This window comes from Streptomyces sp. NPDC059994 (genome assembly GCF_042737755.1).
GTDB lineage: Bacteria > Actinomycetota > Actinomycetes > Streptomycetales > Streptomycetaceae > Streptomyces.
On the sequence record NZ_JBHWUR010000060.1, the window covers coordinates 1 to 45,889 of the forward strand.

The 45,889-nt window shown below is 71.9% G+C and carries 40 protein-coding genes, 5 tRNA genes, 1 other RNA gene and 1 pseudogene; 22 read left to right on the forward strand and 25 right to left on the reverse strand.

Annotated features, from left to right (window positions below):
- Window positions 1-183: 183 nt before the first annotated feature.
- The 4 genes from ACFWA7_RS25710 to ACFWA7_RS25725 form a co-directional block, all read right to left on the reverse strand.
- A tRNA-Ser gene (locus ACFWA7_RS25710) sits at window positions 184-268 on the reverse strand.
- A 102-nt stretch (window positions 269-370) separates the two neighbouring features.
- Window positions 371-799: a tRNA adenosine(34) deaminase TadA gene (tadA, locus tag ACFWA7_RS25715; protein ID WP_371657021.1), complete on the reverse strand. Its 429-nt coding sequence runs from the start codon at window positions 797-799 to the stop codon at window positions 371-373.
- Window positions 800-843: 44 nt separating this feature from the next.
- Window positions 844-1,413: a hypothetical protein gene (locus ACFWA7_RS25720; RefSeq protein WP_385541320.1), complete on the reverse strand. Its 570-nt coding sequence runs from the start codon at window positions 1,411-1,413 to the stop codon at window positions 844-846.
- Window positions 1,414-1,559: 146 nt separating this feature from the next.
- Complete coding sequence (locus tag ACFWA7_RS25725; protein WP_385825418.1) at window positions 1,560-1,790, reverse strand: hypothetical protein; 231 nt, start codon at window positions 1,788-1,790, stop codon at window positions 1,560-1,562.
- 123 nt (window positions 1,791-1,913) lie between these two features.
- Here ACFWA7_RS25725 and upp point away from each other — a divergent pair, with 123 nt between their 5' ends.
- The gene (gene upp, locus ACFWA7_RS25730) at window positions 1,914-2,549 is read left to right on the forward strand and encodes a uracil phosphoribosyltransferase (protein WP_385541324.1); all 636 of its coding nucleotides are present in this window, start codon (window positions 1,914-1,916) and stop codon (window positions 2,547-2,549) included.
- Window positions 2,550-3,006: 457 nt separating this feature from the next.
- On the opposite strand, the gene ACFWA7_RS25735 is transcribed toward upp, so the two are convergent.
- Both ACFWA7_RS25735 and ACFWA7_RS25740 read right to left on the reverse strand, forming a co-directional pair.
- On the reverse strand, window positions 3,007-3,657 hold the full coding sequence (locus ACFWA7_RS25735) for a LytR C-terminal domain-containing protein (RefSeq protein ID WP_385825420.1): 651 nt from the start codon (window positions 3,655-3,657) through the stop codon (window positions 3,007-3,009).
- 126 nt (window positions 3,658-3,783) lie between these two features.
- Window positions 3,784-4,080, reverse strand: coding sequence for a type II toxin-antitoxin system VapB family antitoxin (locus tag ACFWA7_RS25740; protein WP_053725882.1), 297 nt, complete (start codon window positions 4,078-4,080; stop codon window positions 3,784-3,786).
- A gap of 360 nt (window positions 4,081-4,440) precedes the next feature.
- Here ACFWA7_RS25740 and ACFWA7_RS25745 point away from each other — a divergent pair, with 360 nt between their 5' ends.
- Complete coding sequence (locus ACFWA7_RS25745; RefSeq protein ID WP_385825462.1) at window positions 4,441-5,940, forward strand: helicase HerA-like domain-containing protein; 1,500 nt, start codon at window positions 4,441-4,443, stop codon at window positions 5,938-5,940.
- Between the two features lie 657 nt (window positions 5,941-6,597).
- Here ACFWA7_RS25745 and ACFWA7_RS25750 read toward each other — a convergent pair.
- Window positions 6,598-6,797 (reverse strand): annotated as a pseudogene (locus tag ACFWA7_RS25750) (Fe-S cluster assembly protein HesB); the annotation flags it as partial.
- A gap of 190 nt (window positions 6,798-6,987) precedes the next feature.
- Here ACFWA7_RS25750 and ACFWA7_RS25755 point away from each other — a divergent pair.
- The 4 genes from ACFWA7_RS25755 to sigJ all read left to right on the forward strand — a co-directional run bounded on the left by ACFWA7_RS25755 (window position 6,988) and on the right by sigJ (window position 11,969).
- Window positions 6,988-9,231, forward strand: coding sequence for a germacradienol/geosmin synthase (locus ACFWA7_RS25755; protein WP_385825422.1), 2,244 nt, complete (start codon window positions 6,988-6,990; stop codon window positions 9,229-9,231).
- Between the two features lie 13 nt (window positions 9,232-9,244).
- Window positions 9,245-10,207: a cation diffusion facilitator family transporter gene (locus ACFWA7_RS25760; protein ID WP_385541330.1), complete on the forward strand. Its 963-nt coding sequence runs from the start codon at window positions 9,245-9,247 to the stop codon at window positions 10,205-10,207.
- A 74-nt stretch (window positions 10,208-10,281) separates the two neighbouring features.
- Window positions 10,282-11,058: an SDR family oxidoreductase gene (locus ACFWA7_RS25765; protein WP_385541332.1), complete on the forward strand. Its 777-nt coding sequence runs from the start codon at window positions 10,282-10,284 to the stop codon at window positions 11,056-11,058.
- Window positions 11,055-11,969, forward strand: coding sequence for an RNA polymerase sigma factor SigJ (gene sigJ, locus ACFWA7_RS25770; RefSeq protein WP_385541334.1), 915 nt, complete (start codon window positions 11,055-11,057; stop codon window positions 11,967-11,969). Before ACFWA7_RS25765 ends, sigJ begins: the two co-directional genes overlap by 4 nt.
- Before the next feature lie 131 nt (window positions 11,970-12,100).
- Here the strand turns inward: sigJ and ACFWA7_RS25775 are convergent, their stop codons facing one another.
- From ACFWA7_RS25775 to ACFWA7_RS25805, 7 genes are all read right to left on the reverse strand, one after another.
- On the reverse strand, window positions 12,101-13,126 hold the full coding sequence (locus ACFWA7_RS25775) for a threonine aldolase family protein (protein WP_385825425.1): 1,026 nt from the start codon (window positions 13,124-13,126) through the stop codon (window positions 12,101-12,103).
- A 2-nt stretch (window positions 13,127-13,128) separates the two neighbouring features.
- On the reverse strand, window positions 13,129-14,589 hold the full coding sequence (locus tag ACFWA7_RS25780; protein WP_385541338.1) for an aldehyde dehydrogenase family protein: 1,461 nt from the start codon (window positions 14,587-14,589) through the stop codon (window positions 13,129-13,131).
- Entirely contained in the window at window positions 14,586-15,686 is a 1,101-nt protein-coding gene (locus ACFWA7_RS25785; RefSeq protein ID WP_385825427.1) for a hypothetical protein, read from the reverse strand. The genes ACFWA7_RS25780 and ACFWA7_RS25785 overlap by 4 nt, the downstream gene beginning before the upstream one ends.
- Window positions 15,687-15,697: 11 nt before the next feature.
- A complete protein-coding gene (locus ACFWA7_RS25790) occupies window positions 15,698-17,458 on the reverse strand; it encodes an asparagine synthetase B family protein (RefSeq protein WP_385825429.1) in 1,761 nt (586 codons plus the stop codon).
- On the reverse strand, window positions 17,459-18,442 hold the full coding sequence (locus ACFWA7_RS25795) for an alpha/beta hydrolase-fold protein (protein WP_385825431.1): 984 nt from the start codon (window positions 18,440-18,442) through the stop codon (window positions 17,459-17,461).
- A gap of 61 nt (window positions 18,443-18,503) precedes the next feature.
- Window positions 18,504-19,934 carry an MBL fold metallo-hydrolase gene (locus tag ACFWA7_RS25800; RefSeq protein WP_385541345.1) on the reverse strand — a complete coding sequence of 477 codons (1,431 nt, stop codon included), beginning with the start codon at window positions 19,932-19,934 and terminating at the stop codon, window positions 18,504-18,506.
- An 11-nt stretch (window positions 19,935-19,945) separates the two neighbouring features.
- Window positions 19,946-21,316, reverse strand: a complete 1,371-nt coding sequence (locus ACFWA7_RS25805; protein WP_385541347.1) for an SUMF1/EgtB/PvdO family nonheme iron enzyme — start codon at window positions 21,314-21,316, stop codon at window positions 19,946-19,948.
- Window positions 21,317-21,833: 517 nt separating this feature from the next.
- Between ACFWA7_RS25805 and ACFWA7_RS25810 the strand changes: the two genes are divergently transcribed.
- The 5 genes from ACFWA7_RS25810 to ACFWA7_RS25830 all read left to right on the forward strand — a co-directional run bounded on the left by ACFWA7_RS25810 (window position 21,834) and on the right by ACFWA7_RS25830 (window position 25,410).
- Entirely contained in the window at window positions 21,834-22,847 is a 1,014-nt protein-coding gene (locus ACFWA7_RS25810; protein WP_385825434.1) for a dipeptide epimerase, read from the forward strand.
- A gap of 67 nt (window positions 22,848-22,914) precedes the next feature.
- Entirely contained in the window at window positions 22,915-23,370 is a 456-nt protein-coding gene (locus tag ACFWA7_RS25815; RefSeq protein ID WP_385825437.1) for a pyridoxamine 5'-phosphate oxidase family protein, read from the forward strand.
- A 35-nt stretch (window positions 23,371-23,405) separates the two neighbouring features.
- A complete protein-coding gene (locus ACFWA7_RS25820; RefSeq protein ID WP_385825439.1) occupies window positions 23,406-24,734 on the forward strand; it encodes an ATP-grasp domain-containing protein in 1,329 nt (442 codons plus the stop codon).
- Window positions 24,731-25,015, forward strand: coding sequence for a hypothetical protein (locus ACFWA7_RS25825; protein WP_385541355.1), 285 nt, complete (start codon window positions 24,731-24,733; stop codon window positions 25,013-25,015). The genes ACFWA7_RS25820 and ACFWA7_RS25825 overlap by 4 nt, the downstream gene beginning before the upstream one ends.
- Window positions 24,997-25,410: a DNA-binding protein gene (locus ACFWA7_RS25830; RefSeq protein ID WP_385541357.1), complete on the forward strand. Its 414-nt coding sequence runs from the start codon at window positions 24,997-24,999 to the stop codon at window positions 25,408-25,410. Before ACFWA7_RS25825 ends, ACFWA7_RS25830 begins: the two co-directional genes overlap by 19 nt.
- A gap of 220 nt (window positions 25,411-25,630) precedes the next feature.
- On the opposite strand, the gene ACFWA7_RS25835 is transcribed toward ACFWA7_RS25830, so the two are convergent.
- Both ACFWA7_RS25835 and ACFWA7_RS25840 read right to left on the reverse strand, forming a co-directional pair.
- Window positions 25,631-25,846 (reverse strand): hypothetical protein, encoded by a 216-nt coding sequence (locus tag ACFWA7_RS25835; protein WP_385825440.1) that lies wholly within the window; start codon window positions 25,844-25,846, stop codon window positions 25,631-25,633.
- Window positions 25,847-26,355: 509 nt separating this feature from the next.
- A complete protein-coding gene (locus ACFWA7_RS25840) occupies window positions 26,356-27,228 on the reverse strand; it encodes a hypothetical protein (protein ID WP_385825442.1) in 873 nt (290 codons plus the stop codon).
- A gap of 403 nt (window positions 27,229-27,631) precedes the next feature.
- Between ACFWA7_RS25840 and ACFWA7_RS25845 the strand changes: the two genes are divergently transcribed.
- Both ACFWA7_RS25845 and ACFWA7_RS25850 read left to right on the forward strand, forming a co-directional pair.
- Window positions 27,632-27,919: a hypothetical protein gene (locus tag ACFWA7_RS25845; RefSeq protein ID WP_385541363.1), complete on the forward strand. Its 288-nt coding sequence runs from the start codon at window positions 27,632-27,634 to the stop codon at window positions 27,917-27,919.
- Window positions 27,916-28,344, forward strand: a complete 429-nt coding sequence (locus ACFWA7_RS25850) for a type II toxin-antitoxin system VapC family toxin (RefSeq protein ID WP_267830147.1) — start codon at window positions 27,916-27,918, stop codon at window positions 28,342-28,344. The genes ACFWA7_RS25845 and ACFWA7_RS25850 overlap by 4 nt, the downstream gene beginning before the upstream one ends.
- A 129-nt stretch (window positions 28,345-28,473) precedes the next feature.
- Here ACFWA7_RS25850 and ACFWA7_RS25855 read toward each other — a convergent pair.
- A tRNA-Ser gene (locus ACFWA7_RS25855) sits at window positions 28,474-28,561 on the reverse strand.
- Window positions 28,562-28,632: 71 nt separating this feature from the next.
- On the opposite strand from ACFWA7_RS25855, the gene ffs reads away from it, so the two are divergent.
- The 6 genes from ffs to ACFWA7_RS25885 all read left to right on the forward strand — a co-directional run bounded on the left by ffs (window position 28,633) and on the right by ACFWA7_RS25885 (window position 37,641).
- Window positions 28,633-28,731, forward strand: an RNA gene (ffs, locus tag ACFWA7_RS25860) — signal recognition particle sRNA small type.
- Window positions 28,732-28,865: 134 nt separating this feature from the next.
- Window positions 28,866-31,154: a DNA polymerase III subunit gamma and tau gene (locus tag ACFWA7_RS25865; protein ID WP_385825444.1), complete on the forward strand. Its 2,289-nt coding sequence runs from the start codon at window positions 28,866-28,868 to the stop codon at window positions 31,152-31,154.
- A gap of 61 nt (window positions 31,155-31,215) precedes the next feature.
- Window positions 31,216-32,472, forward strand: coding sequence for a phosphoribosylamine--glycine ligase (purD, locus tag ACFWA7_RS25870; protein ID WP_385825446.1), 1,257 nt, complete (start codon window positions 31,216-31,218; stop codon window positions 32,470-32,472).
- Window positions 32,473-32,791: 319 nt separating this feature from the next.
- Window positions 32,792-34,429 (forward strand): hypothetical protein, encoded by a 1,638-nt coding sequence (locus tag ACFWA7_RS25875; protein WP_385825448.1) that lies wholly within the window; start codon window positions 32,792-32,794, stop codon window positions 34,427-34,429.
- A 547-nt stretch (window positions 34,430-34,976) separates the two neighbouring features.
- Entirely contained in the window at window positions 34,977-36,440 is a 1,464-nt protein-coding gene (locus ACFWA7_RS25880) for a N,N-dimethylformamidase beta subunit family domain-containing protein (protein ID WP_385825450.1), read from the forward strand.
- A gap of 289 nt (window positions 36,441-36,729) precedes the next feature.
- Entirely contained in the window at window positions 36,730-37,641 is a 912-nt protein-coding gene (locus ACFWA7_RS25885) for a phosphoribosylaminoimidazolesuccinocarboxamide synthase (protein ID WP_385549526.1), read from the forward strand.
- 51 nt (window positions 37,642-37,692) lie between these two features.
- On the opposite strand, the gene ACFWA7_RS25890 is transcribed toward ACFWA7_RS25885, so the two are convergent.
- From ACFWA7_RS25890 to ACFWA7_RS25925, 8 genes are all read right to left on the reverse strand, one after another.
- Window positions 37,693-37,765, reverse strand: a tRNA-Gly gene (locus ACFWA7_RS25890).
- A gap of 22 nt (window positions 37,766-37,787) precedes the next feature.
- Window positions 37,788-38,471, reverse strand: coding sequence for a response regulator (locus ACFWA7_RS25895; protein ID WP_385825452.1), 684 nt, complete (start codon window positions 38,469-38,471; stop codon window positions 37,788-37,790).
- On the reverse strand, window positions 38,468-39,718 hold the full coding sequence (locus tag ACFWA7_RS25900; protein ID WP_385825454.1) for a sensor histidine kinase: 1,251 nt from the start codon (window positions 39,716-39,718) through the stop codon (window positions 38,468-38,470). Before ACFWA7_RS25900 ends, ACFWA7_RS25895 begins: the two co-directional genes overlap by 4 nt.
- 16 nt (window positions 39,719-39,734) lie before the next feature.
- Window positions 39,735-40,541: an ABC transporter permease gene (locus ACFWA7_RS25905; protein WP_385825456.1), complete on the reverse strand. Its 807-nt coding sequence runs from the start codon at window positions 40,539-40,541 to the stop codon at window positions 39,735-39,737.
- Complete coding sequence (locus ACFWA7_RS25910; RefSeq protein WP_385825458.1) at window positions 40,538-41,515, reverse strand: ABC transporter ATP-binding protein; 978 nt, start codon at window positions 41,513-41,515, stop codon at window positions 40,538-40,540. Before ACFWA7_RS25910 ends, ACFWA7_RS25905 begins: the two co-directional genes overlap by 4 nt.
- Before the next feature lie 133 nt (window positions 41,516-41,648).
- Window positions 41,649-41,721: transfer RNA gene (locus tag ACFWA7_RS25915), tRNA-Gly, on the reverse strand.
- A 78-nt stretch (window positions 41,722-41,799) separates the two neighbouring features.
- Window positions 41,800-41,871: transfer RNA gene (locus ACFWA7_RS25920), tRNA-Gly, on the reverse strand.
- A 137-nt stretch (window positions 41,872-42,008) separates the two neighbouring features.
- Entirely contained in the window at window positions 42,009-42,326 is a 318-nt protein-coding gene (locus tag ACFWA7_RS25925; protein ID WP_385549511.1) for an Lsr2 family protein, read from the reverse strand.
- Window positions 42,327-42,657: 331 nt separating this feature from the next.
- Here ACFWA7_RS25925 and purS point away from each other — a divergent pair, with 331 nt between their 5' ends.
- From purS to purL, 3 genes are read left to right on the forward strand one after another with little or no spacing between them, the layout of a single operon-like run.
- Window positions 42,658-42,909, forward strand: coding sequence for a phosphoribosylformylglycinamidine synthase subunit PurS (gene purS / locus ACFWA7_RS25930; protein ID WP_067162360.1), 252 nt, complete (start codon window positions 42,658-42,660; stop codon window positions 42,907-42,909).
- Window positions 42,906-43,586, forward strand: a complete 681-nt coding sequence (gene purQ / locus ACFWA7_RS25935; protein ID WP_385825460.1) for a phosphoribosylformylglycinamidine synthase subunit PurQ — start codon at window positions 42,906-42,908, stop codon at window positions 43,584-43,586. Before purS ends, purQ begins: the two co-directional genes overlap by 4 nt.
- The gene (gene purL / locus ACFWA7_RS25940; RefSeq protein WP_385549505.1) at window positions 43,586-45,835 is read left to right on the forward strand and encodes a phosphoribosylformylglycinamidine synthase subunit PurL; all 2,250 of its coding nucleotides are present in this window, start codon (window positions 43,586-43,588) and stop codon (window positions 45,833-45,835) included. The genes purQ and purL overlap by 1 nt, the downstream gene beginning before the upstream one ends.
- Window positions 45,836-45,889: the final 54 nt, after the last annotated feature.

Here is a 45,889-nt window from a genome sequence, read left to right on the forward strand (position 1 = left end):
CGGTGCCGGGGGTGCTGTATGGTTCCACAACCCCGCGCACCCGGCCGGGGCTTGCCCCCCCGTTCCCGCCCCCCCCCACCCCGTGGGTAACCCCCGGCCGGGCCGGGCCGGGCTTCCCCGCGTCCGGGCCGGGCGCCGGGGCACGCAAGAAGGGCCCCGACACTGTCGGGGCCCTTCTGAGAGCGGTAGCGGAGGGATTTGAACCCTCGGTGACTTGCGCCACACTCGCTTTCGAGGCGAGCTCCTTCGGCCGCTCGGACACGCTACCGAGAGAGAGCTTAGCCCAAGGTGGCCCGTGGTTTGAAATCCGTATGCGGCGACCGGGGTGAGACGTGGGTCACCGCTGGGGTGGCCTGGGGTCGGCGGGCCGTCAGCGCTCCCGGAAGAAGGCCGTCAGCTGGCGGGAGCACTCCTCCTCCAGTACGCCCTGGATCACCTCGGGGCGGTGGTTGAGCCGCCGGTCGCGCACCAGGTCCCACAGGGACCCGGCCGCGCCCGCCTTCTCGTCGCGCGCCCCGTACACGACCCGTTCGACCCGGGACTGCACCAGCGCGCCCGCGCACATGACGCACGGCTCCAGGGTCACCACGAGCGTGCAGCCGGTCAGCCGCCACTCCCCGGTCTTCTGTGCCGCCCGGCGGAGCGCGACGATCTCCGCGTGCCCCGTGGGGTCGCCGGTGATCTCGCGCTCGTTGTGGGCGGTGGCGAGGACCGTGCCGGCCGCTGACAGGACGACGGCGCCGACCGGCACGTCGCCGGCCAGCGCGGCCCGACCGGCCTCCCCGAGGGCGGTGCGCATCGGCTCCGCCCAGGGGTCGCGTACGGGATCGTGCGCCACGGCCACTAGCGCACGGCCTCCAGCACCTCGGCCGCTCCCAGCGCGTCGGCGATCTCCACCAGCGCGTCCGAGTCGAGCGTGAGCAGCTGGCCCACGCTCACGCCGAGGTCGGCGAGGATCGCGGTGTCCCCGAGCGGGCCCGCGGGCACCGGGTCGAGGGCGTCCACGGCTTCGTCGTCCGGGTCCTCCTGTTCGTCGAGGTCGCCGTCCTCCGTGCCGTCGAGGTCCAGCGCGTCCAGGTCGTCGGCGCTGTCGTCGGAGGCAGGATCGCGGCCGAGCAGTTCGTCGGTGAGGAGGATTTCTCCGTACGAGGAACGGGCGGCGGCTGCGGCGTTGGAGACGTAGATGCGCGGGTCCTCCTCGCCGTCCAAGCGGACGACGCCGAACCAGACATCCTCCTGCTCGATGAAGACGAGCACCGTGTCGTCGGCTCCGTCGGCCGTGGCCTCCCGGGCCAGGTCGGCGAGGTCGGCGAGGGTCTCCACATCGTCGAGCTCCGTGTCGCTCGCTTCCCACCCGTCTTCGGTGCGCGCGAGCAGTGCGGCGAAGTACACCGTGACTCTCCCACTGGTCATAGGCGTGCCGGTTGGGGGTCCCCCCGGCCGTGGCTTCACTGGAATCGTTGCAGAAACAACGCCGTTGCGAGAGTTCTTCCGCGGTTGCGTTTCTCCGGTCGTCGCGTCGGCCGCGTTCCCCGCGTCCGTTCCCGTCGCTTCTCAGGTCACCAGCGGAAGGTTCGCATGCGCATGGCCTGGCGCATACGGGCCGCGCGGGCGCGGCGGGGCTGGACGCGGTCGCGCAGGGCCTTCGCCTCGTGCAGCTCGCGCAGGAACTGGGCGCGCCGACGCCGCCGCTCGGCCGCGCTCTCGGGCCGCGCGTCGTCCGTGTCGTCCCTGCCGTCCTGCTTGTCCGGCCGCTTGTCCGCCTGCTTGTTCGCCTGCTTGTCCGCCATGAGTGGGCACCGCCCCGGGGGTGTGTCAGTCCCTCGTCAGTCCCTCCCACCTTCCCTCGGGCGGGTGGTTTGATGCCAGCGCGGACGGCGCGGGCGGGCCGTCGGCCCGGTTACTGTGGGGTTATGCGTCTCCACGTCGTCGACCACCCCCTGGTCGCCCACAAGCTCACCACCCTGCGCGACAAGCGCACCGACTCCGCGACCTTCCGGCGCCTCGCCGACGAGCTGGTCACCCTGCTCGCGTACGAGGCCACGCGCGACGTGCGCACCGAGCAGGTCGACATCGAGACCCCGGTGACCCCGACGACGGGTGTGAAGCTGTCGTACCCGCGTCCGCTGGTGGTCCCGATCCTGCGGGCGGGCCTCGGCATGCTGGACGGCATGGTCCGCCTGCTGCCGACCGCCGAGGTGGGCTTCCTGGGCATGATCCGCAACGAGGAGACCCTGGAGGCCTCCACGTACGCGACGCGCATGCCGGAGGACCTCTCCGGGCGCCAGGTGTACGTCCTGGACCCGATGCTGGCCACCGGCGGCACGCTGGTCGCGGCGATCAAGGAGCTCATCAGGCGCGGCGCGGACGATGTGACGGCGGTCGTCCTGCTCGCCGCGCCCGAGGGCGTCGAGGTCATGGAGCGCGAGCTCGCGGGCACGCCGGTGACGGTCGTGACGGCGTCGGTGGACGAGCGGCTCAACGAGCACGGGTACATCGTGCCGGGCCTTGGTGACGCGGGGGACCGGATGTACGGCTCGGCGGAGTAGGGCCACCTGCTGTTTGCCTGCGGGCCGTCGGTGGCTGGTCGCGCAGTTCCCCGCGCCCCTTCTCGGCCCGGTGTTCGTCTGGAGGCCGTCTGTGGCTGGTCGCGCAGTTCCCCGCGCCCCTTAGGCAACTCCGGCCTCTCCGGTATGCGAGGAGTGGGCCGCCACTCCGCCGCTCCGGCGTGCGAGGGGCGGGGCCCGCACCTTCAGCCTCTCCGGCGTGCGAGGAGTGGGGCCGGGCACATTTCAGCCCCTCCGGCGTTTGAGGAGCGGGGTCCGGGGCGGAGCCCCAGCCGGGGGGTGGGGGGCGGAGCCCCCGTGAGCGGGGTGCAGGGGCCGCAGGCCCCGCGATGGGGTGCAGGGGGCGGAGCCCCCGCCGGGGTCCGGGGGCGCAGCCCCCGGGAGACCCCTCAACCCCCACCCACCCCCGGAGGGTTCAGGTGAAGGGGCGGGGTGGGGGCTAGCACTCGCCGGACGGCTGCGCGGCCGGCTTTCCCAGCGCCGCCAGGGCCGTGGCCGCCTGTTGGGCCGGGTCCAGGGTCTGGAAGGTCGAGCCCAGGATGAGGTCGACGTCCGGGGTCGAGCGGGCGTCCGTCTTCTGGGTCGTGCCCTTCAGCTGCGTACCCAGGACCGAGAACATGCCCCGCGTCGCCCCGGGCGCGCCCAGCAGTATCCCGTTCCCGGTGACCTTCTTGTCGTACTCCTCCGGCGCGTTCCCCACCTTGCCGATGGCGAAGCCGCGCTTCTTGAGTTCGTCCGCCGTCTCCTTGGCGAGGCCGCCCCGCGGCGTCGCGTTGTAGACGTTCACCGTGATCTGGGCGGGCTTCGGCAGCGCGGCGGCCGCGGCCGCGGCGGTGGCCGTGGCCGTGGACGGCGACGGGCTGGGCGCGCAGTCTTGCTTCGCGCCCGCCGTCTCCTTCTTCGTGTCGTCCGACCCGCCGAAGACGTCGATGAGCTGGATCGTCCCCCAGCCGATCAGACCGAGGGCCACGACGGCGGCGACCGCCGCGAGCAGGAGCCGGCCGCGGCGGCGGGGGCGGCGCATCCGCGGGTACTTGTCGCCCGTGATGCGGTACTTTCCGCCCATGCCGGGGGGAGTGAGCATGCTCATGTGCGCAGCGTAGTGCGGCCCGGTGGCGATGCCTACTAAATGATCAATGGATAGCGGCCGTATGAGCGGTAAAGAGCCCGAAAGGATCAGTCCGGATCAGTCCGGACGGCCGTCGGAGGGTGCCGCTCAGTCCATTTCCAGCACGCGCGCGTGGAGTACCTGGCGCTGCTGGAGCGCCGCGCGCACCGCGCGGTGCAGCCCGTCCTCCAGGTAGAGGTCGCCCTGCCACTTCACGACGTGGGCGAAGAGGTCGCCGTAGAACGTGGAGTCCTCCGCCAGGAGGGTCTCCAGGTCGAGCTGGCCCTTCGTGGTGACGAGCTGATCGAGCCGGACCGGGCGCGGCGCGACGTCCGCCCACTGCCGGGTGCTTTCCCGGCCGTGGTCGGGGTACGGCCGCCCGCTTCCGATGCGCTTGAAGATCACACGGAAAGCCTACCGGGCAAGCGGCTCCGGGCGCAGCCATGGTGCGCGAGTGCGATCCTGGGCGGAATGCCGCAAACCAGACATTGGGGGCTCGCCATGACCGACAGCGACGAGACGCCGGGCGCGTCGGCGGGTGCGACGCCGGGTGTGACGCCGGGCGGGGCGCCGGGTGCGACGCCGGGTGTGACGCCGGGTGTGACGCCGGGTGTGACGCCGGGTGTGACGCCGGGCGTGGCCGGGTCCGCCGACGCCGCGCCGCGCGCCGCCTCTTCGCCTCCGCCCCCGCCCGCGACCTCCTCCGTCTCCCTCCCTCCCCCCGTCGCCGAGATCGCCACCGGGTACGCCTTCACCGGCCCTGCCATGGAGCTCGGGGCCGCGCTCTGGGAGGGGCAGTGCCACGCCGACGCGCCGGTCCGTATCCCGCTCGCCGTGCTCAACCGGCACGGCCTGGTCGCCGGAGCCACCGGCACCGGCAAGACCAAGACGCTCCAGCTCATCGCCGAGCAGCTGTCCGCCAACGGCGTTCCCGTCTTCCTGGCGGACGTGAAGGGGGACGTCTCCGGGATCGCCGCGCCCGGGCAGGACAACCCCAAGGTGCGGGAGCGGGCCGGGCAGGTCGGGCAGACGTGGGAGGCGGCCAAGTTCCCCTGCGAGTTCTACGCGCTCGGCGGCATCGGCGCGGGCATCCCCCTACGGGCCACGGTCACCAGCTTCGGGCCCGTACTCCTGTCGAAGGTGCTCCAGCTCAACCAGACGCAGGAGCAGTCGCTCGGCCTGATCTTCCACTACGCCGACTCCAAGGGCCTTGAGCTGTACGACCTCAAGGACCTCAAGGCGGTCACCGGCTTCCTGGTCTCGGATGTCGGCAAGCCCGAGCTGAAGGGGATCGGCGGGCTGTCGTCCGTCACCGCCGGGGTGATCCTGCGGTCGATCACCGCCTTCGAGCAGCAGGGCGCGGCTGAGTTCTTCGGGGAGCCGGAGTTCGACGTCAGCGAGCTGCTGCGGCTGGGGCCGGACGGGCGCGGGCTGGTGTCCGTACTGGAGCTGCCCGCCGTCCAGGACAAGCCGCAGCTCTTCTCGACCTTCCTGATGTGGCTGCTCGCGGAGCTGTTCAACGGGCTGCCGGAGGTCGGCGACGTGGACCGGCCCAAGCTCGTCTTCTTCTTCGACGAGGCGCATCTGCTGTTCAGCGGGGCGTCGAAGGCGTTCCTGGAGTCGATCACGCAGACGGTGCGGCTCATTCGCTCGAAGGGGGTCGGCGTCTTCTTCGTGACGCAGACGCCGAAGGACGTGCCCGCGGATGTGCTGGCGCAGCTGGGCAACCGGGTGCAGCACGCGCTGCGCGCGTTCACGCCGGACGACGCGAAGGCGCTGAAGGCGACGGTACGGACGTTTCCCAAGTCGCCGTACGACCTGGAGGAGACGCTCACCGGGCTCGGTACGGGCGAGGCGGTGATCACGGTCCTGAGCGAGACGGGCGCGCCTACGCCGGTCGCGGTGACGCGGCTGCGGGCGCCGCAGTCCCTGATGGGGCCGGTGCCGGCGGAGGACCTCGACCGGCTGGTCAAGTCCTCCCTCCTGTACGGGCGTTACGCGGATGCCGTCGACCGCGAGTCGGCGTTCGAGAAGCTGTCGGCGGGGGAGAGGGAGCGGGAGGCGGCGGCGGTGGAGTCGGCGCTGGGTTCCCCCTCGGCGGAGTCCCCCTCGGCGGAGTCTCCCTCGGCGCCGAGGGGGCGGGCCGACAAGTCCCTGGCCGAGCAGGTGGTCGGCAGTGGGATCTTCCGTTCGCTGGCGCGGTCGGTGGGTACGCAACTGGGCCGCGAGATCTCCCGCTCCTTGTTCGGCACCCGGCGCAGGTAGCCCCCACCCCGCCCGTTACCTGAACCCTCCGGGGGTGGGTGGGTGGTTGAGGCCCGTTTCCCGGGGGCTGGGCCCCCGACCCCCTGTTGCGGGGCCTGCGGCCCCTGCACCCCGCTTACGGGGCCTTCGTCCCCGATACCCCCAGAGGGGCTACGCCCCTGCACCCCGCTTCGGGGCTTCGCCCCGGGCCCTGCGCGAGGGTGGGTGGGTTACCGGGTGCTTCGCCCCGGACCCCGTTCGTCTGCGGGCTGTGTGTGGCTGGTCGCGCAGTTCCCCGCGCCCCTGAAGGGCGGGAGCTTCGCTCCCTGCCCCCGCTCCTCAAACGCCGGAGGGCTGGAGAGGTCCGGGCCCTGTTCCTCGCACGCCGGAGGGCCTGAAATATGGCCGGGCCCCGTTCTGCCTGCCTTGAGGGGCGCGGGGAACTGCGCGCTCAGCCCCCACCGGCCCGCAGCCAAACGCCGGGCCGAATAGGGGCGCGAGGAACTGCGCGACCAGCCCCCACCGGCCCGCAGACAAACACCGGGCCCAAAAGGGGCGCGGGGAACTGCGCGCTCAGCCCCACCGAACCCGCAGCCAATCGCCGGGCCGAATAGGGGCGCGAGGAACTGCGCGACCAGCCCCCACCGAACCCGCAGACAAACACCGGGCCGAGTGGTCGGCGAAGGTGTCCGGGTCGTAGGACGCGATCGCCGCCGCGTCCAAGTCGTCCGCGCCCAGCCGCGTCGCGATCGTGTAGGGCCCCGCGAAGGCCCACTCCATCGGGATCTGCTGGTTCAGCCCAGCAGCATGCCGATCAGCGCGGCCAGAGGGCTGCGGCTGAGCAGCGCGTCGGCCTCCGGCTGCTGGGGCAGGTGCAGTGTCCGCCCCGGTTTCTCACTCGGTGCCCTACGTCGATGATCACCGGGGTGGTCAGGCTCCGCACCCCGCCGTCACCGTTTTCCCGTGAACTCACACTTTCGTATGACTGGCGCAACCGTTCGGAATGTCCACCCGGACGGCGGGTAGTGCTGGGGCCGACCAACTGGTGCCATCAGGAGGGGAAGCCCAGTGACGCAGCCGTTCGTCCTGCCGGATTTCTATATGCCGTATCCGGCCCGGCTCAATCCCCATCTCGAAGCCGCGCGGGTCCACTCCCGCGAGTGGGCTCGCGGGATGGGCATGCTGGAGGGGTCCGGCATCTGGGAGCTGAGCGACCTCGACGCCCATGACTACGCGCTGCTGTGCTCGTACACCCACCCCGACTGCGACGCGGAAGCGCTGTCGCTCGTCACCGACTGGTACGTGTGGGTGTTCTTCTTCGATGACCACTTCCTCGAAGAGTTCAAGCGGACCCAGGACCGGGACGGGGGGAAGGTCTACCTCGAACGGCTTGCCGCCTTTATGCCCATGGACCTCGCCGAGGGGTTTCCCGAGCCCTCCAACCAGGTCGAGAAGGGTCTCGCCGACCTGTGGGCGCGGACCGTGCCCAGCATGTCCTACGGCTGGAGGGAACGGTTCGCCGAGTCCACCCGCAACCTCCTCAACGAGTCGATGTGGGAGCTCGTCAACATCAACGCGGGGCGCATCGCCAACCCCGTCGAGTACATCGAGATGCGCCGCAAGGTCGGCGGCGCGCCCTGGTCGGCGGGGATCATCGAGTACGCGGCGAACGCCGAACTCCCGCCCGCCGTGGCGGCCTCGCGCCCGCTGCGGGTCCTCACCGACGCCTTCTCGGACGGCGTCCATCTGCGCAACGACCTCTTCTCGTACCAGAGGGAGGTGGAGGAGGAGGGCGAGCTGAGCAACGGGATTCTCGTGCTGGAGACCTTTCTCGGGTGTACGACCCAGGAAGCCGCCGAGACCGTCAACGATCTCCTCACCTCCCGGCTCCAGCAGTTCGAGAACACCGCCCTCACCGAAGTCCCGGCGCTGTGTCTGGAGAAGGGGCTCAGTCCGGAGGAGTGCGCGCGGATCGCCGCCTACGTCAAGGGGCTTCAGGACTGGCAGTCCGGCGGGCACGAGTGGCACATGCGCTCCAGCCGGTACATGAACAAGCAGGCGCGGGAGCGTCATTCGATGTTCGGGGGGGTGCTCGGCACCTCGGCGCTGGACATCAAGAACCTCTTCGGGCGCCCGGCACAGGCCCGGCTGCGCAGCCACGGCCATGTGCCGTTCGAGCGCGTCGGGCCGTCCCTGCTTCCCGACTTCGACGTGCCCTTCGAGCTGGGGCTCAGCCCGCACCACGCCGACGCGCGCGAGCGCTCGGTGGCCTGGGCGGGGCGGATGGGCCTGCTCAACGACATCTGGGACGAGCAGAAGCTGATCGGCTACGACTTCGCGCTCTGCTCGGCCGGGCTCGACCCGGACGCCACCCCGGAGGAGCTGGAGCTCAGCGCGGAGTGGCTGACCTGGGGGACGTACGGGGACGACTACTACCCGCTGGTGTACGGGCGTTCGCGCGATCTCGCCGGTGCGCGGGTCGCTCATGAGCGGCTCCTGCACATGCTCGACGCCGACGATCCGGAGCGCGGGCGCGCCCTCGCGGTGAGCCCGATGGAACGTTCGCTCGCCGACCTGTGGGCGCGCACGGCGGGCCCGATGTCCCCGTACGGACGCCAGACCTTCCGCCAGGCGGTCGAGGCGATGCTGGAGAGCTGGCTGTGGGAGCTGCACAACCAGGGCCAGCACCGCATCCCCGACCCGGTCGACTACATCGAGATGCGGCGGAGCACCTTCGGCTCGGACCTCACCTTGGCCCTGAGCCGGATGCGGCACGCCGACGCGCTGCCGCCGGAGATCTTCCGCACGGGCACGATGAGCGCCCTGGAGAACTCCGCGATGGACTACGGGATGCTGATCAACGACTTCTTCTCGTACCAGAAGGAGATCGAGTTCGAGGGCGAGGTGCACAACCTGCTCCTGGTCGTGCAGCGCTTCTTCGACTGCGACTATCCGGCCTCGGTGCGGATCGCCGACGACCTGGTGTGCTCGCGGATGCGGCAGTTCCTCCACATCAAGAAGACCGAGATCCCGCTGCTGTACGAGGAGTTCGGGCTCGACGGGGAAGGCCGGGCGGCCCTCGACGCGTATGTGAAGGAGTTCGAGGACTGGATCGCGGGGATCCTCAACTGGCACCGGGGCGTGCGCCGCTACAGCGACGAGTCGCTGCGCGGCGGCTCGCTGCCCAATGTGATCCCCTCGGTGCTCGCCTCCTCCGGCCCCGGCACGGCCGCGCTCCGGTTCGCCCAGCTGGTGGCGCGGTCGACCGGCGGCCCGCTGGACAGCCAGGTCGCGGGGCTCACCGGGGCGTGATCGACTTGCGGGCATGGGTCATGACCACGGTCCCCCGGGCTCTGGGCTTCGCCCGAGCGGGGAGGGGCCCCCATCCTCCGGGGCTGCGGGCACCCTGAGCGGCACGTTCCGCGGCCGGCTGCTGTGGACCATCGGCATCAGCGCGTCGATCACCGTCATCCAGGTGGTCGGCGCGCTGCTCTCCGGCTCGCTCGCCCTGCTCGCGGACGCCGCGCACAGCCTCACCGACGCGGTCGGCGTCGCCCTGGCGCTCGGCGCGATCACCCTGGCCCAGCGCGCCCCCACGCCCCGCCGCACCTTCGGCTTCTACCGCGTGGAGATCTTCTCGGCGGTCCTGAACGCCCTGCTGCTCGTGGCGGTCTTCAGCTGGGTGCTGTGGTCGGCGATCGGCCGGTTCAGCGAGCCGGTGGAGGTCAAGGGCGGGCTGATGTTCGCGGTCGCGGTGGGCGGACTCGCGGCGAACCTGGCCGGGCTGTGGCTGCTGCGGGACGCCAAGGACCAGAGCCTCAATGTGCGCGGCGCCTATCTGGAGGTCCTGGGCGACGCGCTCGGCTCGGTCGCGGTGATCATTGGCGGTCTGGTCATCCTCCTCACGGGCTGGCAGGCGGCCGACCCGATCGCGTCCATCGTGATCGGTCTGCTGATCGTGCCGAGGGCGTACGGACTGCTGCGCGACGCCCTGCACGTCCTGATGGAGGCCGCCCCCCAGGACATGGACCTGGCGGAGGTGCGCCGGCACCTGCTCGACGAGCCCGGCGTGCTGGCGGTCCACGATCTGCACGGCTGGACCGTCACCTCCGGGATGCCGGTCCTCACCGCCCATGTTGTGGTGGCCGACGACGCGCTGGCCGACGGGTACGGGGATCTGCTGCGGCGCCTCCAGCGGTGCGTCGGCGACCACTTCGACGTGGCCCACTCCACGATCCAGCTGGAGCCCGAGGGACACCCCGAGACCCCCGGTGCGCTGCACAGCTAGTCCGGTACCCGCTTACCAACCGGGGGAGCGGTACGCCCTTGTCACATCCGGGCCCGGCGCGTCGTCCTAGGGACATGGACATCGCCATTGCGGGAGGGACGGGGACGCTGGGAAGCCGCGTCGCCGAGGAGCTGCGTACGCGGGGGCACCGCGTGCGGGTGCTGAGCCGTAGGTCACCGGAGTACCGGGTCGACCTGACCACGGGGGAGGGGCTGATCGACGCCCTTGCGGGGTGCGACGTCGTGGTGGACGCGGCCAACGGCCACGGGACCGCCAGGGGGACGGCCCGGACGCTCGTGGACGGGTCGCGGCGGCTGCTCGCCGCCGCGCGGGCCGTGGGCGTACAGCACCACGTATGCGTCTCGATCGTGGGCTGCGACATGGTGCCGATGGGATATATGCAGGTCAAGGCCGAGCAGGAGTGGGTCGTACGGGAGGGCAGGGTGCCCTGGACGATCGTGCGGGCCACCCAGTTCCACGAACTGCTCGCCTCGACGCTCGCGTCGGCCGCCAAGTGGGGCGTGGTGCCGGTGCCCCGGGCCCGGCTGCGCACGGTCGCCTGCCTGGAGGCCGCCTGGGTGGTCGCCGATGTGGCGGAGGGGGTGCCGCACCGGGGGCGGATCGAGATCTGCGGGCCCGAGGACACCGACATCCGCGAGATGGCCCGGGTCTGGCGCGAGGTCACCGGGCGCAAGGCCCTGCTGATGCCGGTGCCGCTGCCCGGCCGGATGGGCCAGGCGCTGCGGGCGGGCGCGCTCACCGTGGAGCGGCCGGATGTGCGCGGCACCATGTCGTTCGCGGAGTGGCTGCGCACCGAGCAGGTCTGGGCGAGCGTCGCGGGGCTGCGGTGAGCGCGGCCGGCGGGCGCGGGCCGCTGTCCAACGAGGACGGACTGGCCCGGGCCTTCGAGCGGGAGCGGCCCCGGCTGCTGAGGGTCGCCTATACGACGACGGGGTGCCTGGCGGAGGCGGAGGACTGCGTCCAGGAGGCGTGGCTGCGGCTGCGCGGCCTCGACGACCCGGGCGCGGTCCGCGATCTGCGCGCCTGGCTGACCACGACGGTGGGCCGGCTCGCCCTGGACGCGCTGGGCAGCGCCCGGGTGCGGCGCGAGCGGTACGTCGGCACCTGGCTGCCCGAGCCGCTGGTGGAGCAGGCGCCGGACGAGCAGGACCCCGCCGACCGGGTCACGCTCGACGAGTCGGTGTCGATGGCATTGATGATCGTCCTGGACGAGCTGTCGCCCGCCCAGCGCACCGCGTTCCTGCTGCACGACGTGTTCGGGCTGCCCTTCGAGGAGGTCGCGGGCGTGGTGGGCCGCACCCCGGCGGCCGTACGCCAGTTGGCCTCGCGGGCCCGCCGCCACGTCGACGGCAGCCGCCCGCACCACCCCGCCGGATACGCCCGCCAGCGTGAGCTGGTCAGCGCCTTCGGCCAGGCCTGCCAGGAGGGGGATCTGGAGCGGCTGGTCGCGCTGCTCGACCCCGAGGTGGTCTGGCGCGGCGACGGCGGCGGCAAGGTGACCGCGCTGAACGGCATCGTGCGCGGCGCCGACAACGTGGCGCGCGGCATCGTCGCCCTCACCCGGGTGCACGTCCCGCCGGACGGGCTGCGGCTCGCCCACGTCAACGGCGCGCCCGGTCTCGCCCTGTACCACTGGGACGGCGCCCGCACGATCGTGGCGATCACCGTGGACGGCGGCCGGATCACCTCCGTGGACGCCATCCGCAACCCCGACAAGCTGACCCACGTACCGGACGCGTGAGCGCTTCGGCGCCCGCCCCCGCCTGAACGTCCGCCCGAGCCACGCCGACCGGCCCGGGCAGCCGAAAGGGCCCGGTCCGGCTGGTCGCGGGGTGACCAGCCGGAGCGCGGCCAAGGAACGGGGAACAGCCGTTACTGGAGCGCCGCTTCCGCGAGTGCCCGGACCACCAGGGGGACCGCCTCGGCCCGGTGCTCCCGGTGCACCACGAACCGTACGGACCCGGTCGGCAGCGGCAGTACGAGCACCCCTCGCTCCGCGAGCCGTTCGCGCAGCTCGTCGGGGTCGCGCCCGGGCAGCCGTACGGTCACGATGTTGGTGGGGCACGGGGGGTCGCCCACCTCCGCCCCCGGCACCCCGGCGAGCCCCTCGGCCAGCTGCGCGGCGAGCGCGTGGTCCTCGGCGAGGCGGGACACCCGCGCGAGCCCCTCCAGGGCGGCCGCCGCGAGCACACCCGACTGGTGCATGGTGCCGCCGAGCAGCAGCCGCAGCTCCCGGGCCCGCACGACGAACTCCGCGTCCGCGCACAGCAGCGACCCGACCGGCGCGCCCAGCCCTTTGGCCAGGCAGAACGTCACGCTGTCCGCCGGGGCCGCGAGCTTCTCCAGCGGCACCCCGAGCGCGACCGCCGCGTTGGCGAGCCGGGCCCCGTCCAGATGGATGTGCGCCCCGCGCTCCCGGCCGAGCCCCGCGAGCCGGTCCACCTCGGCCGGGTCGAGCGCGTTGCCGGTGTGCATCATGCAGGTGTTCTCCAGGGCCACGATCCCCGGCCGCCCGCCGCCCTCGCGCAGCGCCGCCGCCAGCGCGTCCGGGTCCGGCGCGCCGTCGTCGCGCTCCGGCAGCGCCACCGGGTCGGCCCCGGCGAACCGCCGCATCCCCTCGGCCTCGAAGAGCGCGATGTGGCTCTGGGCGCCCATGAGCAGCCGGGTGCCGGGGCCGGGCGTGGCCGCGAGCACCGCGACCAGGTTGGCCATGGTGCTGCTCGGCAGGAACAGCGCCGCCCCGGTCCCGAGCAGCCGCGCGCCCTCCTCCTCCAGTTCCCGTACGCAGGGGTCGTCCCCGTAGGCGTCGTCGCCCACCTCGGCCGCGGCCATCGCGGCCCGCATCGCCGCGTCCGGGGCGGTACGGGTGTCGCTGCGGAAGTCCAGGAAGACGGACACGGTCAGCTCCCCTCCAAGTCCGGGCCGGGAGCGGCGCGGTGGCCCACCCACACCGCCCGGGTGTGGGTGTACTGCTCGGCGGCGTGCACCCCGAGCTCACGGCCGTAGCCGCTCTGCCCGATGCCGCCCACGCTGATGTGCTCGTCGGTGTCGCCCCAGGTGTTGAACCAGAGCATCCCGGCCCGCAGCCGCCGTGCGAGCCGCTCGACGCGCCCGCCGTCCGCCGTCCACACGGACGCGGACAGGCCGTACTCGGTGTCGTGTGCCAGCTCCAGCGCCTGCTCCTCGGTACGGAACGAGCGCACCGCCAGGACCGGCCCGAACAGCTCCTCGCGCCAGGCCCGGAGCGTGCCCGGCACCTCGTCGAGGACGGCGGGAGCGACGTAGTACCCGCCGCTCGACTCGCCGTCCAGCAGCGGCCGTACGTCCTTCTGGCCGGGCGGCAGCAGGGCCCGGACGCCGTGGGCCACAGCCTCCTCGACCGCCGACGCGACCCGCTCCACGGCCCGGCGGGTGATCAGCGGGCCGAGCTCGGTGCCCGGGTCGCCGGTGGGGCCGATACGGCGCGCGAAGGCCCGCGCGGCCACTTCCCGTACGAAGTCGTCGTGCACGCTCTCGTGGACGATGAGCCGGGAGGCGCCGACGCACATCTGGCCCGAGTTCCCGGTGAACGCCTCCACCGCCGAGGCCGCGGCCGCCTCCAGATCGGCGTCCGGGAAGACGACCAGGGGGTTCTTGCCGCCCAGTTCGAGCGAGACGCGCTTGACCGAGCCGGCGCAGCGCGCCGCCACCTCGCGGCCCGCCGCCGTGGAGCCGGTGAAGGAGACGGCGGCGACCTCGGGCAGCGCGCACAGCAGCCGGCCCGCCCCGGCGCCGCCGTACACCGCGCCGAGCACGCCCTCGGGCAGCACCCGCCCGCCGAGCTCCACGAGCAGCCGCACGCTCAGCGGGGTCTCGGGCGCGGGCTTCACGACGGCCGTGTTGCCGTACGCGAGCGCGCCCCCCACCTTCCAGGCGGCCATCAGGAGCGGGTAGTTGGAGGGGACCACCGCCGCGCACACGCCGAGCGGGATCCGGTCCGTGTACGCGCGTGTGCCCGGGCCCGACGGGTGCACCTCGCCCGCCGGGCGCAGCGCCTGTTCGGCGAACCAGCGCAGCGCCCGCACCGCGAAGTCGACCTCGCCGCCGATCCGCGCGACCGGCTTGCCCGCGCCGCGCCGCTCCAGCTCGACGAAGTCGGCCCGCCGCTCGTGGACCGCGTCGGCCAGCCCGTGCAGGCGGTCCGCGCGGTGGCGGGGCCCGGCCGCGTACCAGCCGTCGAAGGCCCGCGCCGCCCGCCGCACCGCCTCGGCGCACTCGGCGGGCGTGCTGTCGGGGAGGCGGCCGTAGACCTGGCCGGTCGCGGGGTCGTACAACTCGCGGCCCTCAGCGGCCGGTTCGCTCGCGGACGGGCCGGAGGTCACAGGGCGGACCCCTGTTCCGTCAGGGGCGCGGAGGCCAGGACCTCCCGTACACGGGCGAGCATGAACTCCTTGTCCAGGCCCTCGCGGGCGCTGCTCAGCAGCCTGGCCTCGACCCCGGCGTTCACGTCGTGCCACATCGCGTCGAAGGGGCCGACGCCCTCGTCGACGTACGCCAGGTACAGCGTCTGCCCGTCCAGGCCGATCTCCTTCGCCCGCGCCGGGTGCTTCTCGCGCTGCGGCGGGAACGGCATCCGGCCGCGGCCCGAGCGCTGGAGGGTCAGCCGCAGCTCGTCGCCGCCCCCGGAGGTGTAGATCACCTCCAGCTCGCGGGAGCCGTCGGCGTCGGCGAAGACGGCCGCGCTGTCGGCGGGGAAGCCGCCGAGCAGGGCGGGCAGCCGCTGATCGGTGAGGAAGCCGGTGAGCTCGTCCGCGGCCACCCAGTCGCCCTCGTGCGGCCGGGTGCGCCGGTGGAAGGTGAACAGGCCGGTCGGCACGGACACCATGTCCACGTCCTGGTGGCGCGCCCAGTAGCTGAGCTCGCCGAACGGCGTGCCGATCACCCGTGCGGGCGCCCCGGGCACGGCGGGCCGCAGCGAGCGGTAGAGCTCCACCAGCTCCTCGCCGGTGAACTCCCCTTCCAGTACGGACAGTTCGACGGTGGTCCGGCTCATCCGGGCCGACGCCGCCGCGTGCCCCAGGTAGTCGGTGCCGAGCCACACCACCCGGCCCTCCCCGATCGGGAAGGTGAGGGTCTCGCTGCCCCACAGCGCCGGGTGGTCGGCCGCCGGGAACGCCCAGTCGTACAGGAACTGCTTGAGCCGCAGCCGCCTGCCGCCCCCGGCGATCTCGGTGCGGAAGGCGGCCGGGTTCGCCCTCGACCACGGGGTGCGGCCCGAGTCCTGGCCGGTGCGGCCGGGGGGCGCCTCCTTGCGCAGGGTGGTGGTGGCGCCGTCGCACCCGGCGGGCAGCCGCTCGGGGTGCCACACGGTGAAGTTGCACCACTCCTGGGCCTCTTGGGGCAGCAGGTGCGGCGGTACGTCCTCCAGGGCGGCCGCGTCGTGCACGGTCCGCCAGTGCCAGCGTTCGGTGGAGGCCATCGTGGTGTTTCCTACTTCCCTGTTCCGGCCAGCCAGGCCGAGGCGGATGCGAGGTACATGAGCTCACCGGTGCCGAGGGCGTCCTTCAGCGGCCCGGGCGGCTCCGGCAGCCCGAAGGGCATGCCCTGCTCGTCCGCGAGCGCCCGCAGGGCCTCGCGGTACGACGGGTCGGACGGGGCGGGGAAGCCCTGCTTGCGGCGGTGGACGACGGACGGTGGCAGCAGTCCGCCGAGCGCCTTCTTCAGCAGGTCCTTGTGGCTGCCGGGCTCCCCGGTGCTCTTGAGGTGCTCGGGCGAGCGGAAGGCCAGCTCGGCGAGCGTCACGTCCTGGAAGACCGGCCGGTCCTCCAGGGTGTACGTGGACGAGGTGAGGTCGACCATGTCGTTGGCGTACACCAGGAAGCGGCGCATCAGATGGTGGCGGCCGCGCTTGAGGGGGTCGAGGGTGCCCGGCTCGCGGTACTCGCGCAGCACCCGCTCCCACACCCGCTCCCCGATCTCGCCCATGTCCACGTCGAGCTGCCCGGCGATCCACTCCACGAGCTCGCCCCACAGCGGCCGCTCGTCGGGGTAGAGGCGGTGGGTGAGGTAGTGGCGGCCGTGCAGATGGGTCGGCGCGTCCGGGGCCACCACGGGGAAGTAGCCGCCGTCCTGGTAGCCCCACATCTCGTCGGCGCCGTGCCCGGAGTAGACGACCACCTGGCCCTCGGCCGCGATCCGTTCGTACAGCTGGTACATGGCGAGCTCGGCGCCGTGCAGCATCGGCCGGGTGAGCCGCCCGGCCACCTCCGGGATCAGCTTCACGGCGTCGCGGCGCGACAACTCGACTACGGTGAGCGGTACTTGGTGCCGCCCGGCCATGATCCGGGCGTGCTCGACGTCGCTGTTCGAGCCGCCGATGCCGTCCTCGTACCGGACGACGTAAGGACGCAGCCCGATGCCCCGGGTGTGCAGCGCGGCGAAGATCGCGGAGCTGTCGACGCCGCCGCTGAGCACCGCCGCCCGGGGCACGTCGGCGGCGGCCCGCAGGGTGACCGCCCGGTCGAAGGCGGCCCGGATCTCCTCGGCCCCGACCGGCTCGTCCCCGAACGGGACCTGCCAGTACCGCCCGGTCCGCACCCGCGCGCCCTCGGCCACCAGGTACTCGGCGGGCTGGAGCGCGTGCACCCCCGTCAGCCAGGTCCGCTCGTCCGCCGCGTCCATCCGCACCCAGGACCGCAGCACGAACTCGGTGCGGTCCACCTCCGGCGCGATCAGCCCGGTGGCGAGCAGGGCCTGCGGCTCGGAGGCGAAGAGCAGGCCGCCCGCCGTGTAGCAGTAGACGAGCGGCTTGACCCCGAAGTGGTCGCGGGCCAGCGTGGTGCGACCGGTGCGCGCGTCGTGCCAGGCGAGCGCGAACATGCCGTCCAGGCCCGCGAGTACGGGCTCGGGATCACCGGCCACGCTCACCTGCTGGAGGACGAACTCGGTGTCGCAGTGCGTGCGCCGGGGCCACGGCTCGGGCAGCGGCGCCCGCGACCCGTACACCTCACCGTTGCTGACCAGCGTCACCCGCCCGTCCGGCGACGCCATCGGCTGGTCGCCGGCGGCCGAGCGGTCGCGCACCGCGAGCCGCACACAGGCGAGCGTCACCGTGCCGTCCGGCGAGACCCACGGCTCGGCCGCCGACTCGCCCCGGTGGTGCAGCGCCTCTGTCAGCGTCCGGCCGAGCGCGGTCAGCCACGGCCGCTCGCGCGGCCCGTCCAGGCTGATGAAGCCCGCGATCCCGCACATTCAGTCCCCCTGTCCGCTCCCGCGCCACACCCGGCCGAGCAGGGCCAGGGAGGTCAGGAAGCGGTGCTCGATGCCGTGGTGGCCGCCGTCGTGCTCCTGGTACTCGTGCGCGATGCCCTGCTCCTGCCAGACGGCGTGCAGGGCCCGGGCGCCCCAGTGCATGTGGTAGTCGTCCCGCAGCCCGGTGTCGAGGTAGAGCAGCCGCAGCGCCCGCAGCCGGTCGCCGTACGCGGGCGCCATCCGTACGGGGTCGTGCCGCAGCCAGCGCTCCCAGACCGCGGGGCGGAACACGCCCGTGCGCGGGTCGCAGGGCAGCGCGTCGGCGGGCGTGGTGCCGGGCTTGTCGGCGTAGCACATGCCCATCGCGAGCAGGCTCATGGCGACCATGAACGCGGTGTCGTGCGGCCCCGACTCCCTTCTGCCAAGGAGACGTTCGATGCCGCCGGCCGCCTCCAGGGTGTCCAGGACGCCCGGCAGCAGCGGCAGATAGCTGTGCTCGAACCCGGCGTCGGGGGTGTGCGCCAGGACCGCGCCGAACAGGTCGGTCCGCATCGCGGCGAGAACCGCCCCGTACCCGCCGCTCGACTTCCCGCCCACCGCCCGCCACCGGGGCTCGGCCAGCGTCGGGAAGCGCCGGTCGACCTCGGCCACCACCTCGCCGAGGTAGCCGAGGTAGCGGCCGCAGGCGGGCGAGTCGATGTACTGCGAGCCGCCGTACGCCGTGGTGGCGTCCGGGACCACGATCAGCGCGGCCGGTATGTCGCCGCGCGCCATGGCCCGGTGGATCCGGTCCGCCGGGGCCTCCCCGAACGCCAGCGAGCGTGTCGTCAGCGTCGGGTGGGCGCCGAAGCCCGGCAGCCAGTACACGACGGGGTGGCGCGCCGACTCGTCGTACCCCGGCGGCAGCAGCACCTCGATGCGGCGGGCCGCCGGGTCGCCGAGCGGGTTGCCGCGCAGACGGGCGCTGGTGTGGTCGATGACCACACGGGTCCCCAGCGGTCCAGGCCCCAGCGGTTCAGGCCCCAGCGGTTCAGGCCCCAGCGGTTCAGGCATGCGCGACCGGCCCCCGGTCGGTGGGGGCGTCGGTGTCGGCGCTCAGCGCGCGGTCGACGTGGCGGGTGTAGTACGCCGGGTGGTGGAAGACCGCCGAGAGCAGATTGCTGTTGCTCGCCCACAGCCCGTACGAGCTGCCGAAGAGCAACGCGCTGTCCAGGAGCGCCTGGAGGGTGCTCGCGGCGATCTCGGTGTAGCCGTTGTCCTGGCTGAGGTGGTCACGGGCGGGGCCGGGGCCCAGATGGCTGATGCGGCCGCTCACCGGCTCCAGGAGGTATGTGTGCGTGGAGCCGTTGTCGTCGTGGAGCGAGATGGTGTGGGTGGCGCCGCTGTCGAGCGCCCGGTACCAGAAGTCGGTGCCGACCACGAGTTCCATCACCTCGGTGAGCAGCCGGTGCGAGCCGCGGGTCTGGCGGCCGAAGCGGTCGCGCTCGGGGTCGAAGGCCGGGACCTCGGCGTCCGGGTCGAGGGCGACCTCGGCGTACACCGCCTCGAAGTCGTAACCCTGCGGCACCCGCGGCCCGTTGCGCAGCTCGGCCTTGCCTCCCGCGACCTCCAGGACCTGGCCCGGCCCCCACAGCAGCCCCTCGCGGCCCAGCTCGCGCAGCCGGCCGAGCGCCTCCCACGGCGTGAACGGGAAGATGGTGCGGTTGCACCATCCGTAGTCCTGCTCCCCCTCGCCGCTGACCTTCCAGCCGAAGGAGGACGGGACGGTGACGGCGGCCCCCAGCGTCTCCACGTACCGGTCGAAGTTGGCGACCGCGCGGGCCCGCACCGCCTCGGGTTCGACGAGCGGCCTGCGCTCGGTGAGCACCCCGGGCGGCGAGACGCTGTGCGCCGGTACGAAGGCCACGTCGACGGGGCGCGCGTCGGGGCCCGTGAAGTGGCGGACGGTCGACTCGTGCAGGATCGAGTCGCCGCACAGCATCACCACCGCCTCCTCCGTCTCCACCAGCACGCTCATCTCCGGGAACGGCACGTGGGAGACGAAGGTGCGCAGGACGACGTCGCCGAGGTGCACGGTGTTGCCGGGGGTGACCGGCGTGAGCCGCTCGAAGCCGAGCCTGCGCAGGGTCCACGGGATGGCCTGGTGGCCCAGGCCCGAGGCGGTGAAGCGGGGCGGGATCGGGCCGACGGGGAAGATGCACTCGGTCTCGGCCGCCCGGTGCGGGCTGTCGTCGAAGTCGACCTCGCCGTCCTCCAGCAGCCGTGTCAGCGAAGGGAAGTGGTGGTGGTCGAAGTGGTGGTGGCTGAAGACGATGTGGTCGACGCCGCCGTCCAGGACCTCGCCGAGCCCGTCCGGCAGCGCCGGGTGGTGCTCCCAGAAGCGGTCCAGGCGCTGGGTGAGCCACGGGTCGACGAGGATGCGCCGCCCGCCGGTCTCGACGAGGACGGCCGCGTGGCCGAGGGAGGTGAGCCGCATCGGTCGTCCTCTCATTCCGCTTCGTAGACGCAGCGGAACCCGACCTCGTTGTGCAGATCGGTGATCAGGTCCTTGCCCCGGTAGAACGTGGTCAGACAGGCGAGCGGCGACGTCCAGGTGCCGCCGCGCAGCACGTGGAAGGCGTCCTTGCGGTTCATGAACTCCATCGGGTGGCGGCCCTTGAAGAACGGGTCCATGTCGTCGCCCGTGTAGAAGTTGGTCCGGGTCAGCTCCCAGACGTTCCCGGACATCTGGAGCACGCCGTACGGACTCGCGCCCCCGGGAAGGCTGTCGGCGGGCAGCACCGGGTGTGCGGGCCGGTCGTCGTGGGTAGTGGTGACCAGCAGCGCCTCCAGCTCGTCCAGGTCGGCCACCTGCCGCCCGTAGGAGCGCTCGACGTAGTTCACCCGCTCCGGATCCCAGGTGTTTCCCCACGGGTAGGTCCGGCCGTCCGTCCCGCGCGCCGCCTTCTCCCACTGGAGCTCGCTCGGCAGCGAGCCGCCCGCCCAATTCGCGAACGCCCACGCGTCGTACCAGTCGATTCCCACCTGCGGCATTTCCGGCGCGTTGAACCGGGGGTCGTGGGCGTGCGCGGGCCGGTGATTCCGGCCGTCCTCGGGCTGGTCCGGGTGGTCGAACACACCGCTTTCCCCGGCCTCTTCCAGGAACTGTGCGTAGCGGGCATTGGTGACGGTGGTCCGGTCGATGTAGTAGGCGGCCAGCTCGACCGCCCGCAGCGGATTGTCACCCTGCTTCATCCGGAAAGGGCCGCTCTGCGCGGACGCGGTCCCGGCAAGAAAAGGACCAGCCGGTATCAGAATCGCGTCCTCGGTCCTGCGCGGCCGCGCCGCATGGGTGCGTATGCGCGCACGCATGTCCGTGAAGTATTCGTCCTCCAGCCGCCGGAGCTCCTCCGGGTCCCGGGTGCCGAATATGGTGAGCAGGGCCCGCTTGGTGAACGCGGCGCCGCAGCCGACCGGTTTACGGGAGAAGTCCTCGCGGGCGAAATTGCTCGGCCATCCGGAAATGCGGATGAGATCGGGAACGGCCGCCTTGATGCGGTATCGGGTGATCACTTTCAGGGAGGCGAAAGCGACCCAGTCGACCGGGTCGTGGGTACCGCCGGCGATCGCCGACGCGGCAGCCGGGTCGTCCCGGTGGTGCTCCGCGAGCAGCCTGACGGCGGCCGCCCGCACCGGCCACTCCGGGTGCTGGACAGCCAGGCCGACCAGCAGCGGGAGACCCTTGGCGTCCCGGCCGCGACGGTCGGCGAGCTCCACCACGGACTGGACCGACTCCCAGTACCGGGCGTCGTCCGACCCGTCCACCTTCAGAAACTCGGGCGCCAGCTCCACGGTCGTGGATGGAAGGTTGCCGACCACCAATATCTCCCTCCGGACTGCTCTCGGGTGCTGCTCTCCGGGCTGAGGGGCCCGCCCGCACTGGAGGGTGCGGGCGGGCCTTTTCGTCTTGTTCGCGTCGCTAAAACGCTAAAACGGGACTACCACTTGGTGGTGTCCTGCTCGTTGTCGCGCGTTCCCATGAAGTCCTTTTCCGACATCAGAATCAGCCTCCTCCCACGTAGGAAATGACAAGACTGCCGGTAGGTAGCGGCCGGACAGCAACCGCTTGCCGACCCAAAACATGTTCCGTGCCCTTTGCTGGTCCGTCAACCGTACGATCATCAATTCCGGGCGGACGGGGCAGATTCGGTCGCCTTGGCAGAGGAATATTTCAGGAGTGGATCAAGGGTTCCGCTGTTCGGGATGGTTTTGGATTGACTGCCGCAGAGCAATTGGCAAGCCAGGACCTGGCCAGAAAACAACTGTTGTGCAGATCACAGCTAAAATGTTCAATCATCCCTGTCATTTTTAGCGGAGGCTGAGCTACCGTCTCGGCGTGGATTCATTGCAGTTCGCAGTGGTACGCCAGGAGATTGCCTTCGGACTTCCCTACACGTATGCGCGCGGCCATGACCTCACGTGCACGGTCGTACGCGTCGAGTTACGCGAGAAGTCGCGCGACGGTGCTCATCTCGGACGAGGTGAAGGAGCGCCCTTCGAGAGCTTCTTCGAGGTTTCCGCCGAGGAAACGGTGGCCGAACTCGAAGAGGTCGGCCCGCTCGTCGAGAGCGGCACGGCCGACCGCGCGGACCTGCTCTCCCGGCTCCGGCGCGGCGCCGCCCGCAACGCGCTCGACGCGGCACTGTGGGACCTGGCGGCCAAACGCGCCGGCGTCCCCGTGTGGCGGCTGCTCGGCACGCCCGAGCCCGAGCCGCTGGAGATCATGACGACGATCTCGCTCGCGGACCCGGAGCAGCTGGAGCAGGAGATCGCCGAGAGCCGCTCCGTACGCGTCCTCAAACTCAAGCTCGGCTCCCCGGACGCCGACGACGACGTACGCCGCCTGGAGCGGCTGCGCGCCGCCCGCCCGGACGCGCGGATCGTCGTCGACGTGAACGGCGGCTGGGACCTGGACACCCTGCGCGTCATGCTGCCGCTCCTGCAGAGGCACCGCGTCCGCATGCTCGAACAGCCCGTGGACGCGGCCTCCGAGCCGGGTCTGCGGGGACTGCCTCGCCCCCTGCCGATCGTGGCCGACGAGTCCTTCGGGACCGAGGGCGACCTGGAGCGGGTGCGCGGGCTCTACGACGGGGTCAACGTCAAGCTCGACAAGTGCGGCGGACTCACCGCCGCCCTGCGCATCATCGGCCGCGCCCGCCGCGAGGGCCTGCGCGTCATGGTCGGCTGTCTGCCCGGCAGTTCGCTCTCCGCGGCCGTCGGCTTCCACGCCGCCCAACTGGCGGAGTTCGTCGACCTGGACGGCCACTTGCGCCTGGTCGACGACGTGGAGCCGAGGATGCCGGCGAAGGACGGCTGGCTCCAGGCACCGGCGCGGGAGCTGTGGGGGTGAGCGGAGCAGGGGCAACGGGCGTTTCCCGTAGGCATGTTGAGGAAGAGGCTGGGTTAGGTTCATGACCATGACTCCTCCAGCAGCGCGCACGCTCGACGAGCGGATCAAGGGCACCCGCGAGCGCTTCGAGAACGACGTCGACACCTGGGTGTCGACGGCCTCGGCGGACGGCACGCCCTACCTCGTCCCCCTCTCGTTCCTCTGGGACGGCACGACGTTCCTGATCTCCACGGTCCGTACGGCACCGACGAGCCGCAACCTCGTGGCGAACGCCGCCGTACGGCTGGCCTTCGGCGCGACCCGGGACGTGGTGCTGGTCGAGGGCACCGCCGTACCGGTCGAAGAGGGCGCGCTGGAGCCGGAGTCGGCGGACGCGTTCGCCGCGAGGACCGGCTTCGACCCGCGCGAGGAGAAGCAGGAGTACCTGTACTTCCGCGTCGCCCCGCAGCGCGTCCAGGCGTGGCGCGAGGCGAACGAACTGGCGGGCCGCACGCTGATGAAGGACGGCGCCTGGCTGGCCTGAGAGGCCCGCAGAGACTCACGAGGGGGACCACGAGAATGCCGATCCAGACGATCAACGACCGGGTGGCGGTGGTGGTGGACGGCCACTCCACGGGCGCGCTGCTGGCCCCGGCCTTCACGGCGTACGGGATCGGCGCGGTGCACGTGGAGAACCGGGCGGAGCGCTCGACGGCCCATCTGCGCACGTTCGCGCCGGAGGCGTACGAGGCCTGTTACGCGTACGAGGGCGACCTGACGGCCCTGCTCGGGGCGCTGCGCCCGCACCGGGTGGGCTGGGTGATCGCGGGCACGGACTCGGGCGTGGCCCTGGCCGACCGCCTGGCGGCCGCGCTCGGCCTGCCCCGGCACAACGACCCGGCGACGTCGGCGGCCCGCCGCGACAAACAGGAGATGCAGCGCGCGCTCGTGGCGGCCGGGGTCCCCGCGGCGTGGCACGCGGCGGTCACCACACCGGAGGAGGCCCGGGCGGTGGCGCTGCTCCACGGCGGCGCCCCGGCCATCGTCAAGCCCCTGCGCAGCGGCGGCACCGACGGCGTGCTCTTCTGCGCCGACCCGGACGAGACGGCGAGCGCGGCCGGAAAGCTCCTGGGCAGCGAGTCGATCTACGGCGAGCGCAACGAGACGGTCCTGGTCCAGGAGTATCTGCGGGGCGACGAGTACATGGTCAACTGCGTGAGTGCGGCGGGCCACCACACGGTGCTGGAGATCTGGCGATCGGTGAAGACGGTGGTGGGGACGTCACCGGTGTACGACTACACGGAACTCCTGAACCCCCGGTCGCAGGAATCCGCCGCCGTTCTCGCCTACGTACGAGAGGTGCTCACCGCGGTGGGCAACACCTGGGGCCCGTCCCACACGGAGGTCATCGCGACCCCGTCGGGCCCCCGTCTGGTGGAGACGGCCGCGCGCCTCCAGGGCACGGCGGACCTCTCGGCGATCACCCGGGCGACGGGCCGCAACCCGGTGACGGAGACGGTCCACGCCCTGCTCGACCCCGACCTGTACGCCCGCGGCGGCCCCCCGCCGCCCCCGCCCCGGCGCGTGGCCCGCGGCGTCAGCTTCATCTGCCCCCGAAGCGGCCGGCTCCGCCGCGACCTCGACTGGACCCCGCTCCACACCCTCCCGTCCTTCCACAGCCTCCTGGCCCCCGCCCCCAAGGCGGGCGCCTACATCCCCCGCACCACCGACCTCTTCACCCGCCCCGGCGCTGTCTACCTGATCCACGAGGACCCGAGGGTGGTGGAACGGGACCACGCGACGATTCGGGGATGGGAGGGGGAGGGGTTCTATGACATCGAGGAGGGGGAGGAGGTCCGACGGTTGGACCCGCAGGATTCCTACTCCTTTGATAATTTCAGTGGGTGACCGAGACTCCGTACAGCATCGGTGAGGGGCCGGCGACCAGGGTGAGCCTTTCGCTCCCTGAGGGGACGGCCGAAGCCATCAGGCAGCGGGTGGGCAAGCGAGAGTTCTCCGCCTTCGTCGCGGCGGCAGTCGAGCGCGAGCTGCGTGGTCAGATCCTGGACGAGTATCTGGCTGACTACGAGCGTCGCAAGGGCCCCATCTCGGAGCAGGAGCAGGAACGCGCCCGGCTGGTCTTCGACGAGGTGTTCACCGAGGACGGCCAGTGGCCCGCCGCAAGCTGAGTCATGAGGGCACTCTCGTCCTCGACTGGGAGGGCCTCTCGAAGCTCGTCGACGACCACGAGCCGGTGATCGCCCTGGTCGCAGAGGCCCGCAAGCGCGGTATGGAAGTGGTGATCAGCGCGCTCACCATCATCGAGGCAACGCACCGCCGGACCGACAAGGCGAGACTCGCCTGGCTGCTGTCCGGGATCCGCATCGTGCACCTGGGGGACGAGGAGGCCAAGAGCGCCTCGGAGTTGCTCTTGAACGCCGGTCTGCACGGTCACAAGTACGCCATTGACGCGGTCGTCGCGGAGGTGGCGCTGCGGCAGCAGCGCCCGGTCGTGATGCTCACCTCGGACATCGACGACATGGCGAAGCTCTGCGGCGATCCGGTGCGCCTCGTCGCGGTGTGATCCGCGCCGCGCGACGGGGTGCCGGTCAGCCGGTGGGGTCCCCTTCTGCCCCTGGGCCTCGCGGTCTTCGACGTAGGTGAACGAGACCAGAACTCGGACCAGGGCGCCGGGTCATACCTTCTTGACGACGGTCGTGTCCGGTACCAGCTTCTCCAGGTCGTCCACGTCCGAAGTGAAGACGGTCCCATGCGGGATTACGTCCCGCCGACGCCCATGAGCCTCAATCGCTGGATCGGCCTTCTGGCCCGCCGAGTTCCCCGGTGACTTCCGGCGACCGTCCGTGTTCCAGGCAGGCGGTCAGGCTGGTCGTGCGGGCCTGGATGCCGGCGGTGATTCGGCGTATGAGGCGGGGGATGGTGAGCTCCGGCAACTCTCCGGAGCTGTGCAAGGCGTAGCCGCGGAGCTCGTCGGCCTGAAGGCCGGTCACGGTCTCCACAGGTAGGAGGGGAATCTCAGATCGACGGCCTTCGGTGCGTGAAGGTTTCCTTGTGAGGCCTGCGGCAGCTGCTCGGTAGAGCGGTTGAAGCGGGTGCTTGGCCTGGCCTCTGTCCCGGCGTGCCACCGAGGCGATGCTGCGCATCAGCTTCCACGGGCCTGGCACCGGGCGCATTGGTCAGACACCTGTCATCTTGCGTGCGCGGCGGATCCGGCGGGCCACTGCAACCACGAACGAAGAAGGGCCCCACCGCAAGCGGTGGGGCCCTTCGACATCGTGCCCGGTGAGGCACTGGCGGAGGATACGAGATTCGAACTCGTGAGGGGTTGCCCCCAACACGCTTTCCAAATGTTCGTACGGGGGTCCGGAGGAGGTCAGGGGCGTCCTGACCTGCGGCGGAGCGTTCGGTCCAGACCCGTCCGAACAGTCTCGGACGGAGGTGAATGAGACCAGGACTGAGACCAGCCTGCCCCGGCTGCCGGTGATCACTGCGAGACGGTGGGAGCCGGTCAGGTGAGTGAGTAATCCCGGCCTTGGAGCGCTTGCCCCGCGATGGCGGCGATGCGTTCGACATCCTCTCGCAGCCGGGCAAGCTCCGTGGTCTGCTGCCGTCCTGCCACGATCTCGGACAGGGCGGCGATGACGGTTTCCTGGTGGTCGCCGGTGCCCAGCACCTGGGCGGCACGGCGGAGCAGAACGGCATCCACGTTGACCGAGTGGCTCGACTGCGGCGCGGGCGGGGTGGTCGGCTCAGGGGCCGGCCTGGCCTTGCGGCGGGGTGCGGATGGTGCCGGGGCGGGCGTGGGCTCGGCCGGTGGCGGGGGTTCGGGCGCCACGGTGTCGGGGGTGCCGAGTACCGTGACCACCGGCTTTCGGTAGCAGACGCTCCTGCCCGTCTTGGTCGTATAGACGACGAGCTCCATGGTGAGGTCGCAGACGGCCGGGCCGTCGACACGTTCCAGCGCGTTCAGCAGGTCGGATAGCTGTGCGGCCATCTGCCACGAGGTCGTCATGAAGTGGAACGGGCCCAGCGCAGGTGCCGCTGCGATCCGGAAGGTGATGTCGATGGACGGCATCGGGCCGCGGCCATTTTTGGCCGCCAGCTTCCTGTTCTCAAGCAGTGGAGGGCAGCCGCAGGGCTGGCCCTTCTTCTCTTCCGGTGACAGGAACTCCACGCCGTCGCACTCGTGGATGATGCCCTTAATGCCCTGGAGGACCATACGAGCCGCCACCGCGTCAGGCCCATCCAGCAGAATGCGTACGCTCTCGCGGCTCGTCAGCACTTCGTGGGCAAGACCGCCTCCTCCCCCTTCGTTCCGTTGAGGTTCGCCACCCAGGAAGCTGGCGACACGGGTGGCCACATCGGCATCGTCTGTGGTCACACGCCAGGAGTCCAGGGCCTGGGGCCGCCCCTCGGACAAGCGCCCCATGTGGAAGCGTCCGGCTCGGGCGGCTGAGCTCTGCGTCATTCGATACCTTCGATGGAGGGGACGACAGCTGAACTTCGCCACGTACCAATGCCGCGGTGCGCGCGACGTGCCACGAAACCGGCTACAGGGCGGCGCTCCCCATTGTGTCCAGCCCGACAGCTTCGTTCAGCTGGTTCCAACCAAAGGGGCGTTACTGTCGCTGGCAGGCGGCGGCTGCCAGACACAGCTGGCGGCGACTCGGCGGACGGGTCCCGTCAAATCTCGGATTCGGGTCGTTTCCGACCCTCTCCAGGACCGCCCGGCCTAGGGTGGTCTTCAGGCATGAGCCCGTGACCACAGCGTGGAGGAGCCGATCATGAGCACTGCCCCGAATCTGCCGCTCCCGCCGCGCAGACCCGAGGAGTCCCATCCTCAGTCCCATCCGCTGCGGACGATCCGGGAGATCCGGGAGTCCCTGCCCGAGCATCAGCTTGGGCACTTCGATGCCGAGCTCGCCGACACCGACATCGATGCCTTGCCCGACATGCTTCACCGCTGGGCGACCCTGGGCAGCGACGGGTTCCTTGAGCGACTTGCGGCGGCCCCGTTCGAGGGTCTGGAGTTCGGGCAGCGGTCCTATGACGATGCGGCTGACGGCGAGTGATCTATCTGCTCGACACCAATGTGGTCGCCGAGATCACCACCCGGCCGAAGCCTGCCCCTGCCGTCGTCGCCTGGGCTCGCTCGGTTCCGTCTCCTGCCCTCTACCTGAGCGTCATCACGGTCGCGGAGATCGAAGCAGGCATTGCCGGAACACCTGATCCGGTGCGGCGTACGGCTTTCGAGCGGGCGCTCACGGACCTCCGTGATCAGTACCGCGACCGGATCGCCGCCGTAGGCGAGCGGGAGGCACTCGCCTACCTCGCTCTTCACCGGAGGCTCAAAAATGCCGGAACCAGCATCGATCCACCCGATGCGTTGATCGCCGCCACTGCCTTGGCGAACGGCTGGACGCTCGTGAGCCGCAACATCAAGCATCTGGCGCGATCAGGTGCACTGCTGCTGAACCCTTGGGAGTACGAGGGATAGGCCATCGAGGCTGGAACGCGGGGAAGGTCCGGTTTTGAGGCAAATAAACGAGACTGGAACTGAGACCACGGAACGCAGAAGACCCCGGCCGGTTTCCCGGTCGGGGTCTTCAAGTGCCCGGTGAGGCACTGGCGGAGGATACGAGATTCGAACTCGTGAGGGGTTGCCCCCAACACGCTTTCCAAGCGTGCGCCCTAGGCCACTAGGCGAATCCTCCGCCGCAAACAATACAAGACGCTGAGGGGTGCTCGCGAACTCGTCCCCCGGTCGGGGATCGGGTACCCTGTGCGGAGCCCCTCACGTGGCGCTATCTGACTGAACTCCCCCAGGGCCGGAAGGCAGCAAGGGTAGGTCGGCTCTGGCGGGTGCGTGGGGGGCGCTTTCGTTTGCGGGGAGGCCGTCGCGGTGCCCGGTCGGCCCAGTGGGTGGCGGGGTGGTGGGGCCGGGCCGGGGCGTGGTGCTCGCGGCCGTGGACGGCGACGCGGGTCCGGTTGTCAGTCCGCCCCGATAACCTCGTAGGTGTGTCGTCCCTTGCGCTGTACCGCCGCTACCGCCCGGAGTCCTTCGCCGAGGTCATCGGGCAGGAGCATGTCACCGACCCGCTGCAGCAGGCGCTGCGGAACAACCGGGTCAATCACGCGTACCTGTTCAGCGGGCCGCGCGGCTGTGGGAAGACCACCAGTGCGCGGATCCTCGCGCGGTGCCTGAACTGTGAGCAGGGGCCGACGCCGACTCCGTGCGGCGAGTGCCAGTCGTGCCGGGACCTCGCTCGTAACGGGCCCGGGTCCATCGACGTCATCGAGATCGACGCCGCGTCGCACGGTGGTGTGGACGACGCCCGTGAGCTGCGCGAGAAGGCCTTCTTCGGCCCCGCAAGCAGCCGGTACAAGATCTACATCATCGACGAGGCCCACATGGTCACCTCGGCGGGCTTCAACGCCCTGCTGAAGGTCGTCGAGGAGCCGCCGGAGCACCTCAAGTTCATCTTCGCCACGACCGAGCCCGAGAAGGTCATCGGGACGATCCGGTCGCGGACCCATCACTACCCCTTCCGGCTCGTTCCCCCCGGCACCCTGCGGGAGTACCTGGGCGAGGTCTGCGGGCGGGAGGGCATTCCCGTCGAGGACGGCGTGCTGCCGCTCGTCGTGCGCGCCGGGGCCGGGTCCGTGCGTGACTCGATGTCCGTCATGGACCAGCTCCTCTCCGGTGCAGCCGAAGACGGTGTGACGTACGCCATGGCCACCTCCCTCCTCGGCTACACGGACGGGTCGCTGCTCGACTCCGTGGTGGACGCGTTCGCCTCCGGTGACGGCGCCGCCGCCTTCGAGGTCGTCGACCGGGTGATCGAGGGCGGCAACGACCCCCGCCGCTTCGTCGCCGACCTCCTGGAGCGGCTGCGGGACCTCGTCATCCTCGCCGCCGTCCCGGACGCCGGGGAGAAGGGGCTCATCGACGCGCCCGTCGACGTCGTCGAGCGCATGCAGGCCCAGGCGTCCGTGTTCGGCGCCGCCGAGCTCAGCCGGGCCGCCGACCTCGTCAACACCGGGCTGACCGAGATGCGGGGCGCCACCTCGCCCCGGCTCCAGCTGGAGCTGATCTGCGCGCGTGTGCTGCTGCCCGCCGCGTACGACGACGAGCGCTCGGTCCGTGCCCGGCTCGACCGGCTGGAGCGCGGCGCCCACTTCCAGCCGGGTGCGGGGACCGGGCCCGCGATGGGGTACGTGCCGGGGGCCGAGGCCCACCCGCCCATGCCCCCCACAGTCGCCCCAAACGGTCCTGGACACGGTCCCGAGGCCGCCCGGTCCGCCGCGCGCGGTGCCGCCGCCCCGGTGGCCCCGCCCACGCCCCAGGCACCCGCCCCGGCCGCCCCCGTCGCCCCGCCGGTCCAGGCCCCGCCCGCACCCGCCCCCGAGCCCGTCTCGCAGGCCCCCGCCCCGGGCGCCTGGCCCGGTGCCGCCGCTCCCGGTGGCGCCGGAGGCGGTCAAGGTGGCGGTCAGGGCGGCGGTGCCCAGCGGCCCGGCGCCTGGCCGGGTGCCGGAGGTTCCGGTTCCGGGAGCGGCGCCCCCGCAGCCCCCAGCCCCGCGGCCTCCACCCCCGCCGCCCCCACCTCCGGCGGCACCGGAGCCTGGCCCTCCGCCTCCACCCCGGGCCGGCCCGCCCAGGCCGCACAGCCCCCGGCCCCGGCTGAGGCTCCCGCCGCCGCCCCCGCCGCGAACCCCGGCAGCGCCGTCCACGTACGGAACATGTGGCCGGACATCCTGGAGGCCGTGAAGAACAAGCGGCGCTTCACCTGGATCCTGCTGAGTCAGAACGCGCAGGTGGCCGGATTCGACGGCACCACCCTGCAGCTCGGGTTCATCAACGCGGGCGCCCGGGACAACTTCGCGAGCAGCGGCAGCGAGGAAGTGCTGCGCGGGGTGCTCGGCGAGCGCTTCGGGGTGCAGTGGAAGGTCGAGGCGATCATCGATCCGTCCGGCGGCTCCCAGCCCCCGGCCGCGGCGGCCAACTTCGGCGGCGGCGGCTCCGGCAACCCCGGCGGCTACGCCGCTCAAAGTGGCGGCCCCTCCCGCCACCAGCCCCCGGCCGCCCCCGCGCCCCAGGCCGCGCCCGCCCCCGTACAGCAGCCGCCGCAGGCCTCCGCCCCCGTCAGGCAGGCGCCCCCCGTGGCGCAGGAGCCGCCGCCGGTGCGCCCGGAGGACGACGTTCCGGAGGACGACGACCCGGACCTCGTGGACAACGCGCTCTCCGGCCACGACCTCATCGTCCGCGAGCTCGGTGCGACGGTGGTGGAGGAATATACGAACGAGTAGCGGTACGGGGTTCGGTGACCCGTACGAGGGAGAATCCGCCACTCCGGCTAGGCTGGCTGCCGTGAAGGTCCTTGTCATCGGCGGCGGCGCCCGCGAGCACGCCCTGTGCCGTTCCCTGTCCCTCGACCCCGACGTGACGGCGCTGCACTGCGCCCCCGGCAACGCCGGGATCGCGGAGGTCGCCGAACTCCACCCCGTGGACCAGCTGGACGGCGAGGCGGTCGCCCGCCTCGCGGCCTCGCTCCACAGCGACCTGGTGGTCGTCGGGCCCGAGGCGCCGCTGGTCGCCGGGGTGGCCGACGCCGTACGGGCCGTGGGCATCCCCTGCTTCGGACCCTCGGGCGAGGCGGCGCGGCTGGAGGGCTCCAAGGCCTTCGCCAAGGACGTGATGGCCGCCGCCGGCGTGCCGACCGCCCGCAGCTATGTGTGCACCACCCCGGCCGAGATCGACGAGGCGCTGGACGCGTTCGGCGCCCCGTACGTCGTCAAGGACGACGGTCTCGCGGCCGGCAAGGGCGTCGTCGTCACCGAGGACGTCGAGGAGGCCCGCGCCCACGCGCTGGCCTGCGACCGTGTGGTCATCGAGGAGTTCCTCGACGGCCCCGAGGTCTCGCTCTTCGCGATCACGGACGGCGTGACCGTGCTGCCGTTGCAGCCCGCGCAGGACTTCAAGCGCGCGCTCGACGGCGACGAGGGCCCCAACACCGGTGGCATGGGCGCGTACTCGCCGCTGCCGTGGGCCGACCCCAAGCTCGTCGACGAGGTCATGGCGAGCGTGCTCCAGCCGACGGTCGACGAACTGCGGCGCCGTGGCACCCCGTTCTCCGGGCTGCTGTACGCCGGCCTCGCGATCACCTCGCGCGGCGTGCGCGTCATCGAGTTCAACGCCCGCTTCGGCGACCCCGAGACGCAGGTCGTCCTGGCCCGGCTGAAGACGCCGCTCGCGGGCGTACTGCTGCACTCGGCCAACGGGACGCTGGACGTACAGCCGACGCTGGCCTGGCGCGACGACGCCGCGGTCACGGTCGTCGTGGCGTCGCACAACTACCCCGGTACGCCCCGGACGGGCGACCCGATCGACGGGCTCGACGAGGTCGCGGCCCAGGACGCGCCGCACGCGTACGTCCTGCACGCGGGGACGCGGCGGGACGGCGACGCGGTGGTGAGTGCGGGCGGACGGGTTCTTTCGGTCACCGCGACCGGGGCGGACTTGGCGCAGGCCCGCGAGCGGGCGTATGCGGCGGTCGGGCGCATCCGGCTCGACGGGGCGCAGCACCGTACGGACATCGCCCGGAAGGCGGCGGACGCGCAGGTGTGACGCGGGGCGTCTGCCTCTGATGTCTTCCTCTGGTGCCCTGGTCCGGGGCGCGGCCTCGTCGGGGCCGCGTCCCGGACCTTTTTGGGCTCGGCGGCTGCGTCGGCCCCCTGCAACCCCGCCCAACCCCCACCCAACCCCACCCCAAAGCCATTCCATCGAGTGACGGGTGGGCCATCCGGATGACGGGTGGCGGGGGCGCAACTAGGGTGCGGCGGGAGCGGTCCGGCACTTGGGTCACCGGCATTGCGATGTCAGTGGGGGGTGCCACAGTGGGGGAGTGAGCAACGCCGACGCAGGGCAGAGGGGGTGACGTCCGGCCGTGTCCGGTTCCGGGATGGGTGGTGAGGCGGGCGCGCGGTCTGCGCGCTCGCGAGCGCTGGCAGTGCTGCGGGTACGCAGCCGGGCGCTGGCCTTCGCTCTGCTGCCGGCGGCCGTCGCCGTCGTGCTGCTCGTCGCGGACGTGCAGGGCCGGATCGACGGGCGCGGCTGGGCCACGGCCCGCTGGGCGGTGACGGGCGCGGCGGCCGTGGTGCTGCTGGCCGCCGCCGCGGTCACGGCCGTGATCGTACGGGCGACGCCCGCGCTCTCTCCGACGGTCGAGCTGGCCGAGTCCTCGGCGCCGGATCTGTACCGGCTGGTGAGGGACCTGGCCGACCGGCTCGACGTGCCCGCGCCCTCGGCCATAGCGCTCACCCCGGACTGCGACAGCTGGCTGGAGGACCGCACCCACCCGGCCCATTCGGTACGGAAGCGGCTGGGCCACGGCCCGCTGGGCATACCTGGAGTGCGGCGCCGCACCGACGCCGCGCCCGTCCTCGTCATCGGGTCGCCGTTCCTGTGGTGGATGCGGGTCGGTGAGCTGCGGGCCATCCTGGCGCCCGTGGTGGCCGGCACCGGGCCGTCCGCGCAGCCCGACATAGCCTCGGCCCGCCGTTTCGTACGGGGCCTGGACGCGGCCGTCGCCGTGACCAGCGGGCCCGGCGCGGGCCGGGGGGCGCGGCTGGTGCTCGGCTTCGTCGGCCCGGTCGCGCGGCTGCTGCTGCGCGGCTGCCGGTCGCACGCCGCCGAGATGGAACGGGGGGTCGCGGCTGCGGCCTCCGAGCGGGCCCAGACCGTGGACTACGGGCTGCGGATCGTCGCCCAGGAGCAGGTCGGGCTCGCCTACGCGGGCTGGGACCGGCTGCTCACCCGGGTCGCGCTGCCCGCCTGGCGGATGGGGCGGTGGCCCTCCCGGCTCGACGCCGGGGTCGTCTCGGCGCTGACCGAGCTGTCGCGGCGGGACCGGCTGGCCGAGGGGTTCGCGTCCCGGCTCGGTGAGCGGCCCGCGTGCGACCTCCTCGAAGAGCCGGGGGCGGCCGACGAGGCGGCCTCGCTGCTCGCCGCCCGGCTGTTCCACGGCGGCCCGGCCGAGCCCGGGCCCGACTGGTCGCCGGTGGACTGGCAGCACTATCCGGAGGAAGTCGTCGACCGGAAGTGGCGTGCGGAGGCGGCCCGGCTGCACCGCGTGCTCGACGGGATGGGGACGCGGCCGGGTGCGGAGCCCGCCGCCCCGACGCTGGCGCGGGTGCTTGAGCATCTCGCCGGGCAGGACGGGGAGGCGCTGGCCGCGGGCATCGAGGTGGCCGTGGCCGTCGAGGAGGCGGCGGGTCCGCCCCCGCCTTCGGCGGACGTGTGGGGCGACTCGGTCCCGCTCTTCCCGCTCCAGCCGCCGCGGACGGGGCGGGAACTGCTGGCCGACCACGTCACGGCGATGGTGTGCTGCGCGGCGGTCGACACGGCGGGGGCGGCGCCGGGGCTCGACTGGCTGGACGGGCCGGCGCTGCTGGTGGGCGGGGAGCGGAAGGGGGATCTGGCTTCCCGGGTGCTCGCGTTGCTGGAGGAGGGGGATGCGGAGCCGCTTCGGCGGTGGTTGGTGGCGGTGGGGGTGCGGGCGGAGAAGCCGGTGCGGCTGGTGTGACGGGGGTTCGGCCCCTCCCCGCCCCTTCACCTGGACCCTCCGGGGGTGGGTGGAGGTGGAGGCGGGTTCCCGGGGGCTAGGCCCCCTGCACCCCTGGCGGGGCCTGCACCCCTGGCGGGGCCTGCACCCCTGGCGGGGCCTGCACCCCTGGCGGCCCCTGCACCCCTGGCGGCCCCTGCGGCCCCTGCACCCCTCGCGGGGCCTGCGGGCCCCTGCACCCCGCTCCCCGTTCGTCTGGAGGCCGTCTGTGGCTGGTCGCGCAGTTCCCCGCGCCCCTGAAAGCGCCCCTGCGGGGCGATCCCTGCGGCAACCCCGGTGACCACAATTCCCAGGGGTGCGGGGAACTGCGTGCCCAGCCACGCACAACCCGCAGACGCACACCGGGCCAGAAGGGCCACAGACGGTTCGCGCCCGGCCCCCTAAACGGAGTATCCCCTTCCGTATCGAGTCAATTCACGACGAACAGTGACGGAGTGCGCGCGTTATGTGATGTGCTGGAGACCGACCGCTGACCGGCGGTGTCGGGGGAGTGGAGGAGGGGAGTGGTATGGGGGCGGAGCAGATCCGGCGGTGGGAGTCGGGGGCGCTCGCGCACGCCGTCTCCGATCCCTTCGGGCAGGGGCCATTGCCCTGGCTGCGTGGTGGGGAGCACTACTTCGACGACACCGGGCACGTGGTGCCCTGGTACGTCGAGCCCGCCCGCGCCGGCACCGGCAGCGCCTCCGGGCCCCGTACCGCCGACGACGTACGGAAGCAGATCAAGGGGTTCGCCTCCACCGGGGCCGTCGCGCCCGGTGAGGCGATCGATTTCCATATCACCGTCGATCCGCCGCAGCAGTTTTCGGTCGATATCTATCGGATCGGGCACTACGGGGGCGATGGTGCCGCCCATGTCTCCACCAGTCCCCGGCTCGCCGGGATCGTGCAGCCCGCACCGCTCGCCGCCAACCGGACCGTCTCCTGCCACCACTGGTGGCTCTCGTGGCGGTACCAGGTCCCGTCACACGCCTCGATCGGCGCGTACGTGGCCGTGCTCACCACCGCCGACGGGTACCGGTCGCACATCCCGTTCACCGTGCGCGACAGCCACCCGGCCGATCTGCTGCTCCTGCTGCCCGACATCACCTGGCAGGCCTACAACCTCTTCCCCGAGGACGGCCGCACCGGCGCCTCGCTCTACCACGCCTGGGACGGGGACGGGCGGCTGCTCGGCGAGGAGGACGCCGCCATCACGGTGTCCTTCGACCGGCCCTATGCCGGCGCGGGGCTGCCGCTGCACGTCGGGCACGCGTACGACTTCATCCGGTGGGCCGAGCGGTACGGATACGACCTCGCGTACGCCGACACCCGCGATCTGCACGCCGGGCGCATCGACCCCACCCGCTACCGGGGGCTCGTCTTCCCCGGCCACGACGAGTACTGGTCGGCCCCCATGCGCCGCACCGTCGAGCTCGCCCGGGAGCACGGCACCTCGCTGGTGTTCCTCTCCGCCAACACGCTGTACTGGCAGGTCGAACTCGCGCCCTCGCCGTCCGGAGTCGCCGACCGGCTGCTGACCTGCCGCAAGCGGCGCGGACCCGGGAAGCCCGCGCTGTGGCGCGAAGTCGCCCGTCCCGAACAGCAGTTGCTGGGGATCCAGTACACGGGGCGGGTGCCCGAGCCGTCCCCGCTGGTCGTGCGGAACGCCGGTCACTGGCTCTGGGAGGCCACCGGCGCGGGCGAGGGGGACGAGATCGACGGGCTGGTGGCGGGCGAGGCCGATCGTTACTTCCCGCGCACCGCGCTCCCCGAGCACCAGGACCGCATCCTGCTCGCCCACTCGCCGTACCGCGACAGCGAAGGGGCCGTCCGGCACCAGGAGACCTCCCTCTACCGGGCCCCCTCCGGCGCGCTCGTCTTCGCCTCCGGCACCTTCGCCTGGTCCCCGGCGCTCGACCGGCCCGGCCACACCGACCCCCGCATCCAGCGCGCCACCGCCAACCTCCTCGACCGCATCTGCAAGAGGGACTAGGGCCTGTCGCCGATTTCCCGCCTGCCCCGTTACGCCTGGCACGCTTCCCCGAGCTCTTCGAGCAGGGGGACCCCCACTCGCCGCACCGGGCGGGAGCCCAAGTACGTCCAGGGCGAGGACTTCCGCCCGGCACGCCGAGAGCACGCACCAGACCCCGCGGGGCCGCCCTTCGGCTGACGACGGGAAGGTGACGACAGGCCCTGGCGGCCGCGACGAGCCCCCGTCACGGGGTACCCGTCGCGTGCGAGAGAATCGGAAGCGCTCCTGGATCAATCTACGCGGAGGAACCGTGTCCGGATTTGTAGAAAAGCCCGAGCCGATTCAGGTTCCGGGCCTCACCCACCTCCACACGGGCAAGGTGCGCGACCTCTACCAGAACGAGGCCGGCGACCTGGTGATGGTCGCCAGCGACCGGATGTCCGCGTACGACTGGGTGCTGCCGACCGAGATCCCCGACAAGGGCCGGGTGCTCACCCAGCTCTCGCTCTGGTGGTTCGACCGGCTGGCCGACCTCGTCCCCCACCACGTGCTCTCCACCGAGCTCCCCGACGGCGCCCCCGCCGACTGGGCCGGGCGCACGCTCATCTGCAAGTCGCTGCGGATGGTCCCGGTCGAGTGCGTGGCGCGCGGCTACCTCACCGGCTCCGGCCTCGTCGAGTACGACGAGTCCCGTACGGTCTGCGGGCTCGCCCTGCCCGAGGGGCTCAGCAACGGCTCCGAGCTGCCCGCGCCGATCTTCACGCCCGCCACCAAGGCCGCCGTCGGTGACCACGACGAGAACGTCTCGTACGAGGAGGTCGCCCGCCAGGTCGGCGCGGAGACCGCCGCGCTGCTGCGCCAGACGACCCTCGCCGTCTACGGCCGCGCCCGCGACATCGCCCGCGACCGGGGCATCGTCCTCGCGGACACCAAGTTCGAGTTCGGCTTCGAGACCGTCGACGGCGAGGACCGGCTGGTGATCGCCGACGAGGTGCTCACGCCCGACTCCTCGCGCTTCTGGCCCGCCGAGACCTGGGAGCCCGGCCGCGCACAGCCGTCGTACGACAAGCAGTACGTGCGCGACTGGCTGACCTCCGCCGCGTCCGGCTGGGACCGCCACGGCGAGCAGCCGCCGCCCCCGCTGCCGCAGGACGTCGTGGACGCCACCCGCGCCAAGTACCTGGAGGCGTACGAGCAGCTGACCGGCACCAGCTGGAGCTGAGCACACGAAGAAGCCCCCGGTCGGAGATCCGACCGGGGGCTTCTTTCGCTGAGCGGACGACGAGATTCGAACTCGCGACCCTCACCTTGGCAAGGTGATGCTCTACCAACTGAGCCACGTCCGCATGCGCCGTAGCGCGCAGCTAACTATACCCACCCGCGGCGGCGTGCGAGACGCACGGCCGTATGACGGTTCTCGGCACCGAGCTTCGTGGCGGCCGAGGAGAGGTAGTTCCGGACTGTTCCCGGGGAGAGTCCGGCGCGCTCCGCGATCTCCGCGACGGGCGCCCCGTCCGCCGCCAGCTCAAGCACCTGCGCCTCGCGAGCGGTCAGCGGAGAGTCCCCGGCGGAGATCGCGTCGGCCGCCAACTCAGGGTCCACATAGCGGTTTCCCGCGTGCACGGACCGGATGATCTCGGCGAGTGTGCGGGCGCTCACGGTCTTCGGTACGAAGCCGCGCACCCCGGCCGCGAGTGCCCGCTTGAGGTGGCCGGGCCGCCCGTGGCTCGTCACGATCATGGTGCGGCAGCCGGGCAGCTCGGCCCGCAGGGATGTGGCGACACTCACACCGTCCGCCCCCGGCATCTCCAGGTCCAGCACGGCCACATCGGGCCGGTGCGCCCGCGCCATCGCCAGCGCCTCGGGCCCGGACGCGGCCTCCGCGACCACGGTCAGATCGTCTTCGAGGCCGAGCAGCGCGGCGAGCGCGCCCCGGATCAGATGCTCGTCGTCGGCGAGCAGGACGCGCAGGGGCGCCCCCGGTCCGCGTGTCCGCGCGTCCCCGGAACCCGCCCCCGCTCCGGACGCCGGTGCCGGGTCGGACGTCGTCATACGGTCAGCTCCTCGGCCAGTTCCGCGGCGCTGTGCAGCGGCACGGTCACCGTCAGCAGGAAGCGTTCGCCCGTGCGCGCCGCCTCCAGCGTGCCGCCCATCGGGGCGAGCCGTTCGCGCAGCCCCGCCAGGCCCGAGCCGGGGGCGGCGGGGGCGCGGTCGGGGACGCCGTCGTTCTCCACGACCAGGGTGACGGCCGGGCCGTCGGCCGCGAGCCGGATCGCGCATCTGCGCGCGTTTCCGTGCCGCAGCACATTGGTGGTGGCCTCGCGCACCACCCAGCCGAGCGCCGACTGCACCCCGGCGGGGAGCCCGTCCGCCGCGCCCGTGACCGCGCAGTCGATCCCGGCGGCCTCCAACACGCCCCGGGCGCCGTCGAGTTCGACGGCCAGGTCCGCCTCGCGGTATCCGCGCACCACTTCCCGTACCTCTCGCTGCGACTCCCGCGCGATGCGCTGGACCTCGATCATCTGGGCCACCGCCTCGGGCCGTCCGCGCTCGGCCAACTGCACGGCGAGCTCGCTCTTGAGGGCGATCACCGCGAGGTTGCGGCCCAGGACGTCGTGCATGTCCCGCCCGAAGCGCAGCCGTTCCTCGGCGACGGCGAGCCGCGCCTGGACGTCCTTGGCCTCCTCGGCCTGCCACATGTTCCGCAGCCCCCAGGCGCCGGGCCGGACCGTGATCAGCATCAGGGCGCCGGTGGCCACCACCATCGGCAGCGGCGCGACCAGCTCCATGCCCCGCACCCCGGCCGCCGCGAAGAAGGCGACGACCGCGGCCGCGTACCCCAGGCAGTGCAGCAGGAAGGTGCGGGCCGGGACCAGCAGGGCGTACGGGATCATCAGCGCGATCGGCAGGTCGGTGAGGAGCAGCGGGAAGGCGCTGCGCGAGTCCATGGCGGTGAGCGCCGCGAGCAGGGCGGTGCCGACGCCGAGCAGCACGGCCGGGGCTGCCAGGAGGCGGCGGGGGAAGGTGCCGTGGCCGAGGTAGTCGTCGTAGGCCGGGCCGATCCGGCGGGTGCCGACGACGCCCTGCGCGATGTTCAGCACGAGCAGTGCCACGCTGAGCGCGGTGACCAGCGCGCTGCGGGGGCCGGCCGCGAGCAGCGGGAGGCCGCCCCAGGTCAGCAGGAAGAACCAGAGCATCGACTTCATGGTGTTGCGCGTGTACAGGTCCATCTTCTGGATCCTGCTGCGCGCCTGCCAGCGCCGCCGCCAGCCGCTGATCCGGCGTATCCGACCGAGCACCCGTCATCCCCCTGTGTCAGCGCCGTGGTTCCCAGCGGAACCACTTGCGTACAGCAAACACGCCGAGCAGCGTCCAGGCCACCGCCGTGGCGAGCCGGCCGAGCACCTCGCCGGTGTCGAGCGCGCCGGTCCAGCCGCCCCTGATCAGGGCGATCGCCGGGGAGAGCGGCAGCAGTTCGCAGACCTGCGCCATCGCGTCGGGCATGAGGTCCACCGGTACGACCATGCCGGAGCCCACCATCGACAGGAGCAGCATCGGCATCACCGAGATCTGCGCGGCCTCCGCGGACCGGGTGAAGGCCGCGGTCGCCGCCGCGAGGACGCACATCAGGGCGGTTCCCAGGGCGAGTCCGGCCACCGCGAGCCACACCGCGCGGGGCGCGGCCATGTCCATCACGACGGTGCAGCCGGCCGCCAGCAGCACGCACTGCACGAGCGCCAGCGCCACCGGCGGGAGCGCGGCACCGGCGAGGATCTCGCGGTCCCGCAGCTCGCCGGTGCGCAGCCGCTTCAGGACGAGCTCCTCACGGCGTACGACGAAGACGCCGACGAGGGCCGAGTAGACGGCGAAGAGCAGCACGTAGCCGAGCGAGCCGGGCAGCAGGACCGTGCCGACGGTCAGCCCGGTGTCCTTCAGGTCCATTCCGCGCGCGGCCGAACTCATGGAGAAGGTGAGCATCGCGGGCAGCACGAGCGCGGTGAACATCGCCGCCTTGTTGCGGCCGAGCAGGGTGAGTTCGGCGCGGGCGAGCGCCTTCATCCGGGAGGCGGGGGTGCTGGGCGAGGGCGTCCCGACGCGCGGTTCGACGGCCGTGGTGCTCATCGGGTCGGCTCCTGTTCGCGGGCGATCTGCAGGAAGGCTTCTTCGAGGGAGGCGGCCCGGATGTCGAGGCCGTGCAGCTCGACGCGGCTGTCCCGGGCCCACAGCAGCAGCTCGGTGGCGGCGTGCTGGAGCGCGGTGGTCTTCAGCCGTACGGTCCGGCCCTCGATCTCGTGGCCGGCGACCCCGAGCCGGGCGAGCGGCGGGAGGTCGCCCAGGTGGTAGCCGTCGGGCAGCTCGAAGGAGAGGTGCGAGGGCTGGGCGGCGACCACCTCGTCCACGCGCCCGGCTGCGGCGATGCGCCCCTCGTGGAGGATCGCGAGCCGCTCGGCGAGCGCCTCGGCCTCCTCCAGGTAGTGGGTGGTCAGCAGCACGGTGGTGCCCGCGTTGCGCAGTTCGCGGACCAGCTCCCAGGTGGTGTGGCGGCCCTCGGCGTCCAGGCCGGTGGTCGGCTCGTCGAGGAAGAGCACCTCGGGCCGGGCGAGCAGGGCGAGGGCGAGATCGAGCCGCCGCTTCTCGCCGCCGGACAGCTGCTTGACGCGTACGTCCGCGCGCCGGGTGAGCCCGACGAGCTCCAGCGCCTCGCCCACCGGCCCACCCGTCGCCCGACCACCACCCCTCACCGAGCGGCTTCGCCGCGCCCCCTTTTCTGTACCACTCGTACATCCCGCCCACATCCGTACGGTTTCGGCCACCGTCAGCTCGGACGGGAAGCCGCCCTCCTGGAGCATCACCCCGGTGCGGGGGCGTACGGCGGCGCGCTCGGTGTACGGGTCGTGGCCGAGCACCCGGACGGATCCGGCGCTCGGCGGGGCGAGGCCTTCGAGCAGCTCGACGGTGGACGTCTTGCCCGCGCCGTTGGTGCCGAGCAGCGCGAAGAGCTCGCCGCGCGCCACGGAGAAGGAGATTCCACGAACGGCCTCGAAGCCCCCGGCGTAAGTGCGCCGCAGCTCCTCGACCTCGATCACATCTGGCATGCGTCCAGCGTTCCGCCGGATGGGGGCCGGGGGCAGTGCGGGGTGTCATGGGTCGGGATGACAAATGTCAGCAGCGCTTGCCTGGGGAAACGACAAAGGCCCCGGTCGTGATGACCGGGGCCTTTGCTTCCTGAGCGGACGACGAGATTCGAACTCGCGACCCTCACCTTGGCAAGGTGATGCTCTACCAACTGAGCCACGTCCGCATTGCTGCCGCCTGGCTCTCACCGGCGGTGCGAACACCACTGTACCTGATCCACAACTGTGGTCGGTAAGCGATGCAGAGCGGGTGACAGGAATTGCACACTGCGCCTTCCCCCTGGAAGGGGGATGTTCTACTACTGAACTACACCCGCACGCTGCTGGGGACTCGGCCTTCCGGCCTCGCCCCTCGGCGTGCTCCAGACTCTAGCTGATCACCCCGGGTGCAACGCAACTCGGCTGCCGGGGCCGCCAGTCCGGGGCCCCGGCAACCGCTCGTCCTCGGGCGCCCTCAGACCGCCGCGCCGAACGCCTCGTAGACCTTCTTGGGGATGCGGCCGCGCGCGGGCACCTCCATCTGGTTCGACCGGGCCCAGGCGCGGACCGCCGCCGGGTCGGGGGCGACGGCCGTGTGCCGGAACGCCTTCCCGGACTTCGACTGCTTGCGGCCCGCCTCGACGAACGGGGCGAGGGCCTTGCGCAGTTTCTTTGCATTGGCGGGATTGAGGTCGATCTCGTAGGCCTTCCCGTCCAGGCCGAACGTGACCGTTTCCGCCGCTTCTCCGCCGTCCAGGTCGTCGGAGAGCGTGACCACTACGCGTTGAGCCACGGATATCGGTTCCTTCCTACGGTCCGCCGTTCCCACGTGTCTGACGTGCGGCGATCCCGGCCTTCCGGCAGTTTTGGAGCAATGCTGTTTCGCTCGGGTTTCCCCTGAGAAACCTTTGTACAGCGGCAGGCATTGCATTGTGAAGCCCAGCCAATTGCATCCGCGTGTCCGACCGCAATGTGCATGGACCGTTTTTCCCGGGATTTTTCCCACGTGTTGTCGCGACCGAAACCGGAACGTGATCGGACACCTCCGATATCTACTCGCGTAGATTTTCCGGCCGGGTACTCTGAGGGAACCGCCTTCGCACCACACCACCACGGGAGTGCCAGTGGCACGCGTCGTAGTCGACGTCATGCTCAAGCCGGAGATCCTCGACCCGCAGGGACAGGCGGTGCAGCGCGCACTGCCCCGTCTCGGCTTCGAGGGGATCGCGGATGTCCGCCAGGGGAAGCGTTTCGAGCTCGATGTGGAAGGGCCCCTCGACGAGGCCGCCCTCGCCCGCATCCACGAGATGGCTGAAACGTTCCTCGCCAACACCGTCATCGAGGACTTCACCGTGAAGGTCGAGGAGTCCAAGTGACTGCTCGCATCGGTGTCGTCACCTTCCCCGGGACGCTCGACGACCGCGACAGCCTGCGGGCCGTGCGGATCGCGGGTGCCGAGCCGGTGTCGCTGTGGCACCGCGACAAGGACCTGAAGCAGGTCGACGCGGTCGTCCTGGCCGGAGGCTTCTCCTACGGCGACTATCTGCGGGCCGGAGCCATCTCCCGCTTCTCGCCGGTGATGGAGACGATCATCGAGCAGGCGAAGGCCGGGATGCCGGTCCTCGGCATCTGCAACGGCTTCCAGATCCTGACCGAGTCGCACCTGCTGCCGGGCGCCATGCTCCGCAACAACCACCTGCACTTCATCTGCCGCGAGCAGAAGCTGCGGGTGGAGACGAGCGAGACCGCCTGGACGGCCGACTACACGGCCGGGCAGGAGATCAGTGTCCCGCTCAAGAACATGGACGGCCGGTACGTGGCCGACGAGCGCACGCTCGACGAGCTTGAGGCCGAGGGCCGCGTCGCCTTCCGCTACCTCGACATGAACCCCAACGGGTCGCTGCGCGACATCGCGGGCATCACCAACGCCGCCGGCAACGTCGTCGGCCTGATGCCGCACCCCGAGCACGCCGTGGAGCCGCTGGTCGGCACCGGCCGCACCGACGGCCTCGGTTTCTTCACCTCGATCCTCAAGAAGCTGGTCAACGCCTGATGAGCCTCGACACCGTCAAGCACGCCACCGGGACGCCCGACGTCGAGCAGCCCTGGAAGGAGCTCGGCCTCAAGGAGGACGAGTACGCCCGGATCCGCGAGATCCTGGGCCGCCGCCCCACCGGCGCCGAGCTCGCCATGTACTCCGTGATGTGGTCGGAGCACTGCTCGTACAAGAGCAGCAAGGTCCACCTGCGCCAGTTCGGCGAGAAGGTCCCCGAGAACGACGCGATGCTCGTCGGCATCGGCGAGAACGCGGGCGTCGTCGACGTCGGCCAGGGCTACGCGGTCACCTTCAAGGTGGAGTCCCACAACCACCCCTCGTACATCGAGCCCTACCAGGGCGCGGCCACCGGTGTCGGCGGCATCGTCCGCGACATCCTGGCGATGGGCGCCCGCCCGGTCGCGGTCGTCGACCCGCTGCGCTTCGGCGCGGCCGAGCACCCCGACACCAAGCGCGTCCTGCCGGGCGTGGTCGCGGGCATCGGCGGCTACGGCAACTGCCTCGGCCTGCCGAACATCGGCGGCGAGGTCGTCTTCGACGAGTGCTACCAGGGCAACCCGCTGGTCAACGCCGGGTGCATCGGCGTGATGAAGCACGAGGACATCCACCTCGCGAAGGCGTCCGGCCCCGGCAACAAGGTGATCCTGTACGGCGCCCGTACGGGTGGCGACGGCATCGGCGGTGTGTCGGTCCTGGCCTCGGAGACCTTCGAGTCGACCGGTCCGGCCAAGCGTCCGGCGGTCCAGGTCGGTGACCCCTTCCAGGAGAAGCTCCTCATCGAGTGCACCCTGGAGATCTTCAAGGAGAAGCTGGTCGCGGGCATCCAGGACCTGGGTGGCGCGGGCCTGTCCTGTGCGACCTCGGAGCTGGCTTCGGCGGGCTCGGGCGGTATGCGCGTGGAGCTGGATACGGTCCCGCTGCGCGACGCGACGCTCTCGCCCGAGGAAATCCTCATGAGCGAGTCGCAGGAGCGGATGTGCGCGGTCGTCGAGCCGCGGTACGTCGAGCGGTTCATGGAGATCTGCGAGAAGTGGGACGTCATCGCCACCGTCATCGGTGAGGTGACGGACGGCGAGCGCCTGGAGATCTTCTGGCACGGCGAGCAGATCGTGGACGTACCGCCGCGGACCGTGGCCCACGAGGGCCCGGTGTACGAGCGTCCGTACGCCCGTCCCTCCTGGCAGGACGCGCTCCAGGCCGACGACGCGGGCAAGCTGCCGCGTCCGCGGTCCGGCGAGGAGCTGCGCGCGCAGGTCCTGAAGCTGGTCGGCTCCCCCAACCAGGCCTCCAAGTCCTGGATCACGGACCAGTACGACCGGTTCGTGCAGGGCAACACGGTCCTGGCGCAGCCCGAGGACGCGGGCATGGTCCGCATCGACGAGGAGTCGAACCTCGGGGTCGCGATGGCGACGGACGGCAACGGCCGGTACGCGAAGCTCGACCCGTACACGGGTGCGCAGCTGGCGCTGGCGGAGGCGTACCGCAACGTGGCGGCCTCCGGCGCGAAGCCCCTCGCCATCTCCGACTGCCTGAACTTCGGCTCGCCCGAGGACCCGGACGTGATGTGGCAGTTCGCCGAGGCCACGCGCGGCCTGGCCGACGGCTGCCTCCAGCTCGGCACCCCGGTGACCGGCGGCAACGTCTCGCTCTACAACCAGACCGGTGACACGGCGATCCACCCGACGCCGGTCGTCGCCGTCCTCGGTGTGATCGACGACGTGAACCGCCGTACGCCGATCGCGTTCGCGCAGGAGGGGCAGCTGCTGTACCTCCTGGGCGACACGCGGGAGGAGTTCGGCGGCTCGGCGTGGTCCCAGGTGATCCACGACCACCTGGGCGGGCTGCCGCCGAGGGTGGACCTGGACCGGGAGAAGCTCCTCGGCGAGATCCTCATCTCCGGCTCGCGCGACGGCATGATCGACGCGGCGCACGACCTGTCCGACGGCGGTCTGGTCCAGGCCGTGGTCGAGTCCTGCCTGCGTGGCGGTCACGGCGCTCGCCTGGTCGTCCCGGACGGGCTGTCCGCCTTCACGTTCCTGTTCAGCGAGTCGGCGGGCCGCGCGATCGTGGCGGTCCCGCGCAGCGAGGAGCTCCGCTTCACGGACATGTGCGGGGCGCGGGGCCTGCCCGCGACCCGGATCGGCGTCGTCGACGGCGAGTCGGTGGAGGTCCAGGGCGAGTTCAGCGTGCCGCTTGCGGAGCTGCGGGAGACCCACGAGGCGACGATCCCGGCGCTGCTGGCGTAGTTGGCGTAGTGGGCCCCTCCCCGCCCCTTCCCTGAACCCTCCGGGGGTGTGGGG

Excerpts from the sequence above, each read along its gene's own strand:
- ACFWA7_RS25895 (WP_385825452.1), bottom strand. The coding sequence starts at position 38,471 with ATGACGACGTCCGACCCGGCACCGGCGTCCGGAGCGGGGGCGGGTTCC.
- ACFWA7_RS25790 (WP_385825429.1), bottom strand. The coding sequence starts at position 17,458 with ATGTGCGGGATCGCGGGCTTCATCAGCCTGGACGGGCCGCGCGAGCGG.
- ACFWA7_RS25760 (WP_385541330.1), top strand. The coding sequence starts at position 9,245 with ATGGGTCATGACCACGGTCCCCCGGGCTCTGGGCTTCGCCCGAGCGGG.
- ACFWA7_RS25735 (WP_385825420.1), bottom strand. The coding sequence starts at position 3,657 with ATGAGCATGCTCACTCCCCCCGGCATGGGCGGAAAGTACCGCATCACG.
- ACFWA7_RS25745 (WP_385825462.1), top strand. The coding sequence starts at position 4,441 with ATGGAGCTCGGGGCCGCGCTCTGGGAGGGGCAGTGCCACGCCGACGCG.
- ACFWA7_RS25800 (WP_385541345.1), bottom strand. The coding sequence starts at position 19,934 with ATGCGGCTCACCTCCCTCGGCCACGCGGCCGTCCTCGTCGAGACCGGC.
- ACFWA7_RS25725 (WP_385825418.1), bottom strand. The coding sequence starts at position 1,790 with ATGGCGGACAAGCAGGCGAACAAGCAGGCGGACAAGCGGCCGGACAAG.
- purL (WP_385549505.1), top strand. The coding sequence starts at position 43,586 with ATGAGCCTCGACACCGTCAAGCACGCCACCGGGACGCCCGACGTCGAG.
- ACFWA7_RS25910 (WP_385825458.1), bottom strand. The coding sequence starts at position 41,515 with ATGCCAGATGTGATCGAGGTCGAGGAGCTGCGGCGCACTTACGCCGGG.
- ACFWA7_RS25880 (WP_385825450.1), top strand. The coding sequence starts at position 34,977 with ATGGGGGCGGAGCAGATCCGGCGGTGGGAGTCGGGGGCGCTCGCGCAC.
- ACFWA7_RS25845 (WP_385541363.1), top strand. The coding sequence starts at position 27,632 with ATGAGCACTGCCCCGAATCTGCCGCTCCCGCCGCGCAGACCCGAGGAG.
- ACFWA7_RS25765 (WP_385541332.1), top strand. The coding sequence starts at position 10,282 with ATGGACATCGCCATTGCGGGAGGGACGGGGACGCTGGGAAGCCGCGTC.
- upp (WP_385541324.1), top strand. The coding sequence starts at position 1,914 with ATGCGTCTCCACGTCGTCGACCACCCCCTGGTCGCCCACAAGCTCACC.
- ACFWA7_RS25720 (WP_385541320.1), bottom strand. The coding sequence starts at position 1,413 with ATGACCAGTGGGAGAGTCACGGTGTACTTCGCCGCACTGCTCGCGCGC.
- ACFWA7_RS25815 (WP_385825437.1), top strand. The coding sequence starts at position 22,915 with ATGACTCCTCCAGCAGCGCGCACGCTCGACGAGCGGATCAAGGGCACC.
- ACFWA7_RS25905 (WP_385825456.1), bottom strand. The coding sequence starts at position 40,541 with ATGAGCACCACGGCCGTCGAACCGCGCGTCGGGACGCCCTCGCCCAGC.
- ACFWA7_RS25785 (WP_385825427.1), bottom strand. The coding sequence starts at position 15,686 with ATGGCCTCCACCGAACGCTGGCACTGGCGGACCGTGCACGACGCGGCC.
- tadA (WP_371657021.1), bottom strand. The coding sequence starts at position 799 with ATGCGCACCGCCCTCGGGGAGGCCGGTCGGGCCGCGCTGGCCGGCGAC.
- ACFWA7_RS25820 (WP_385825439.1), top strand. The coding sequence starts at position 23,406 with ATGCCGATCCAGACGATCAACGACCGGGTGGCGGTGGTGGTGGACGGC.